At 68.1% G+C, this 55,106-nt stretch carries 55 protein-coding genes and 1 pseudogene (1 of these 56 running past the window's edge); 32 read left to right on the top strand and 24 right to left on the bottom strand.

What is annotated here, in order from left to right:
* Positions 1–58: 58 nt before the first annotated feature.
* From OUA97_RS07815 to OUA97_RS07830, 4 genes are read left to right on the top strand one after another with little or no spacing between them, the layout of a single operon-like run.
* A complete protein-coding gene (locus OUA97_RS07815; protein WP_267231416.1) occupies positions 59–1,225 on the top strand; it encodes a TolC family protein in 1,167 nt (388 codons plus the stop codon).
* Entirely contained in the window at positions 1,222–2,697 is a 1,476-nt protein-coding gene (locus OUA97_RS07820; protein ID WP_267231281.1) for an efflux RND transporter periplasmic adaptor subunit, read from the top strand. The genes OUA97_RS07815 and OUA97_RS07820 overlap by 4 nt, the downstream gene beginning before the upstream one ends.
* The gene (locus OUA97_RS07825) at positions 2,694–5,837 is read left to right on the top strand and encodes an efflux RND transporter permease subunit (protein WP_267231282.1); all 3,144 of its coding nucleotides are present in this window, start codon (positions 2,694–2,696) and stop codon (positions 5,835–5,837) included. The genes OUA97_RS07820 and OUA97_RS07825 overlap by 4 nt, the downstream gene beginning before the upstream one ends.
* 11 nt (positions 5,838–5,848) lie before the next feature.
* Positions 5,849–6,223, top strand: coding sequence for a copper-binding protein (locus OUA97_RS07830; protein WP_267231283.1), 375 nt, complete (start codon positions 5,849–5,851; stop codon positions 6,221–6,223).
* A 167-nt stretch (positions 6,224–6,390) separates the two neighbouring features.
* Here OUA97_RS07830 and OUA97_RS07835 read toward each other — a convergent pair whose 3' ends face one another.
* On the bottom strand, positions 6,391–8,313 hold the full coding sequence (locus OUA97_RS07835; protein WP_267231284.1) for a cytochrome c/FTR1 family iron permease: 1,923 nt from the start codon (positions 8,311–8,313) through the stop codon (positions 6,391–6,393).
* A 204-nt stretch (positions 8,314–8,517) separates the two neighbouring features.
* Here OUA97_RS07835 and OUA97_RS07840 point away from each other — a divergent pair, with 204 nt between their 5' ends.
* Genes OUA97_RS07840 through OUA97_RS07850 form a run of 3 tightly spaced genes read left to right on the top strand, consistent with a single transcriptional unit; the run spans position 8,518 to position 12,078 of the window.
* On the top strand, positions 8,518–10,638 hold the full coding sequence (locus tag OUA97_RS07840; RefSeq protein WP_267231285.1) for a heavy metal translocating P-type ATPase: 2,121 nt from the start codon (positions 8,518–8,520) through the stop codon (positions 10,636–10,638).
* Entirely contained in the window at positions 10,638–11,387 is a 750-nt protein-coding gene (locus OUA97_RS07845; RefSeq protein ID WP_267231287.1) for an AraC family transcriptional regulator, read from the top strand. Before OUA97_RS07840 ends, OUA97_RS07845 begins: the two co-directional genes overlap by 1 nt.
* Positions 11,388–11,412: 25 nt before the next feature.
* Positions 11,413–12,078: a class I SAM-dependent methyltransferase gene (locus OUA97_RS07850; RefSeq protein ID WP_267231289.1), complete on the top strand. Its 666-nt coding sequence runs from the start codon at positions 11,413–11,415 to the stop codon at positions 12,076–12,078.
* Between the two features lie 72 nt (positions 12,079–12,150).
* Here the strand turns inward: OUA97_RS07850 and OUA97_RS07855 are convergent, their stop codons facing one another.
* A complete protein-coding gene (locus OUA97_RS07855) occupies positions 12,151–13,002 on the bottom strand; it encodes an MBL fold metallo-hydrolase (RefSeq protein WP_267231290.1) in 852 nt (283 codons plus the stop codon).
* A 65-nt stretch (positions 13,003–13,067) separates the two neighbouring features.
* Between OUA97_RS07855 and OUA97_RS07860 the strand changes: the two genes are divergently transcribed.
* From OUA97_RS07860 to OUA97_RS07875, 4 genes are all read left to right on the top strand, one after another.
* Positions 13,068–13,439, top strand: coding sequence for an ArsR/SmtB family transcription factor (locus tag OUA97_RS07860; protein WP_267231292.1), 372 nt, complete (start codon positions 13,068–13,070; stop codon positions 13,437–13,439).
* Positions 13,405–13,923 carry a rhodanese-like domain-containing protein gene (locus OUA97_RS07865; protein ID WP_267231293.1) on the top strand — a complete coding sequence of 173 codons (519 nt, stop codon included), beginning with the start codon at positions 13,405–13,407 and terminating at the stop codon, positions 13,921–13,923. Before OUA97_RS07860 ends, OUA97_RS07865 begins: the two co-directional genes overlap by 35 nt.
* Positions 13,924–14,325: 402 nt before the next feature.
* Positions 14,326–16,587, top strand: a complete 2,262-nt coding sequence (locus OUA97_RS07870) for a class I SAM-dependent methyltransferase (RefSeq protein WP_267231294.1) — start codon at positions 14,326–14,328, stop codon at positions 16,585–16,587.
* Positions 16,584–17,159, top strand: coding sequence for an MAPEG family protein (locus OUA97_RS07875; RefSeq protein ID WP_267231295.1), 576 nt, complete (start codon positions 16,584–16,586; stop codon positions 17,157–17,159). Before OUA97_RS07870 ends, OUA97_RS07875 begins: the two co-directional genes overlap by 4 nt.
* A 77-nt stretch (positions 17,160–17,236) precedes the next feature.
* Here the strand turns inward: OUA97_RS07875 and OUA97_RS07880 are convergent, their stop codons facing one another.
* The 9 genes from OUA97_RS07880 to trbB all read right to left on the bottom strand — a co-directional run bounded on the left by OUA97_RS07880 (position 17,237) and on the right by trbB (position 25,237).
* A complete protein-coding gene (locus OUA97_RS07880; RefSeq protein WP_267231296.1) occupies positions 17,237–17,452 on the bottom strand; it encodes a DUF2274 domain-containing protein in 216 nt (71 codons plus the stop codon).
* Positions 17,437–18,519 carry a TrbI/VirB10 family protein gene (locus OUA97_RS07885; RefSeq protein ID WP_267231297.1) on the bottom strand — a complete coding sequence of 361 codons (1,083 nt, stop codon included), beginning with the start codon at positions 18,517–18,519 and terminating at the stop codon, positions 17,437–17,439. Before OUA97_RS07885 ends, OUA97_RS07880 begins: the two co-directional genes overlap by 16 nt.
* Positions 18,516–19,337, bottom strand: a complete 822-nt coding sequence (trbG, locus tag OUA97_RS07890) for a P-type conjugative transfer protein TrbG (RefSeq protein WP_267231298.1) — start codon at positions 19,335–19,337, stop codon at positions 18,516–18,518. The genes OUA97_RS07885 and trbG overlap by 4 nt, the downstream gene beginning before the upstream one ends.
* Positions 19,337–20,023, bottom strand: coding sequence for a conjugal transfer protein TrbF (gene trbF / locus OUA97_RS07895; RefSeq protein WP_267231299.1), 687 nt, complete (start codon positions 20,021–20,023; stop codon positions 19,337–19,339). Before trbF ends, trbG begins: the two co-directional genes overlap by 1 nt.
* Positions 20,020–20,889 (bottom strand): P-type conjugative transfer protein TrbL, encoded by an 870-nt coding sequence (trbL, locus tag OUA97_RS07900; RefSeq protein WP_323690585.1) that lies wholly within the window; start codon positions 20,887–20,889, stop codon positions 20,020–20,022. The genes trbF and trbL overlap by 4 nt, the downstream gene beginning before the upstream one ends.
* Positions 20,890–21,289: 400 nt before the next feature.
* Positions 21,290–23,737, bottom strand: coding sequence for a conjugal transfer protein TrbE (gene trbE, locus OUA97_RS07905; protein WP_267231301.1), 2,448 nt, complete (start codon positions 23,735–23,737; stop codon positions 21,290–21,292).
* The gene (locus OUA97_RS07910; RefSeq protein WP_267231302.1) at positions 23,737–23,997 is read right to left on the bottom strand and encodes a VirB3 family type IV secretion system protein; all 261 of its coding nucleotides are present in this window, start codon (positions 23,995–23,997) and stop codon (positions 23,737–23,739) included. Before OUA97_RS07910 ends, trbE begins: the two co-directional genes overlap by 1 nt.
* Complete coding sequence (locus OUA97_RS07915; protein WP_267231303.1) at positions 23,997–24,308, bottom strand: TrbC/VirB2 family protein; 312 nt, start codon at positions 24,306–24,308, stop codon at positions 23,997–23,999. The genes OUA97_RS07910 and OUA97_RS07915 overlap by 1 nt, the downstream gene beginning before the upstream one ends.
* The gene (gene trbB / locus OUA97_RS07920; protein WP_416362418.1) at positions 24,299–25,237 is read right to left on the bottom strand and encodes a P-type conjugative transfer ATPase TrbB; all 939 of its coding nucleotides are present in this window, start codon (positions 25,235–25,237) and stop codon (positions 24,299–24,301) included. The genes OUA97_RS07915 and trbB overlap by 10 nt, the downstream gene beginning before the upstream one ends.
* Before the next feature lie 274 nt (positions 25,238–25,511).
* On the opposite strand from trbB, the gene OUA97_RS07925 reads away from it, so the two are divergent.
* Both OUA97_RS07925 and OUA97_RS07930 read left to right on the top strand, forming a co-directional pair.
* Positions 25,512–25,724, top strand: coding sequence for a hypothetical protein (locus OUA97_RS07925; RefSeq protein ID WP_267231305.1), 213 nt, complete (start codon positions 25,512–25,514; stop codon positions 25,722–25,724).
* A 130-nt stretch (positions 25,725–25,854) separates the two neighbouring features.
* Positions 25,855–26,202, top strand: coding sequence for a hypothetical protein (locus OUA97_RS07930; protein ID WP_267231306.1), 348 nt, complete (start codon positions 25,855–25,857; stop codon positions 26,200–26,202).
* A gap of 115 nt (positions 26,203–26,317) precedes the next feature.
* On the opposite strand, the gene OUA97_RS07935 is transcribed toward OUA97_RS07930, so the two are convergent.
* The 3 genes and pseudogenes from OUA97_RS07935 to OUA97_RS07945 all read right to left on the bottom strand — a co-directional run.
* Positions 26,318–26,770, bottom strand: coding sequence for a CopG family transcriptional regulator (locus tag OUA97_RS07935; protein ID WP_267231307.1), 453 nt, complete (start codon positions 26,768–26,770; stop codon positions 26,318–26,320).
* Positions 26,767–26,964: a hypothetical protein gene (locus tag OUA97_RS07940; protein ID WP_267231308.1), complete on the bottom strand. Its 198-nt coding sequence runs from the start codon at positions 26,962–26,964 to the stop codon at positions 26,767–26,769. Before OUA97_RS07940 ends, OUA97_RS07935 begins: the two co-directional genes overlap by 4 nt.
* A 125-nt stretch (positions 26,965–27,089) precedes the next feature.
* Positions 27,090–27,425: pseudogene (locus OUA97_RS07945) on the bottom strand (ParB/Srx family N-terminal domain-containing protein); the annotation flags it as partial.
* Positions 27,426–27,748: 323 nt separating this feature from the next.
* Between OUA97_RS07945 and OUA97_RS07950 the strand changes: the two are divergent.
* A complete protein-coding gene (locus OUA97_RS07950; protein WP_267231309.1) occupies positions 27,749–28,909 on the top strand; it encodes an IS110 family transposase in 1,161 nt (386 codons plus the stop codon).
* Positions 28,910–29,174: 265 nt separating this feature from the next.
* Here OUA97_RS07950 and OUA97_RS07955 read toward each other — a convergent pair whose 3' ends face one another.
* Positions 29,175–29,399 carry a GDCCVxC domain-containing (seleno)protein gene (locus tag OUA97_RS07955; protein WP_183772282.1) on the bottom strand — a complete coding sequence of 75 codons (225 nt, stop codon included), beginning with the start codon at positions 29,397–29,399 and terminating at the stop codon, positions 29,175–29,177.
* On the bottom strand, positions 29,399–29,809 hold the full coding sequence (locus tag OUA97_RS07960; protein ID WP_183772280.1) for an MFS transporter permease: 411 nt from the start codon (positions 29,807–29,809) through the stop codon (positions 29,399–29,401). Before OUA97_RS07960 ends, OUA97_RS07955 begins: the two co-directional genes overlap by 1 nt.
* 82 nt (positions 29,810–29,891) lie before the next feature.
* Between OUA97_RS07960 and OUA97_RS07965 the strand changes: the two genes are divergently transcribed.
* The 7 genes from OUA97_RS07965 (at position 29,892) to OUA97_RS07995 (ending at position 38,775) form a co-directional block, all read left to right on the top strand.
* Positions 29,892–30,335: a MerR family transcriptional regulator gene (locus tag OUA97_RS07965; RefSeq protein WP_183772278.1), complete on the top strand. Its 444-nt coding sequence runs from the start codon at positions 29,892–29,894 to the stop codon at positions 30,333–30,335.
* Between the two features lie 265 nt (positions 30,336–30,600).
* Positions 30,601–30,840 (top strand): hypothetical protein, encoded by a 240-nt coding sequence (locus OUA97_RS07970; RefSeq protein ID WP_267231311.1) that lies wholly within the window; start codon positions 30,601–30,603, stop codon positions 30,838–30,840.
* Positions 30,824–31,462, top strand: a complete 639-nt coding sequence (locus OUA97_RS07975) for an AAA family ATPase (RefSeq protein ID WP_267231312.1) — start codon at positions 30,824–30,826, stop codon at positions 31,460–31,462. Before OUA97_RS07970 ends, OUA97_RS07975 begins: the two co-directional genes overlap by 17 nt.
* Before the next feature lie 424 nt (positions 31,463–31,886).
* The gene (locus OUA97_RS07980; protein ID WP_267231313.1) at positions 31,887–32,405 is read left to right on the top strand and encodes an RNA polymerase sigma factor; all 519 of its coding nucleotides are present in this window, start codon (positions 31,887–31,889) and stop codon (positions 32,403–32,405) included.
* 4 nt (positions 32,406–32,409) lie between these two features.
* The gene (locus tag OUA97_RS07985; protein ID WP_267231314.1) at positions 32,410–33,384 is read left to right on the top strand and encodes a FecR family protein; all 975 of its coding nucleotides are present in this window, start codon (positions 32,410–32,412) and stop codon (positions 33,382–33,384) included.
* A gap of 129 nt (positions 33,385–33,513) precedes the next feature.
* Positions 33,514–36,483, top strand: a complete 2,970-nt coding sequence (locus OUA97_RS07990; RefSeq protein WP_267231316.1) for a TonB-dependent receptor — start codon at positions 33,514–33,516, stop codon at positions 36,481–36,483.
* Between the two features lie 9 nt (positions 36,484–36,492).
* Positions 36,493–38,775, top strand: coding sequence for a prolyl oligopeptidase family serine peptidase (locus tag OUA97_RS07995; RefSeq protein ID WP_267231317.1), 2,283 nt, complete (start codon positions 36,493–36,495; stop codon positions 38,773–38,775).
* Here OUA97_RS07995 and OUA97_RS08000 read toward each other — a convergent pair.
* From OUA97_RS08000 to OUA97_RS08010, 3 genes are all read right to left on the bottom strand, one after another.
* A complete protein-coding gene (locus OUA97_RS08000; RefSeq protein ID WP_267231318.1) occupies positions 38,717–40,414 on the bottom strand; it encodes an asparagine synthase-related protein in 1,698 nt (565 codons plus the stop codon). The two genes, OUA97_RS07995 and OUA97_RS08000, sit on opposite strands and share 59 nt — an antisense overlap.
* A 1-nt stretch (position 40,415) precedes the next feature.
* Positions 40,416–41,072 (bottom strand): lasso peptide biosynthesis B2 protein, encoded by a 657-nt coding sequence (locus OUA97_RS08005; protein ID WP_267231319.1) that lies wholly within the window; start codon positions 41,070–41,072, stop codon positions 40,416–40,418.
* Between the two features lie 274 nt (positions 41,073–41,346).
* Positions 41,347–41,955, bottom strand: coding sequence for a GntR family transcriptional regulator (locus OUA97_RS08010; protein ID WP_267231320.1), 609 nt, complete (start codon positions 41,953–41,955; stop codon positions 41,347–41,349).
* Between the two features lie 354 nt (positions 41,956–42,309).
* Between OUA97_RS08010 and OUA97_RS08015 the strand changes: the two genes are divergently transcribed.
* The 3 genes from OUA97_RS08015 (at position 42,310) to OUA97_RS08025 (ending at position 43,887) form a co-directional block, all read left to right on the top strand.
* The gene (locus OUA97_RS08015) at positions 42,310–42,732 is read left to right on the top strand and encodes a helix-turn-helix domain-containing protein (RefSeq protein WP_267231321.1); all 423 of its coding nucleotides are present in this window, start codon (positions 42,310–42,312) and stop codon (positions 42,730–42,732) included.
* 126 nt (positions 42,733–42,858) lie between these two features.
* The gene (locus OUA97_RS08020; protein WP_267231322.1) at positions 42,859–43,272 is read left to right on the top strand and encodes a phosphoribosyl-AMP cyclohydrolase; all 414 of its coding nucleotides are present in this window, start codon (positions 42,859–42,861) and stop codon (positions 43,270–43,272) included.
* 201 nt (positions 43,273–43,473) lie between these two features.
* On the top strand, positions 43,474–43,887 hold the full coding sequence (locus OUA97_RS08025) for a secondary thiamine-phosphate synthase enzyme YjbQ (protein WP_267231323.1): 414 nt from the start codon (positions 43,474–43,476) through the stop codon (positions 43,885–43,887).
* A gap of 1 nt (position 43,888) precedes the next feature.
* On the opposite strand, the gene OUA97_RS08030 is transcribed toward OUA97_RS08025, so the two are convergent.
* Complete coding sequence (locus OUA97_RS08030) at positions 43,889–45,154, bottom strand: hypothetical protein (protein ID WP_267231325.1); 1,266 nt, start codon at positions 45,152–45,154, stop codon at positions 43,889–43,891.
* Complete coding sequence (gene arsH, locus OUA97_RS08035) at positions 45,154–45,888, bottom strand: arsenical resistance protein ArsH (RefSeq protein ID WP_267231326.1); 735 nt, start codon at positions 45,886–45,888, stop codon at positions 45,154–45,156. Before arsH ends, OUA97_RS08030 begins: the two co-directional genes overlap by 1 nt.
* 73 nt (positions 45,889–45,961) lie before the next feature.
* Here arsH and OUA97_RS08040 point away from each other — a divergent pair, with 73 nt between their 5' ends.
* The 6 genes from OUA97_RS08040 to OUA97_RS08065 all read left to right on the top strand — a co-directional run bounded on the left by OUA97_RS08040 (position 45,962) and on the right by OUA97_RS08065 (position 49,489).
* Positions 45,962–46,321: an ArsR/SmtB family transcription factor gene (locus OUA97_RS08040; RefSeq protein ID WP_183776765.1), complete on the top strand. Its 360-nt coding sequence runs from the start codon at positions 45,962–45,964 to the stop codon at positions 46,319–46,321.
* A gap of 10 nt (positions 46,322–46,331) precedes the next feature.
* Entirely contained in the window at positions 46,332–46,871 is a 540-nt protein-coding gene (locus OUA97_RS08045) for an arsenate reductase ArsC (RefSeq protein WP_267231327.1), read from the top strand.
* A gap of 55 nt (positions 46,872–46,926) precedes the next feature.
* A complete protein-coding gene (gene arsB / locus OUA97_RS08050; RefSeq protein ID WP_267231328.1) occupies positions 46,927–48,012 on the top strand; it encodes an ACR3 family arsenite efflux transporter in 1,086 nt (361 codons plus the stop codon).
* A complete protein-coding gene (arsC, locus tag OUA97_RS08055) occupies positions 48,009–48,431 on the top strand; it encodes an arsenate reductase (glutaredoxin) (RefSeq protein ID WP_267231329.1) in 423 nt (140 codons plus the stop codon). Before arsB ends, arsC begins: the two co-directional genes overlap by 4 nt.
* 96 nt (positions 48,432–48,527) lie before the next feature.
* Complete coding sequence (locus OUA97_RS08060) at positions 48,528–49,034, top strand: arsinothricin resistance N-acetyltransferase ArsN1 family A (protein ID WP_267231330.1); 507 nt, start codon at positions 48,528–48,530, stop codon at positions 49,032–49,034.
* Positions 49,035–49,129: 95 nt separating this feature from the next.
* A complete protein-coding gene (locus tag OUA97_RS08065; protein WP_267231331.1) occupies positions 49,130–49,489 on the top strand; it encodes a hypothetical protein in 360 nt (119 codons plus the stop codon).
* Positions 49,490–49,928: 439 nt separating this feature from the next.
* Here OUA97_RS08065 and OUA97_RS08070 read toward each other — a convergent pair whose 3' ends face one another.
* From OUA97_RS08070 to OUA97_RS08080, 3 genes are all read right to left on the bottom strand, one after another.
* Entirely contained in the window at positions 49,929–50,642 is a 714-nt protein-coding gene (locus tag OUA97_RS08070) for a GntR family transcriptional regulator (RefSeq protein ID WP_267231332.1), read from the bottom strand.
* Complete coding sequence (locus OUA97_RS08075) at positions 50,639–51,052, bottom strand: GntR family transcriptional regulator (protein ID WP_267231333.1); 414 nt, start codon at positions 51,050–51,052, stop codon at positions 50,639–50,641. The genes OUA97_RS08070 and OUA97_RS08075 overlap by 4 nt, the downstream gene beginning before the upstream one ends.
* A 118-nt stretch (positions 51,053–51,170) precedes the next feature.
* The gene (locus OUA97_RS08080; RefSeq protein WP_267231334.1) at positions 51,171–52,460 is read right to left on the bottom strand and encodes a hypothetical protein; all 1,290 of its coding nucleotides are present in this window, start codon (positions 52,458–52,460) and stop codon (positions 51,171–51,173) included.
* A 79-nt stretch (positions 52,461–52,539) separates the two neighbouring features.
* On the opposite strand from OUA97_RS08080, the gene OUA97_RS08085 reads away from it, so the two are divergent.
* Together OUA97_RS08085 and OUA97_RS08090 are read left to right on the top strand one after the other, a co-directional pair.
* On the top strand, positions 52,540–53,505 hold the full coding sequence (locus tag OUA97_RS08085; protein ID WP_267231335.1) for a serine hydrolase domain-containing protein: 966 nt from the start codon (positions 52,540–52,542) through the stop codon (positions 53,503–53,505).
* 85 nt (positions 53,506–53,590) lie between these two features.
* Positions 53,591–55,106, top strand: partial view of a TonB-dependent receptor gene (locus OUA97_RS08090; RefSeq protein ID WP_267231336.1) — the 5' portion only. Its footprint extends 704 nt past the window's final position; 1,516 of the gene's 2,220 nt are visible here — the first part of the coding sequence; its start codon is at positions 53,591–53,593; its stop codon lies beyond the right edge, outside the window.

Genomic DNA, 55,106 nt, shown 5'->3' on the forward strand with positions numbered 1-55,106 from the left:
CCCCCCCCCCCCCCCCCCCCCCCCCCCCCCCCCCCCCCCCCCCCCCCCCCCCGCGCCGCTGACCTTCGACGCGGCGCTCAGGCTCGCAGACACCACCGCGCCAAGCCTGCTCGGCAGGAGCGCCGATGTCGCCGCAGCCCGCTCGACGGCGATCGCCGCCGGTCGCCTGCCCGATCCAAAGCTCGCTACGGGTCTCGGCAATTTCCCGATCTCGGGACCTCCAGCGGGGACCTTCGACCGCGACAGCATGACCATGGCCACTGTCGGCGTCAGCCAGGACATGCCCAGCAACGCCAAACGCCGGGCGAGCCGTGAGCGCGCCGCCGCTGACATCGAGGCCGCCGAGGCCAGCGCGCGGGTCGAGGCGCGCGCGGTCCGTCTTGCAGCCTCCCTGGCCTGGATCGACCTCTTCTACGCCAATAAACGGCTCGCGGCCTTGGGCGAGGTGGAGCGCGCGCTGACGCCCCTTCGCGCCAGCGCGCCGTCGCAAATCGCCACTGGGTCGGCGCGACCCGCCCTAGCCCTGGAGCCGGACCAACTCAGCGCCGCCCTCGGCGACCGGCGCGCCGAACTGGTCGCCGCGGTCGGCAGGGCCCGGGCCGAGCTCGTCCGCTGGACTGGCGAGGTCGATGCCGACGTGACTGGCCCGCCACCGAACTTCCAGGTCGATCCAGCCAGCTTGCGCGCCGGCCTTGAAAGGCTGCCGACACTCCGGGCCTACGACGCCGCCGGTCGCCAGGCCGACGCCGACACTTTGGCCGCCAAGGCTGAGAAGCAGCCGGATTGGAGCTGGGATCTCACCTACCAGCACCGCGATCCAATGTACGGCGACATGGTCTCGGTCGGCGCGTCGGTGAGCCTGCCGTTGTTCGCCGACAAGCGGCAGGACCCGATGATCGCCGCTCGCGCCTCCAGCGCCGCCCGCGTCCGCTACGAGCGGGAGGCGGCGCGCCGCGCGCTGTCGGCTACCCTGGAGGCGGACCTCGCCGACCACGCCATGCATCACGACCGGCTCATGCGCGCCCGCACCACGCTGGAGCCCCTGGCTGCGCGCCGCGCCGAGCTCGAGACAGCGAGCTACGCCGCCGGGACGGCGGGGCTCGCCGACGTACTGGGCGCGCTGGTCGCCCTCGCCGAAGCCAAGATCAACATCCTTGACCGCGAGGCCGACGTCGAGCGCGACGCGGTCCGCATCGTCCAGACCTACGGAAGCGACGCCCAATGATCGCCCTCTCCCGCACCCAGCTCGCCGCCGCCGCGGCCGTGGTCGCCCTCGCCGGCGGCGGGCTAGGCTATGGCCTGGCTCACTTGCAGAAGCCCCCAGTCCCATCGGCCAGCACGCCCGGATCGGAGGGGCGCAAGATTCTCTACTGGTACGACCCGATGGTCCCGATGGAGCGCTATCCGGGGCCCGGCAAGTCGTCCATGAACATGGACCTGATCCCCAAGTACGCCGACGAAGCCGAAGCGGGCGGCGGCGTGCGGATCGACCCCGCGGCGGCGCAAAGCCTCGGCGTGCGGCTGGCCCGCGTCGAGCGCAGCGCCTTCGCACAAAGCGTCGAGGCGTCCGGGGTCCTCGACTTCAACCAGCGCAGCGTCGCCATCATCCAGGCCAGGGCCGACGGCTTCGTGCAGCGGGTCCATGCGCGCGCGCCCGGCGACGTCGTCGCTGCGGGCGCGCCGATCGCCGACCTCCTCGTGCCGTCCTGGGCCGGCGCCCAGACCGAATACCTCGCCGTGCGCCGGTCGGGCGATGCGACGCTGGAGAGCGCCGCCCGCCAGCGGCTGGCGCTGCTCGGCATGCCGCAGGCGCTGATCGACCAGGTCGCCCGCTCCGGTCGGCCGCGCAACGTCGTGACCATCGCAACACCGATCGGCGGAGCCATCCAGACCCTCGACCTGCGCCAGGGGATGACCGTCAGCGCCGGCCAGACCCTGGCGCAGGTCGCCGGTCTCTCGACCGTCTGGCTCAACGCCGCGGTTCCGGAGGCTCAGGCTGGGCGGGTCAAGGTCGGCCAGTCCGTCACCGCCGACCTCGCCGCCTTCCCCGGCGAGACCTTTAGCGGTCGGGTCACCGCCATCCTCCCGACCACCCAGGCCGAAACCCGCACGCTTACCGTTCGAGTGGAGCTCCCCAATCCCCAAGGTCGGCTGCGGCCAGGCATGTTCGCCACCGTCCATCTCGGCGGCGAAGCGCAGACAGCCTTGTCCGTGCCGTCCGAGGCGGTGATCCGCACCGGCAAGCGCAGCCTCGTCATGGTGGCCGGCGAGCAGGGCCGGTATGCGCCGGTGGAGGTTCGGGTTGGCCGCGAGAGCGGCGATCGCACCGAGATCCTGGCCGGACTTAGCGAAGGCCTGAAGATCGTGGCTTCCGGCCAGTTCCTGATTGATTCCGAAGCGAGCCTGGCCGGACTGCAGGCGCGGCCGCTCGCGATCGGAGCTCCAGCGCCCGCCAAGGCGCCGGGCGTGCTCCACGAGACGCGGGGCCGGATCGAAGCGCTGTCGGCCAGTTCCGTCACCCTCAGCCACGAGCCGGTGCCGGCGATCGACTGGCCCGCCATGACCATGACCTTCAAGCTCGAACCGCCCACCCTGGCTAAAGGCCTGAAGGTCGGCGACCAGGTCACGTTCGGCTTCGAGCAAAGGCCGGACGGCGCCGTCGTGCGTCGCATCGCCCGGACGGGGGTGGCGCGATGATCGCAGCCCTGATCCGCTGGTCGGTCCGCAATCGTTTCTTCGTTCTCCTCGCCGCCCTAGCGCTGATCGCGGCCGGCGCGCTCGCGGTGCGCACGACGCCGGTCGACGCCCTGCCCGACCTATCCGACGTGCAGGTGATCATCCGCACCCCCTATCCCGGTCAGGCGCCGCAGATCGTCGAGAACCAGGTCACCTATCCGCTGACCACTACGATGCTCTCGGTGCCGGGCGCTAAGACCGTCCGCGGCTACTCGTTCTTCGGCGACAGCTTCGTCTATGTGATCTTTGAGGACGGGACCGACCTCTACTGGGCCCGCTCGCGGGTGCTGGAGTACCTGAACCAGGTCCAGGCCCGTTTGCCGGAAGCGGCCAAGCCGGCGCTGGGGCCGGACGCCACCGGGGTCGGCTGGGTCTACGAATACGCCCTGGTCGACCGCACCGGCCGCCATGACCTGTCGGAGCTGCGGTCCCTACAGGACTGGTTCCTGCGCTATGAGCTCAAGAGCCTGCCGGGCGTCGCCGAAGTCGCCAGCATCGGCGGCATGGTCAAGCAGTACCAGGTCGTGCTCGACCCGGTGAAGCTCGCAGCCTACGGCGTCACCCACAGCCAGGCCGTGGAGGCGATCAAGCGCGCCAACAGCGAGACTGGCGGCTCGGTGCTGGAGCTGGCCGAGGCCGAGTACATGGTCCGCGCCTCCGGCTACCTGACCAGCCTCGACGACTTTCGGGCCATTCCGCTGAAGACCGCGGCCGGGGGCGTGCCGGTGCGGCTGGGCGACGTGGCCATCGTCCAGCTCGGCCCGGAGATGCGCCGCGGCCTGGCCGAACTCAACGGCCAAGGCGAGGTCGCCGGCGGGGTCGTGATCCTCCGCTCGGGCAAGAACGCCCGCGAGGCCATCCACGCCGTCAAGGCCAAGTTGGCAGACCTGCAGAAGAGCCTGCCGGAAGGCGTCGAGGTGGTGACAACCTATGACCGCTCCCAGCTCATCGACCGCGCGATCGCCAATCTGCGCGAGAAGCTGGTCGAGGAGTTCGTGGTCGTCGCCCTGGTCTGCGCGCTCTTCCTCTGGCACGCACGATCGGCGCTGGTCGCGATCCTGACCCTGCCGCTGGGCGTGCTGTTCGCGCTGATCGTCATGCGGGCCCAGGGCGTCAACGCCAACATCATGTCCCTGGGCGGCATCGCCATCGCCATCGGCGCCATGGTCGACGCCGCCGTGGTGATGATCGAGAACGCCCACAAGAAGATCGAGCGCTGGGAGGAGGATCACCCGGGCGAGCCGCTGAAGGGCGACACCCGCTGGCGAGTCATTACCGACGCCGCGGCCGAGGTCGGGCCGGCGCTGTTCTTCAGCCTGGTGATCATCACCCTGTCGTTTGTGCCGGTCTTCACCCTCCAGGGGCAGGAAGGCCGCCTGTTCTCACCGCTGGCCTTCACCAAGACCTACGCGATGGCGGGGGCGGCGATCCTGTCAGTGACCCTGGTCCCGGTGTTGATGGGCTACCTGATCCGGGGCCGCATCCCGCGCGAGCGCGACAACGCCCTGAATCGCTGCCTGACCGCCGCCTACAGACCGGCCCTGGATTGGGTGATGGACCGGCCGCGGACCACCCTGGTCATCGCCGCGCTGGTCTTCGCCACGACCGCGTGGCCGCTCAGCCAGCTCGGCGGCGAGTTCATCCCGGCCATGGACGAGGGCGACCTGCTCTACATGCCCTCGGCCCTGCCCGGCCTCTCGGCGCAGAAGGCCGGCGAGTTGCTGCAGCAGACCGATAGGCTGATCAAGACCGTGCCGGAGGTGAAGACCGTGTTCGGCAAGGCCGGCCGCGCCGAGAGCGCCACCGACCCCGCGCCGTTGGAGATGTTCGAGACCACCATCCAGTTCAAACCGCGCAGCGAATGGCGGCCCGGCATGACGCCGGACAAGCTGGTCGAGGAACTGGACCGGACCGTGAGGGTCCCGGGCCTGGCCAACGTCTGGGTGCCGCCGATCCGCAATCGCATCGACATGCTGGCCACCGGCATCAAGAGCCCGATCGGGGTGAAGGTTTCTGGCCCCGACCTCACCGAGCTCGACCGCATCGCGCGTGACGTGGAGACGACCGCCAAGGCCGTTCCGGGCGTGAGCTCGGCCCTGGCTGAACGGCTGACCGGAGGGCGCTATGTCGATGTCGATATCGACCGCGCCGCCGCGGCCCGCTTCGGGCTCAACATCGCCGACGTGCAGGAGATCGTCGCCGGGGCGATCGGCGGCGAGACCGTCGGGCAGACCATCGAGGGCCTGGCCCGCTATCCGATCAATGTCCGCTATCCGCGCGAGATCCGCGACAGCCTGGAGGGCCTGCGCAACCTGCCGGTTCTCACCCCGGCCGGCCAGCAGATCACGCTCGGAACCGTGGCGAAGATCGAAATTGCCGACGGACCGCCGATGCTGAAGACCGAGAACGGCCGCCCCTCCACCTGGGTCTATATCGACGTCCGGGGGCGCGACCTGACGTCGGTCGTCACCGGCCTGCGGCAGGCTGTCGCCAAGGACGTGAAGCTCTCGCCGGGGGTCTCGATCGCCTATTCAGGCCAATTCGAGTATCTGCAGCGCGCCGTCGAGCGGCTGAAGCTGGTCGTACCGGCGACGCTCCTGATCATCTTCGTGCTGCTCTATGTGATCTTCCGCCGCTTCGACGAGGCGGCTCTGATCATGGCGACCCTGCCGTTCGCGCTGACCGGCGGCGTCTGGGCGCTTTACCTGCTCGGCTATCACCAGTCGGTCGCCACTGGCGTCGGCCTGATCGCGCTCGCCGGCGTCGCCGCCGAGTTCGGCGTGGTGATGCTGATCTATTTGAAGGACGCGCTGAAGGACCGAGGCGAGCACCCCTCCCCCGCCCAGGTCGAGGACGCCGTCCGCGAGGGAGCCCTGCTGCGGGTGCGTCCCAAGGCCATGACGGTCGCGGTGATCCTCGCCGGCCTCGCCCCGATCCTCATCGGCCACGGCGCCGGCTCTGAGGTCATGAGCCGGATCGCCGCCCCGATGATCGGCGGCATGGTGACCGCCCCGTTGCTTTCCATGCTGGTCATCCCGGCCGGCTACCTGCTGCTCCGCCGCAGGTCCCACCGCACATCTCTTCAACCCGCTTCCACCTGAAGGAGACTCCTATGAAGCGCACCACACTGACCCTGGCGGGCCTCGGCCTCGCGGCCGTTCTCACGGCTTGCAGCCCCAAGACGGAGGAAAAGGCCGTCGAGACGGCGCCGCCGCCCGAAACGCCGAAGATGGCCGAGGGCATGGCTATGGATGCATCGGCCGCCAAGTCGGTTAAGGCGACCGGAACGGTCACCGCCGTCGATGCGGCCGCCGGCGTGATCACCGTTGATCACACGCCGATCCCGGAAGCGAACTGGCCGGCCATGACCATGGGCTTCAAGGCCACCCCGGCGCTCGCTCAATCGGTGAATGTCGGAGACAAGGTGGCCTTCGATCTGACGATCAAGGACGGGGCGGGCGAGATCACCGCCATCCAGAAGCAATAGGTCCGTCGCGGGCGATGAGAGTCGCCCACGACACCCCCGCGTGGCCGGAGCAGAGCAGACGCCGAACCGCACCAACGCGCTGCGGTCCGACCCTGCTGGCGCCGGCCGCACGGGCGCCTGCCCCCATCGGTTCTGGAGAAGCGAGCCCGTGGCTCGGCGGGTGCGGACTAGGCCCGAATAGGCGCCGTCCGGCTGTTGCGAACAAAGCCGAACACCATCACCAGAAGCGTTGCAATCTGGGCCGCGACGCCCTGCCAGGTCGGATAAACGCCCAAGATCTCGATCCGCGGCAGTCCTGCAATCGGGCGGATCCCCAGAAGTCCGGCCTCCTGGAGTCCGGCCACGCCCTTGCCGGCGAGGACTACGGCGAGGATGGCGATGAGAACCGAGCTCAAGGCGAAGAACTGGGTGATGGGGAGCTTGCGGCTGTAGCGCAGGAGCCCCCAACCGACCGCGGCCAGGACCACGGCGCCCAATCCGGCGCCGGCCAGCATCGCCATATGCCCGCCCTGGCTCCAGAGCGCGGCAAAGAAGAGGATGGTCTCGAAAACCTCCCGGTAGACGACCAGGAAGGCCAGGGCGAACAGGAACCAAGCCGATTTCCGTGACAAGGCCTTGGAGAGCTTGTCGCGTATGTAGCGTTGCCAGACATCCGCCCGGCTCTTGCCGTGCATCCAGATCCCGACGGAGACCAGCACGACGGCCGCGATGAGAGAGCCAAAGCCCTCCATCAATTCGCGGCTCGCGCCGCTGATCGAGATCAGATAGGTGGCGGCGGCCCAGGTGAGGACGCCAGCCCCGAGGGCCGCGCTCCAGCCGCCGTGCACGTAGGGCAAGACGTCGGACCGGCCAGCTTTCCGCAGGAAGGCGACCATCGCCACCACGACCAGCAGAGCCTCAAGGCCTTCCCGCAGGAGGATCGTGAAGGCCCCCATGAACGCAGAGACTTGGCTGGCCTTTTCCGGTGCGAGCGCGCGCTCGGCGGCGTCCATGTAGGCGGCAAGCTGTTCGGCCTGACCTTGCACCGTCGCCGCCGGCTGCCCAGCTGCGATCGCCGACCGGTAGGCGCCCATAGCGGTCTCGATGCGGCCCATCAGCGCCGGATCACGCGCTTTCAGGAGCGGCTCGACCGGTTCGAATCCGTCGAGATAGGCCGACAGCGCCAGGTCGGTCGCCCGTCGCCGGTCGCCCGCCGCATAGGCCGCAGCGCTCTGCGCAAGCCGTCCACGGGCGAGAGAAAGATTGGGGCCCTGGCCCGACAGCGCACTCGGCGTCTTGCGAAGATAGGCGGTGAGCGCCTGCGCCTTTTCCGGGCCGAAGTCGGCAGCCAAGGCCTGCGGCGTCGCCTGAGTGAGCGCCGCAAGGGTGCTGAACCTGGCGCGCACAGCCGCGTCCCGCCGCCAGAACTGCTCGCCGGCCTTGGCCTGGGCGTCGTTATAGGCAAGCCCGCCGACGTAGAACGCCAGGGCCCAGCGGTCAGCCTCCGAGAGGTGGGCGTAACTGGCCATAGCCGTGCCGTCCAGGCCCTGGCCGATGACCTGATAAAGACCAAACACGCTCCGCTGCTGCGCCCGCGCCATGTCGCTGAACGCGATCGGCGGCGGGTCAAGCCCCTCGGCGTTCGGACCATCGCCGCCGCCGGTGGGACCATGGCAGGCTGCGCACTGCTCGGCGTAGAGACTTGCGCCACGGCTGAGGTCCGGAGCCGAGCGCGGGGCCAGGGGCGTCGGATAGGCCGCAAGCAAGGCGCTGGCCAAATTGTGGGCGTCGTGGCTCACCTGCGCCGGCGGCGCCTTGGCCAGCACCGCCGCCTCCAGCGCGGCGGCGTCTCGCACGAGCTGCGGCTGGGCGGGGGTCGCGGGCAATGCAGCCAGGCGCGTGCGGACGGCGGCGGCGAACTCCACCATCTCCGCGTACTCGGCGGCGCTGACGACCTGGCCGTTGTCGACGGCGCCGGCATAATCCACCGCGACATAGTCCAGCAGTCGCCATGCCGTCTGCGCCGAACTGCTTTCCTGGGCCATGACTGGCGACGCGAGCAGGGTCAGCGCCGCGACAGCGGCCGAGAGGAGAATGGACAAAATGCGCATGGGAAACCGTGATGCTAGCAATTCTCCTTATCAGGGCGCTACGCCGCTTGGCGAGCCCGCCACCGCGAACCTGCATCGACGACAGCGGAGGCTTGATCCTCTAGCGACTTGAGGATGTACCCTCGCCGGTGATGTATTGGAGGACAGGTCGATGATCGCGCTTCGGGCAGAGACGGCTCCCACCCGCTCGAGCGAGCGCGCCTCGTGAGCACCGCCCTGATCCTGCGCGTCGATGGCATGGACTGCGGCGCCTGCGCGACGAAAATCGAGACCGCGCTCAAGCGGGTTCCCGGCGTCAGCGACATCGACGTCAACTACAGCCTGCAGCGGTTGACGCTGGCCTACGACGCCGATCGCACATCGCCCAGCGCCATTCGCGAACGCATTCGCGTCCTGGGCTACACGCCGAGCGGCGATAGCGATCCCACCTCGGAAGTCGGCGCGGCCAGCGACGAAATCTGGTGGCGATCGCGCAAGGCGCATCTGGCGCTAGCCTCGGCTTTGGCCCTGGCTGCAGCGTTCGTCATCGCGCGTCTCGCTCCCGGTTGGACAACCTGGGTCTATGCGATCGCGACCCTGGTCGGTCTGGTTCCCATCGCCCGGCGCGCGGCGGCCGGCGCGGTGGCCGGCACCCCGTTCAGCATTGAAACCCTGATGTCGGTGGCCGCCGCCGGCGCGATCGCCATCGGCGAGGCCGAGGAAGCGGCGGTGGTCGTCTTCCTGTTCGCGGTCGGGGAGCTGTTGGAGGGGGTGGCTGCCTCCAAGGCCCGGGCGGGCATTCGCGCCCTCGTCGATCTCGTTCCGCGATCGGCGTTGCGCGAACGCGAGGGCGTCGTCGAACAGATCGCCGCCGCCGAATTGGCGGTCGGAGATGTCGTGGTGATCCGCCCCGGCGACCGGGCGCCGTCCGACGGCGAGGTGATCAGCGGAACCTCCGAGGTCAACCAAGCGCCTGTCACGGGGGAATCCGTTCCGGTGACCAAGGAGCCCGGGTCGGAAATCTATGCCGGGAGCATCAACGGCAACGGCCAACTGCGGGTCGCCATCACGAAGGCCGCGGCCGACAACACGATCGCGCGCATCATCCATCTGGTCGAAGAGGCCCAGGGCGCCCGCGCGCCGATGGCCCGCTTCATCGACCGGTTCAGCGCCTGGTACACACCCGCCGCCATGGTGGTCGCCGCCTTGATCATCGTGCTGCCGCCGCTCCTCCTCGGCGCCGAATGGCATACCTGGATCTATCGTGGCCTGGCGGTTCTGCTCATCGCCTGTCCTTGCGCGCTGGTCATCTCGACCCCGGCGGCGATCGCGTCCGGCCTCGCCGCGGGGGCGCGCAAGGGCTTGCTCGTGAAGGGCGGCGCAGCCCTGGAAACGCTCGGCAAGGTCACAACGGTCGCCTTCGACAAGACCGGCACGCTCACCATCGGCCGCCCCCAGGTCAGCGACATTGTGCCCTTCGAAGGAGGGGCCGACGAACTGCTGGCCAAGGCGGCAGCCGTCGAGAAGGGGTCGAGCCATCCTCTTGGCCTTGCGATCATCGCCCGCGCGGAAGCCGAAGGCCTGACCCTGCCGACCGCCTATGGCGTGACCGCAACCCCGGGCAAGGCGGTCACCGGCCGCCTCAAGGGCGGCTTCGTCTCTGTTGGCTCACCCCGCTTCGCCGCCGAGCAGGGCCAGTTGAGCGCCGAGCAAGCCGCGCGGCTGCAAGCGCTCGAGAGTGCGGGCAAGACCGTGGTCGTGGTGCTGGAATCCAAACGCGCGCTCGGCGCCCTGGCCCTGCGGGACGAGCCCCGCCCCGACGCCGTCCAGGGGCTGGCGCAACTGCGCGCCATGGGGTTGCGCACTGTGATGCTGACCGGTGACAACGCCCGCGCCGCTCAAGCGATCGGCGAGGCATTGCAGATCGAGGCCGAGGCGGAACTGCTGCCCGACGTCAAGCTGTCGCGCATCCAAGACCTGCGAGCTCATGGCCCCATCGCCATGATCGGCGATGGCATCAACGATGCGCCGGCGCTCGCTGCAGCCTCGGTCGGTGTTTCCATGGGCGGCGGAACCGACGTCGCCCTGGAGACCGCCGACGCCGCCCTTCTCAACGACAAGGTGACCGGGGTCGCAGATCTGGTGCGGCTGTCGCGAGGGACGCTGCGCAACATCTGGCAGAATGTCGCGATCGCCCTCGGTCTCAAGGCGGTTTTCCTGGTGACGACCCTGATGGGGACCACGCCGCTCTGGATGGCGATCCTGGCCGACACCGGCGCCACCGTCCTGGTCACCGCCAATGCGCTTCGGCTTCTGCGCTTTGAACGCAGCCGCGCGACAGCCTAATGGGCGACGCCTGGTCCGGCGCGTTCGAGGCCGCCGACCGCTGGGCGATCTGGCGCGGCGCGGTCGGCGACAGTCGCCTCCATCGGCACCTGGCGGCGCAAGCTGTGATCGCACCAACGCCCGTGACGGTGATTGACGCCGCAGGACGGCGAGCAGCCGGGCGCGTCATCCTCATCGATCCGCTGGTTGCGCATCGGTTGGAGCCTGCGGACGACGCCCAGATCCTGTTTGTCGAACCGGCGCTTGCTTCGCTTCCGCCGGAGATTGTCCGCCCGTTGGCGACCGCCGCCTCTGCGCCGGTCATCGTAGCGCGAACCTCGCCCGGACCGGACGAATGGACCTGGAGCCGCATGCGCGGCGGCCCGCTTCCGCCACGCCTGACCCTCACCAGGCTGCAGCCGGCCTTGACGGAAATCGATCGCCTCCTCCCCTGTGGCGCGGTTCCGCTGGACGCTGCCGCGGCGAAGACGGGGCTATCGCCGGAGCGTTTCCGCCACCTCTTCGTTGACGCCATGGGCCTGCCGTTTCGACGATACGTGCTTTGGCGGCGCATCGGACGGGCGGTTCAGGCCCTCAAGTCGGGCGAGGACGCGACGACGGCCGCCCATGGGGCGGGCTTCGCCGACGCCGCCCACTTTTCGCGAACCCTGCGGGCGATGTTCGGGATCCCCCCAAGCGCGTTGCGGCTGCCAAGGCCGCCTGTCCGACGCAGCCGCTATGTTCATGCCGGCCCGTCTGGCGAGGCCTAGACCGTTCCCCTCAACGGGAAGCGCCATGACCAATACACGTGACTTTACGCCGGCCCTTGGCCGCCATGAACTGACACAGGCCTACGACAGGGCCATCGCGCTCATGACGCGTGAACGCCGCTGGCGGACGGCCCTTTTGAAACTGGTCGCTCCGCGTGAGCACGAGATCATTCTCGATGTCGGCTGTGGGACCGGCACCTTTGCGCTGATGCTCAAAGCCGCCTCCCCCGACGCGCGGATCATTGGCGTCGACCCCGATCCGAACGTGTTGGCGCTTGCCAAGCGGAAGGCGGACGAAGCTGGATTGGCAGTCGAGTGGCGGCAAGGCTTCGGCGACGGCCTCAGCGAGGTTGCGCCGGACGGAACCGTCGACAAGATCGTATCGAGCCTCGTGTTTCACCAGTGCTCTGTTGAGGTCAAACAGGCCATCCTCAGTGCTATCCGCAGGGCGCTGAAGCCTGGGGGGCAGGTCGCGATTGCAGACTATGGCCTTCAACGCACCCCGTTGATGCGCGTGTTGTTCCGGCAGGTGCAGATGCTCGACGGGTTCGACCACACTCAGCCGAACGCCGACGGCGTCCTGCCGGGTCTGATGTCGGCCGCGGGTCTGGCGGACGTCGAGGAGACGCGCATCGTGCCCACACCGACCGGGTCGATCTCGCTCTACTCTGCGAGGGCTCCATTGCGCTAGCGTCGCAGCCCGCCGCGCCTCGCGACGCCTACCCTCTTTGGCGCAGGCTCACCGGTCGAACGACGGCTGAGCCTATAGCGCGTTCAACGGCAGCCTGAGGAACACCCGGCCGCTAGGGGAAGGGTCGGGCAGAGCGCCGGCGCGGATGTTCACCTGCAGCGAGGGCAGGATCAGAGTCGGTGCAGCCAGAGTGACGTCGCGCGCCTCTCGCATCGACACGAACTCAGCCTCGCCGACGCCCTCGCGGACGTGGACGTTGCCGGCGCGCTCGGCCGCGACGGTGGTCTCCCAGGCGAAGGTCTCGCGGCCTTCGGGGAGGTAGTCGTGGCCGACGAATATCCGTGTCTGCGGCGGCAGGGCCAGGATTCTACGGATCGAGCGGTACAGGGTCGCCGCATCGCCACCGGGGAAGTCGGCCCGGGCGGTGCCGTAGTCGGGCATGAAGAGGGTGTCGCCGACGAAAGCCGCGTCACCCACCCGATAGGTCACGCAGGCCGGGGTGTGGCCGGGGGTTTGTAGGACCTCGATCTGAAGGTCGCCGAGCGGCAGAACGTCGCCCTCGCGAACCAGCCGGTCAAAGACCCTGCCGTCGGCCTTGGCCTCGAACATGTCGCCGAAGGCCTTCTGCACGGCCTCAATATCGACCCCGATGACGACTTTCGCGCCGGTTTTCGCCCGCAAGTAGTCTGCGCCCGATAGATGGTCGGCGTGGGCATGGGTTTCCAAAATCCAATGCAGATCCAATCCCCGAGCCTGGGCGGCGGCCAGCAGGGCGTCGGCGGACCCGGTGGAGACGCGCGCCGCCTTAGGGTCGAAATCGAGCACCGGATCGACGATTGCCGCCGCCTTCGTGGCTGGGTCGGCGATCAGATAGGAGATCGTGTGGGTGGCCTCGTCGAAGAAGCCGTCTACGCTAGGGATCATGGCCGGGGCCTCCTGAGTTCGGCTTCATATGTATTAGCTATTGCTAAATTAGCAATGACGCATATATGGCGATCATGTTCGATCTTGCGAACTTCGACATCACCCGTTTCGAGGCCAGCGCTGGGGAAGCCGCCAAGCTTCTCCGCGCGCTCGCCAACGAGCGTCGGCTGATGATCCTCTGTCAGTTGGCGGACGGCGAACTGTCGGTCGGGGAGCTTGTTCCCCGGGTCGGCCTTTCGCAGTCGGCTCTTTCACAGCACCTGGCGGTGCTGCGAGAGGAGGCGATCGTGGCCACGCGTCGCGACGGCCAGACCATCTGGTACCGGATCATCGACCCCGCCGCGGTGCGGGTGGTGACGACGCTCGCCGAGATCTTCTGTCCCCCGGACATAAGGAAGAGCCATGACCGCCAAACTTACGCCCCTGACGCCGAATGACGTGGCCGCCCGCCTGAGCGACGGCGGCGCAGTGCTGATCGACATCCGCGAGCCGGACGAGTTCGCCCGCGCCCATGTGAAGGGCGCGCTATCGCGCCCGCTCTCGGCGCCAGGCGCGCTGCCTACTGGCCGAGACGTGATTTTCACCTGCCGCAGCGGCATGCGCACCGACGCCAACGGCGAGCGCCTGGCCGCCAGGGTGGCGGGCGAGGCCTTCGTCCTTCAAGGCGGGCTGGATGGCTGGATCAGGGCCGGCCTCCCGGTCGTGCAGGACCGCAAGGCGCCGCTTGAGATGATGCGCCAGGTCCAGATCGGCGCTGGCTTGCTGGTGCTGCTGGGCGTGCTGCTCGGCTTGCTGGTCCATCCTGGCTTCCTGGGCGTCGCCGCCTTCGTCGGAGCGGGGCTCGCCACTGCAGGCTTCACCGGCTTCTGCGGCATGGCCCGCCTGCTGGCTTTCGCGCCGTGGAACCGGCGGGCGGCCTGACAGGACCATCGGCAAGCTGCGCCGCACCGGCGCCAGTGTTTGACTGGACGCGACTCGTCGAGCCTTGGGCGCTTTCATTGAGGCGCCTACGCGGAAGTCCGAACCGACGAGCGATATGATCTTGACGCTGGCCCGCGCGCTAGGCGCACGCCGTTGATCTTCCCGACAGACGCTTCAGGTCCTCCACATTTGCTCTGCCTTCGCCGTGAAGCTGAAGCCAAGGCGGGCGGCGGCCCCATTGCGGAGAAGAGCGACAGCGTCTTCGAAACCGCTTGATCCTCTAGTCGCTAGAGCAATTAGGGTCGCGGGATCAGGAGGAGTTCGCATGTCGTGCACGACATCGGCAGCTAGGGTTGGCCAGCTCATCGGCCTGGAAGCTTCGCGCTGCGCCAAGAGCGTCGGATGAGGCGCGTTCTGTCCGAGCCGCCTAACGGTCTCGAACTTATCTTGCCCATCTTGCAACAGGCCGTCGCGCACGCGAACGCCGGCCGTTGGGCGGAGGCCGAGAAAGGCGCCCAACGTGTCCTCAAGGCCAAGCCATTAGACCCGTCGGCGCTCAATATCCTCGGCACGGTCGCTATGAACACCGGCCGATCGGCCGAGGCGATCGTCTGGTTGCAGCAGGCCGCCGGCGGCCAGCCGAAGAACCCGTTCATCCAGTTCAATCTGGGCGAAGCCCATCGCCGCATTCAGGCCTACGAAATTGCGGCGAAGTTTTTCCAACGGGCTGCGGCTCTCAAACCCGATTTCGCCGAGGCACATGCTTCCAGCGGCGACATTTATCGATTGTTGGGACAGCGGGCCGAGGCTGAACGCTCCTACCGCGCCGCATTGCAACAAGCGCCCGCAATGCTGACCGCCCTCAATGGTCTGGGACTTTTGCAGCTGCAGCGCGGCGACGCCGCCGCGGCCTCTGAGCCCTTCGAAGCCGGATGCAAGGCGGCGCCGGCGGGCCATCCCCTGCGTCCGATATTGCTGGCGAACCTTGGGCTGGTTCGACTGCAACTCGGTCACGGTTCGGAAGGGCTGGGCCTGCTGGCGCAGTCCGTGGAGGCCGCCCCCGAGGACGCCGAGGCCTGGCGTCGGCTCGCCGCTGCGCTCCGCCACACGCGGGTCGCGCCGGCGATGCCGGGTTTCCGCGACATCCTCCTGCAGTTGTTCGACCGGTCCGACGTCAACCCCCGTAACCTCGCGACCGCGGCCCTTGCCGTGCTCCGGCAGGATCCTGATATCGATCAGCTCCTGGAGACGATCGTCCGAGCTCCGCGTGATGTTGCGCAGACCCTGGAGCACGGAGCCGCCGCCGCCACGCGGCTGCTGCACGATACGTTGTTTCGTCGTCTCTTGGCGTCGGCGCCGATCCCGGACGTCGGGATCGAACTGCTGCTGGTTCAGCTGCGGGCCGACCTTCTGAGGCTCGCCGACGCGGAGCCCGAGGCGCTCGAAGACGAACTCGGTCTCGCCGTCGCACTCGGTCGGCAGTCTTTCCTGAACGAGTATGTCGCCTATGCGGACGCGGTGGAGCAGCAGCGACTGAACGCTCTAGTCGCCGCCCTGGACCGCGAGGACCTGGGCGCCGGGGCCGGCGACGCCGCGAAGGTGGCGGTCCTGGCGGCCTACCGCCCGCTGGCGTCGACGCCTCTCGCAGCGCGCCTCCAAGCCAACCCGCTGCCGGCGCTCGCCGATGTACTGCGCGAGCAGCTGGCCGAGCCGGCCGAGGAGGCGGAGCTACGCGCGGCCCTGCCGGTGCTCAAGCCCCCGAGCGACACCACCTCCCTCGCGGTCCAAACGCAGTACGAGGAGAACCCCTATCCGCGCTGGACTCGCTGCAGCCTTGGCGAGGCGCTGCCTTTCCGAAAGGCGATCCAAAGCGCCTTGCCAGACCTTCCCACCCATGAAATCCCAGATCTCGACCGTCCCCGCGTACTGGTCGCCGGCTGTGGCACCGGCCTTGAGACCATGCGCGTGGCGACCACCTACCGCGGCGCCTCGATCCTTGCGATCGACCTCAGCGCCACCAGTCTCGCCTACGCCAAGCGCAAGACTCGCGCCTACGGGCTCGCCGAGGTGGAACACCTGCAGGCTGACATCCTGGACCTGCCAACGCTGCAGGAACGCTTCGACCTGATCGACAGCTTCGGCGTGCTGCATCACATGGCCAATCCCGCGCAAGGCCTCCAGGTCCTCGCCGGGCTCCTACGGCCAGACGGCGTTCTCTTCGTGGGCCTCTATAGCGAGATCGGCCGACGCGCTGTTGTGGAGGCGCGCGCCCACATCGCCCGCCACGGTTATCGGGATGATCCGGACGGCATTCGGGCGCTACGACGCGCCCTGATGCTTGACGGATCGCCGCCGGCGCTGGACGACGTGATGAGCCCGGCATCGGACTTCTGGACCCTTTCGGATTGCCGCGACCTCCTGTTCCATGTGAACGAGCATCGCTTTACCCTGCCGCAGATCGGCGAAATGCTGAGCGCCGCCGGTCTTGAGTTCCTAGGCGTCCAGTTCGGACACGCTGCCGACCGCTCGCGCTACCTGGCGCAGAACCCTCGTTCCGGCGCGTTGCGCGATCTTGCGCGCCTCCATCGCCACGAGCGCGAGCATCCAGAGATCTTCGGCGACACCTACCGGCTCTGGGTCCGTCCAAGGAGAGCCTCCAAGTGACCCAACCCGCCTCTCCGCACGTCGATCTTCCAACGGAGCAGCGCGCCGTCCTTCGTCAGTCGCTCCTGGCCTTCGCCGTTTGCGCGCCGACGCTTGCCCTCGCAAGCCTTGGCTTGCCAAGAGTCTTCTCCTTCCCTGAGACGCTTTCGGAGCGCCTCGCCTTCGGGCTCCGCGCCGATCTGGTGATCGGCTTGTGGGTCATCTTGGGCGTGCGGATGGTCGCCAAGGTTCGGTTTGAGTCTGAGGCCGACAACGCCGGTTCCGCCTATTGCCGCCCCAGCCCCCGCATAGCCGTACCGAGAGCCTTCCTCCAGAACACCCTCGAACAGGCGTTCACCGCGGCGTTCGGGATTCTCGCCCTCGCCACCGTGGAGGGCGAGGCGGCGCTCGCCTATATCGCCGCGATGGTCGTCCTCTTCAGCTTGGGACGGGCGACCTTCCTGCGCGGATACCCACGCGGCGCCGGGGGGCGCGCCTTCGGCATCGCGACCACGGCGCTCCCGACAATCGGCGCCTATGGCTGGGCGCTCATGGACACAGCCTCGGACGTGGCGGCCCGCCTGCCCGGCTGAGCGGGAAAGTAAACCCGCCGCTGCCTGGTAGGGGGGACTAACCCGCAAGTCTCCGCCCCAAGCTCTTCTGACGGCGCTCACGCGCGCTTGCGCTTCGCGAACGCGCGATCAGTGCTCATGAAACGCGCCAGCATAGCCGGGGCCAGCTTTAGGGGATCGACCACCCGGCCCCCCTCCTGGGCCATCGCCTCGCCGTAGGCCACGAGATCGCGATGGACCGCCGCGCTAAGCTCGATCGTCAGCTTCACCGGCGTGTCGTCCATCAGGGTGGCAAGTTTCAGCCGTTCGGCCATCTCGGAAGCTCCTGATAAGGCTCAAGTTCAAGGTCCTGGGTGACAATCACCCGCACCGGCGCCCCAGGACGGATCTGGATGGTCGGAGCTTGGGCCAGCGCGCGACCGACAGCTTGCTGCCCGACTTGGTTGAAGGTGTCGGCGCCGCCTCTCCGAATGGCCGCGACCAGTTCGTCGTCGTCGCTGGCGCCGACCTCGGACCCGATGGCCAGAAGCGTCGACAGCGCCGCCATTGCAAAGAGAGAGCCCCAATGGCGCTCGACCCTGCCCTCAACCCCAGCCCGGCCGAGCGCATCGCCAGCCGGAAACTCGCCAAGCGCGACCGTGCGGGCGTTCGGCAGGAGAAGCCGCGTCCAGACGACGTGAACACGGCTCTGACCAAAGGCGAGCTTGCTGTCGTAGGTTCCGACCAGCTTCGCTCCTTGCGGAATGAGGAGCGTGCGGCCCGTTTCGCTGTCGAACACCGGTTGGGTGACCTGGGCCACCACCTGCCCCGGGAGATCCGACTGAATGCCGGTGATCAAGGCGGCGGCGATCAACGTGCCGGCCTGTACGACGGGCGGTGCGCCGGCGTCTCCTGGCCGAGACGATGCGGCCGTTGGTTCATGCCCTGCGACGGAACCAAGTCCCCCCAAGGGTCGATCGCCGCCCCGGCCCTGAGGCAGAAAGAGCTGGCTCCGTTGCGCGGCGTCGTGCTCGGCTTGGCGAGCCGTCTCGGCCCGCGGCGCCTGCGATCCCTCAAGCGGCGCCCGCCCTGCCTCGGCGGCCAGCATGGGCCGTCCAAGGTCGCCCGGAAGCGGCGAGCCAAGCCTTGGGACTTCGCGATAGTCGGCAGGCAAGGCGTTTAGCCGCTCGGGTGGTGTGGTGCTCACGGTGAACTGCGGCTCCGGCGGCCCGGGCCGAACCTGAAGGCTCAGACCGATGGTCACCGCCCCGATGAGCGCGGCAGCGCCAACTCCCGACATCAGCATCAGCGCCCGACGCGATAGGCGAGCGACTGGCGGCGGCTTGGCGCGCAGCCGCAGATCTGGCGCGCCTTCCGCGATCTCTTCTGGCGCCGCGGTCATGCGCCAGCCCCTGTCCGGACCAAGCGCACCGACTGCAGCTTGCGCCCCTGATGCAGGCGAAGCTCCGCCACATCGATCAGCCGATCGAGGACCATCCGGCCGGCGACGACCCGGAAATTCACCAGTTCCAGATCGCCGCCCGGCCCCTTCAGAAAGACGGGCGGAAGCTCTCCATGAGCGACCGCATCTGGAAACTCTATGAAGGTCTGACGCCCGTCGTCATAGACGCGCAACGGTCGCCAGGGAGCTCTGCCCTCGATCCGATAGGCGAAGTTCAAGGTAACGCTCGGCGGGATCTGCGCGTGCTTCGCCTGCTCGGCCCTGCGCTCGGCTTCCTGCGCTCGGACGACCGCCTGAGCGCGGGCTTCATCGACGGGATATCGCCAGCGCGCCGCAGCGAGATAGGCGCCAGCAGTCGATCTCAGCTCCAGGTGATAGGTCCGGCGGTCCGTGTTGATCACGAGGTTGGTGGTCAGGCCCTTTTGCGTCGGCTTGATCAGCACATGGACCCGCAAATCCGGGCCGCTTCCGCTGCGGGTTTCGCCTATGATCCAGCGCGTGGTGTCGCCGGCCGCGAGCGCGCCCTCCCCCACCAGCTGCTCGCCAGGCTGCAGGGCCAGATCGGTGACCTGCCCGGGCGCGGCGTAGATCTGGAAGAGCGCAGCGTCCGAGTAGGTGAAGATCTGCGCCGCATTGGCGTAGGCCTCGCGGCGCGGCTCGACCCTTGCGATCTGATTGGCGCGTCCGACCTCGGCCAGCGGCGCCGTCCAGGCGAATGACGGCGCCAGCAAGGTCGCCACAACAAGCGCGCACCGCATCAGCCGAGCTCCTTTGACCAGTCGAGGGAGTGGACGTAGATCCCGAGCGGATTTCGCCGGATCTCGTCGGCCGTCCGCGGCGGCCGGATCACAACGCCGAGGATTGCGGTCCAATGCTCGGTCGAGGCCAAGGCGCCGTCGACATAGCGCCGTTCCGTCCAGGCCACCCGAAAGCTTGATGGCGAGGCGCGGATGACGCTGGAGACATCCACCCCGACCTGAACCTGGCCGATCTTGCTGAAAGGGTCCGCACCGCGCGCATAGTCGCTGAGCGCAGCAGCCCCGCGGTCAGTAGTGAATTCGTAGGCCCGCAGCCAATTGCGGCGGACGACGACGGGGTCGGCCGACACCGCACGCACTTCTTCCACGAACTGCGCCAGGCGCCATGCGATCTGGGAGTCCTGGGGCGTGTAGCCGGCTTCGGCAGGCGCCACGGCCTGCGTGGCTCCCAGCTGGTCGACTTCTACGACCCAGGGCGTGATGGATCCCCGCGCCCCCTGCCAGACCAGGGCGCCGGCGAGGCCGGCCGACAGCGCCCAGCTTGCAAACGCCATCAATCGCCAACTGCGGGCCTGGACACGCGCCGACCCGATGCGGTCGTCCCAGGCCTGGCCGGCCCTTTGATAGGGCGTTTCCAGAACCGGCGTTGCGCCATATCGCGCGCCCTGCCGCTTGAACGGGTTCATGAGCGATCCTCCGAGAGCGAGACCGATGCGCCGCTTCCCGCCTGGTCTCCCGACCGAAGGGCGTGGGCGGCCGTGGAGGCCGCGTGTCCGGCCGCCTGCTTCTGTTGGAGGCGCCTGGCCCATGCCGGCGGCTGCCCGCCCTGCGAAGCGCCTGGTTCGCCGGCCGCGGCGCCGCTCGGCCGCGAGCCGCCGCTAGGCGGCGCACCGCCGCCTGAACTGACTGCAGGCCTGCGCATCGCGCTGAAGATCGACCGCGCCGCGCCCACGGCTGAACCGGCCAGCAGTCGCCCGCCGGCGGCGCCCGCCGCAGCGAGCCCCCCGGCGGCAAGGCCGGTCCCGACCGCTGCGCCCGCCCCGAGCTGCGGTCCGCCGGACACCAGTCCATTGGCGATGCCAGGGCCGAACACCCCAAGGCCGAGCAGGCAGAGCGCCGCCAGGGCGAGCGAGAGGACCTCCTCAAGACTTGGCGACATCCCACCGAAATCTTGAACGAATTCGTCGAACAGGCTTGAGCCGATGCCGACGATGACCGCCAGCACCAGCACCTTGACGCCGGACGCCATGACATTGCCGAGCACGCGCTCGGCCAGGAAGGCGGTGCGGCCAAAAAGCCCGAACGGCACGAGGATGAAGCCAGCCAGCGTGGTCAGCTTGAACTCAACCAGGGTGACGAAGAGCTGGACCGCCAATACGAAGAAGGCGAGCACCACGACGAGCCAGGCCAGCAGCAGGACGGCGATCTGGGGAAGGTTGTCGAACACGGCCGGAAAGCCGGACATCTGCTGGGCGGCTTCCAGGATCGGTTGGCCCGCGTCGATGCCGGCCTGACCAAGACGGCCAGGCCGCAGGAACTCGCCTGCGGACATGCCGCCGCCGCCGGCCTGAAGACCGAGCCCGGAGAAGGACTCGAAGATGAGGCGAGGATCTGATAGTCCTTGGTGAAAGCCTCTTCGATCGCACGGACGTCGTAGGCGATCCGCTGCGCCTGCCCCATCAGCTGCCGGATGCCGTCCAGATTGCCCTGGATCGAGGCCAAGGCTGAGTACGGAAGCTGCGCGAGATTGCGGGCCTGGTTCACCAGGCTGAGCGCCTGGTTCTGCAGGCTCTGGATCTGGTTGTTGATCTGCTCGAGGGCGCGGGCGGCTTGCAGGACATTCGAGGCGTAGTTTGTCGGATCGAACACGGTCATCTGCGCCCAAGCGGGAGTCGTGGCCAGACCGGCGAGGGCTATGCCGGCCCAGAGCGCGCGGCGAGTTGGGCGGCATCTCATGGGAAGACCTCCATTGGCTGATGCGAACCTTGCGGGGTGAGCCATTCGGCGGCCCAGTCCAGGCCGCGATGCCTGAGCCACGCCGCCGGAAACCCGGCGACGCCATGGGCCTCGAGCAGGCTCGAAATGGCCAGTTGGTCGGACTTCGAGGACGCCGCACAGAAGGCCAGTGCGATGTCGCCCAGGCCGAGTTCGATCAGCCGATCCCCCTGCCGCGACTGGCTGTAGTAGTCGCGCTTGGGGGTCGCCTGGCTGATGATCTCGATCTGACGGCTGTTGAGCCCGAACCGCGCGTAGGCCGCCGCGATCTGCGGCTCGAGCGCGCGGTCATTGGGGAGGAAGACCCGGGTTGGGCAGCTTTCGATGATCGCCGGGGCGATCGCGCTGGCCTCGACATCGGCCAGGGACTGGGTGGCGAACACCACCGCAGCGTTGAGCTTTCGCAGCGTCTTGAGCCATTCGCGCAATTGCGCGCCGAACAAGGCGTCGTCGAGGACGAGCCATCCCTCGTCGACGAATATGAGCGTCGGCCTGCCGTCGAGGCGATCGCGAATTCGGTGGAAGAGATAGCTCAAGGTCGCCGGGGCGGCCGAAGCGCCGATCAGCCCCTCGGTCTCGAAGCATGTGGCCGACGCGGCTCCCAGATGTTCATGGTCGCCGTCGAGCAGGCCGCCCCATGGCCCGGCGAGGGTATAGGGCGCGAGCGCGTGTTTGAGCTTGGCCGACTGGAGGAGCGCCGCAAGCCCGCTCAGCGTACGTTCGGCAGCGGGGGCGCCGCCCAGGTTCGACAGAGCGCTCCAGATGCGTCCGCGATCCTCCGGATCGAGCATGACGTTCTCACGGGCCATCAGCGCCGCCAACCAGTCGGCCGCCCAGGCTCGCTCGTCGAGGTCATCGCAGCTGGCGAGCGGTTGCAGGCTGACGGCCGCCCCCTCCTCGCCGGCAAGGGCGACGCCCAGATCGTGATAGGCGCCCCCGACCCCGAGGGTCGCTGCGCGCATCGAGCCTCCAAAGTCGAAGGCGAAGGTCTGCGCATTCCGATAGCGGCGGAACTGCAGCGCCATGAGGGCCAGCAGAACGCTCTTTCCCGCCCCGGTCGGACCGAGGACGAGCGTGTGGCCCACGTCGCCGACGTGCGGCGAAAAGCGGAACGGCGTGCAGCCTTGAGTGCTCGCCAGCAGCAGCGGAGGCGCGTTCAGATGCTGGTTGCGCTCCGGCCCGGCCCAGACCGCCGACACCGGGATCATGTGCGCGAGGTTGAGCGTCGAGATCGGCGGCTGCCGCACATTGGCGTAGGCGTGTCCTGGCAGGGAGCCGAGCCAGGCGTCCACGGCGTTGCCCCGCTCCAGGACGCAGGTGAAGTCACGCGCCTGCAGGGCCTTCTCGACGAGGCGCAGGCGGGCGTCGGCGATGCCCGCGTCTTCGTCCCAGACGACCACGCTGGCGGTCACGAAGGCATGGCCCGCGGCGTCCGCCCCCAGGTCCTGCAGCGCCGCGTCGGCGTCCTGGGACTTGTTCTCTGCGTCCGTATCGATGAGCGCCGAGGCCTCGTTGGTCAGGACCTCCTTCAGGATCGCCGCCAGGGACTTGCGCTTGGCGAACCATTGCCGGCGGATCTTCGACAGCAGCTTGGCCGCGTCGAGCTTGTCGAGGCAGATGGCCCGCGTGGTCCAGCGATACGGAAAGGCCAGGCGATTGAGGTCGTCGAGCAGTCCGGGCCAGGTGGCGCTCGGAAATCCGTTGATCGTCAGCACACGCAGGTGCGACGCGCCCAGGCGCGGCGCCAGCCCGCCGGCCAGCGGCTGGTCCGCCAGCAGGACATCGAGGTGCATGGGCGTCTCGGGGACGCGCACCCTCTGGCGGCCGGTCGAGACCGCGCCGTGCAGAAAGCTGAGCGTCTCGCCATCGTCCAGCCAGTTCAGCTCCGGCAACAGGCCTTCCAGGAGGGCCAGGATGCGGTCGGTCTGGTCGATGAAGGTCGTAAGCTGACCACGCCAATCCTCACCGGCCGCCGGCAATCCCTCGTAGAGCCACCCCTCGACCCGCCGTCCGCCCTCGGCGGGCGGGAGATGCAGGAACGTCAGGTAGAATCGGCTGTCGAAGTGCGCTCCCTCGGCCTCGAACGCAGCCCGTCGCTCTGCGTCGATGAGACCGCTGACCGGATCGGGGAAACTGCTCTGCGGATAGTCCTGGGCCGGATCTCGCCGAGCCTCGACGAAGATCGCCCACCCGCTGCCAAGCCGTCTCAGGACCGCATTCAAGCGGGCTGCAGAGCTGGCGAGCTCAGCCTCGGTGACGGAGTCCAGATCTGGTCCCCGGAACCGCGCGGCGCGCTGGAACGAGCCATCCTTGTTGAGCACCACGCCTGGGGCCACAAGCGCCGCCCACGGCAGGTAGTCCGCCAGTCGCGCCGGCCGGCGTTGGTATTCGCGCAAGCTCATCATCAGACGTCCATCCAGGCCGGAAGTCTCAGGTGCGCCCGTCCGACCTCGGCGAACTGCGGGTCGCGGCGCGCCGCCCAGACCGCCAGCAGGTGACCGATCGCCCACACAGCCAGGCCGACCGGCCAAAGCCGAAGCCCGAGCCCAAGCGCCGCGGCGAGGGTTCCGATCGCGATCGCCATCGCCCGAGGCGCGCCAGCCAGCAGGATGGGTTCGACCAGCGCGCGGTGGACCGGAGCCTCCAGGATTGGCGGCGCCTCCATCAGACGATCGCTCCGCCGCCGAACGAGAAGAAGGTCAGGAAGAAGCTCGACGCGGCGAAGGCGATCGACAGCCCGAAGACAATCTGGATCAGCCGCCGGAAGCCGCCGGACGTATCGCCGAAAGCCAGGCTGAGCCCGGTGGCGATAATGATGATGACCGCGACGATCTTGGCCACCGGTCCTTCGATAGACTCGAGGACCTGCTGAAGCGGCCCCTCCCAAGGCATCGACGAGCCCGCAGCATGGGCTGGACCTGCGGCGAGCGCCGCTCCCAGCAGGACGAGGCGTGCATAGACCAAGCTCAGGCGCATGAGGGGGTTCCTTCATTCGGGATGAGAGGCGTGAGGCGATAGCGGCCCTCCGGGCCAAGACCCTGGACGGCGGCGAGCTCGACTAGCCGGCGCCCGTCGCCGCGGCCGGCGAGGACCGCGATGACGTCGATGGTTTCGGCGATGAGGGATCGCGGCACGACCGAGACCGCCTCGAGCGTCAGCTGCTCCAGGCGTCGCAAGGCGCCCATCGCCGAGCCGGCGTGCAGAGTGCCCACGCCGCCGGGATGGCCCGTTCCCCAAGCCTTCAGGAGATCGAGCGCCTCGGGGCCCCTCACCTCGCCGATCGGGATGCGGTCGGGGCGTAGACGCAGGGCGCTTCGCACCAGTTCGGTGAGGTCGGCGACCCCGTCCTTGGTGCGCAAGGCCACGAGGTTGGGCGCGCTGCATTGCAGTTCGCGCGTATCCTCGATCAGCACGACGCGGTCGCCGGTCTTGGCCACTTCGGCGAGCAGGGCGTTGACCAGCGTGGTCTTGCCCGTGGACGTGCCGCCGGCGACGAGGATGTTCTTGCGCTCGGCGACCGCAGCCTGCAGCGCCAGGCCCTGCGCCGCCGACATGGTTCCGCGCTCGACGTAGCTGGCGAGATCGAACACGGCGCCGGCTGTTTTGCGGATTGAGAAGGCGGGCGCCGTCACCACCGGCGGCAGCAGTCCTTCGAAGCGCTCGCCCGTCTCCGGCAGTTCCGCCGAAACCCTCGGCGCCCCGGCGTGGGCTTCGCCGCCCACGTGATGGGCGACGAGCCGGATGATCCGCTCGCCAGCGCCTGGCTCCAGCCTGACCTCGGTGGCCGATAAACCCTCGGCCAGCCGATCGGTCCAGAGCTGGCCGTCCGGGTTGAGCATCACCTCAACGATGGCTGGGTCATCGAGCCATGCAGCGATCTGCGGCCCCATGGCGGTGCGCAGCATGCGCGCGCTGCGGATCAGGACAGGATCTTCGGCGATCTGACGCATCTGCGAGGCTCCGAGCCCTGGCGCTCACGGCCGGGGTCGGCGCATCAGTGATCGCGCCTTGCAGCGAAGCTCAACAGGCTTGGCCAGGGCGTAGTGGCGCGTCGCAGAGAGACTTGTCTGCGACGGCGCGGCGCAAACGGCTGTGGAGGACGCGGCCGTTCAACCTCTGGCCGGTTGACTACGATGTTCCACTTTTGTTCTAGATCGCGAACCAGACTTGGAGCACCTCATGGCCCGCCAATCCTATGTCGGTCTGACCGACCCCGTCCGAGAGTTCGACGCCTTGCGGCCGTATGTGGATCAACTTCGAAAGATGCAGCAGAGGTGCCGCCCCTTCGGCCGCGACTACCACGCGATCGCCATCGCCCTCGAAGCCCTTGAGACGACGGCCTACCACTTCACCCGGCAGGCTCACTTCTACGCGGGCAAGCCGCATGGCTGAGCGAATGAAGCTCGATCGCCCGATCGGCGAACGTCTGCCCAGGCAGTATCCGGTCGCCGGCGTTTTTCCGCGAGAGCGGGCGCATCACGACCGGGCAGGGTCGAGGTGATGATCTGGCATCCAGGCAGGCATGGCTCGCGAATCGAAGAGCCTCGCGGCTATCACCCGAGCCATGAAACAGCACACTGGCGACGAAATTCGATCGATCATGAGGGAGATGCCGGCCGACGCCATCGAGGGTCTGCAGGCGGCGCACGGTGAGCATCAGATCACCGAGTATGAAGCCCGCTGGTGGGGCTATCTGATGTTCGCGCGAACAGCCGCCTACGAGGGAACCACGTACACCATCAAAGTCATGGGCGACGGCGGCGAGGTCACCCAGGACTTCCTCAGCTACGTGCTATCCGAACGTGAGGGCAATCAGCGCCATGGGCTGGTTCGAAAGCCTTGGCCTGAAAGCGGTTTCGATCGGGCTTGATCCACCTAGGGCCGAGAAAAGTTCCGCAACAGAACTTACCTAGGCCGCTCCCGACTGCCTCACCCCGCTTCACGCCTCGCGCAAGGTGACAGTCCGCAAACTGTGGTCTTCGGCGTCAGGCCGAATAGCGGCCCCCGTCGGCGGCCGACGGGGGCCTTCCATCATCTAGGTCGGGTGCAATCTCGCCGGTGACGCGCCGCCCCTTGGCCAGCCGGCGCCCCAAGGCGGAGATGAAACCCTGATAGCGCTCGCGCCCGCGAGCCTGGGCGGCCGCCTGCCCCGCCTCGCCGATGACCGGCGCCACGACGAGCCACTGCCGAACGAACAGCGCGGTCAGTTCGATAAGGATGGTGAGGTCGCGGGCGAGCCGGTCGGCCGTGCGGCTCTGCTGGTCCAGCCGCCGCATCAGCGCCGCTTCGTGGCGCTCCTGCAGAGGCGGCTCGAGGAAGGCGGCGATCGCCGCTTCGGCGACCAGCGATTTCGACTGGCCATGCGCCTTGGCGAACGCCTCGAGTTGCCGCAGCCGGGCAGGTTCGAGATAGACCGAAAGCCGCGACTTGGCGCTCACAGCGCCACCCCGTCGTCCGGATCCAGGCTCGCCTGCCGGGCGAGCCTCTGGGCGCGCCGGGCGAAGCCCTGCTCGGTCCCATCGTCGTCGGCGCCGTCGGCCCACCAATCGAATTCCGGTTGCTGCGCGGACCGCGGACGCTCAGCGGGCTGGTCGATCTCCGGCGCCCGGCGCAGGCCCCCCTCCGCCTCCACCTCGACGGCCCCCGCCTCAGCCGCGGCGCCCGGCGCCGAACCGACGATGTCGCGCCAACCGTGCTCGGCAGGTCCCCCGGTCGTCGAGGCGCGCGCGGTTCCGATCCGCTGACGTTCTCATCCAGGCTGATCTCCTGCGGGTCGTGCTCGACATCGATCATGCAGGCCACGGGATGGGTCTTCTTGATCGACTTGCGCCGGGCCAGGAGCTCCAGGGCCAGCCGCCGTCCCTCGCCGATAGTGACCAGCCAGAAGCCGGTCATCGCCCCGTCGTCGTCGCGTTCGGGCTCCACGACCGGCTTCTGCAGCATCTTCTTGACCGCGATGCTCGCCGCCAACGCCTCGACAGCTTCGGCGCTGTGCGGGGTCTTGCGGGCGTTGCGGGGCGACTTCTTCAGCTTGTTGAGGGGAATTTCGATCTCGGCGCCCGAGACGATTTCGAAGTGGGCTTCTTGGGTCATGACGATCTCCTGTTTGAGGCATGGGTGTCAGGCGCACGGCGCCTGGCGCCCTGCCCGTCGGCGAGACCGGGTGTGCAAGCGGAGCGGCCGCTTCGCGGGGAACCGGCTGCAGGGCCCTTTTCGGCCCTGCGCAAGCATGTCGCCCACGAGGGGACCGAAGCTGGGCGGAAGCGGCTGCGAAGCGCGCCGAGGGCGGAGCCCTAAGCCACGGCCGCGCCAGCGGCGCGGCGCAAGGATGAAGATCCCATGGGGCGGGTAGTGCGCTCCGCTCTGGCTCCAGCAGAGTGAGGTCGCCGAACCCTCACCCCTTTGGAGCCCGACCCATGCACGATCACTCCCCGCCCGAGCACAGCGCCATCCGCACCGATCTCGGCGCGATCTTCGTATCTCTCGAACTCAGCCGATCGACCTGGCTGATCACGTCCCTGTCGCCGGGCGCTGGGGAGAAGCTGTCCAAGCACGTCGTGCCGGCCGGCGACCTCGCGGGACTGCTGGGGCGGTTCGCCCAGCTCAACGAGAAGGCCAGCGCGCGGCTGGGCCGCAGCTTTCCGATCATCGCCATCCAGGAGGCCGGGCTGGACGGCTTCTGGATCCACCGCGTGCTGGAGGACGAAGGGATCGAGAGCCACGTGGTCGATGCCGCCTCGATCCTGACCTCCCGCCGGCGGCGGCGGGCCAAGACCGACCGGATCGACGGCGAGACGTTGGTCCGAACGCTGATGGCCTACAAGCGTGGCGAGCCGCGCGTCTGCTCAATGGTGCGGGCGCCGACGCCAGAAGAAGAAGACCGCCGCCGTCTCTGCCGCGAGCGCAAGACGTTGGTGATCGAGCGGATCGAGCACACCAATCGGATCAAGGGCCTGCTCTGCGCCCAGGGAATCTTCGACTACGATCCCCTGCGCCGGAACCGCCGGACCCGGCTGGAGGAACTGACGACCGGCGATGGCCGACCGATGCCGGCCCGCCTTAAAACCCAGATCAGACGCGAACTCGACCGGCTCGAGATCTTGCTGGCCCAGCTGAAGGCGGTGGAGGCGGAGCGCGACGCGCTCGTCGAGCCAGCGAGTTCAGAGGCGCCGACGCCGGCGACAATGCTTGCCCGGTTGAAGGGCATCGGGCCGGAGTTCGCCGCCGTACTCTGGTCGGAGGCGCTGTATCGGCGCTTCGACAACAGAAGGCAGCTCGCAGCTTACGCAGGGCTAGCCCCAACCCCTTGGAAGAGCGGGTCGATCGACCACGAACAGGGTGTATCGAAAGCGGGCAATCCCCGACTGCGGACCACGATGATCCAGGTCGCCTGGCTGTGGCCGCGGCACCAGCCAGGCTCGGCGCTAAGCGTCTGGTTCCTAGACCGCGTTCAGCGCAACGGCGGGCGCATGCGCAAGTCCGCGATCGTGGCGCTGGCGCGCAAGCTTCTGGTGGCGTTCTGGAAGTACGTGACGCAGGGCGTCGTCATCGAGGGAGCTGTCGTGCAACAGGCCTAGAGACGACGCTCTCGACGAAATCCGCAGGGCTAGTCGACCCTGACGGATCCAGGCGGACGAACCGATTGCAGCCATGGCCTAATCAGCCGGAATGAAGAATGGTCTCGTCCTCTGAGCCCGACACCTGCGAATGCGGGATATGGGTGCAGCCGCGGTGACGTGGCGACCGAATGTGAGGTTGATCTGGCGCGGTAGCGGCCAGGTCGTGGACCGGGCTTGGACTTGGATTCCAAATGTCGATGCCAAACTAGCGCCGCGGCGCCTGTCAGCCACAGCATGCCTTGCCGCCGTCCTCCTGGATCGGCGGACATGGCACGTCGCCGTAGGAACAGTAGACGCAGCAGTCGCCTGCCTTGGGCTTGAGGACGGCGCCGCAGCCCTGGCAGTCGTAGAAATATTGGCAGGCATCGGTCGGCATGGTCTCTGTCGCCTTATGGCCGCAGTGCGGACAGGTGAGCGTGGAGCGCGCCAGGATCTGCACGGCGTCCATCACCGGGCGCTCCTGATCAGCGTCAGAGCCCAGGGCTCGATGATTGGCTGCCAGATCAAGGCGAGGAGCACCAGCACGGTGGCCGCGCCGAGCAGGCCGATCCCGAGCCGCGACGGCGCAGCGCAGGCGCTGTCGACCCGGCACCGCCGAGCCCGCCGCCAGGTAAGGGTCCAGCCCACGCCGATCACCGCCAACGCGGCGAAGGTGATCCAACTGCGCTGCTCCGCGATCAGGCTCATGCCCCCCAGGCCTAGCCCCGCCAGCGCGAGCGACATCGGCAGGACGCAACATGCAGCCCAGGCGAAGACTGCGCCGGCCCCGGCGGCGACCGCCGTCCAGCTCAGAGCCGTCTCGGCGGGCGTCCGACCCTGTCCATCTCGTCGGGCTTGAATCCCGCTGCTCGCCGTCATGGGATCGTCTCCTGGTCCAACAGGAACCATCATGCCATCTGTAGTGACTACAGACTCAAGCCCTAATCGAAAGCTGCGCTCCATGGCTGAACAGGCGATTCAGATCGGCGAACTCTCACGCCGCACGGGCTGCAACATCGAGACGATCCGCTACTACGAGCGGATCGGCCTGATGCCGCCCCCACCGCGACGCGGCCGCTACCGCAGCTATGACGGTGAACACGTTGGCCGGCTGGGCTTCGTCCGGCGAGCCCGTGAGCTAGGCTTTACGCTGGATGAGGTTCGCGCCCTGCTGGGCTTGGCCGGTGGTGGGCAAGCCTCCTGCGCCGAGGTGAGAACCCTCGCCGCATCGCACCTGACGGATGTCCGAGCGCGGATCGCCGACCTTAGGCGTATGGAGCGGGTCCTGGCTGACTCCGTGCGGGCCTGCGACGCTGGGCAGGACCCCGGCTGTCCGCTGATCCAATCCCTCTATGCGGAACATGGGCCGTCGCGGGACTGCCTTGACACTAAAATCCCCATGTGAGGCTGCAAGGAGCACGGCGCCACGCCGTGCGGGACGCGCCGTCGAGCCGCCCGCGACGCCGTCAGGCGCGCTCGCGACGGCCCCGCAGGAGCCGCGGCAGCGGCGGGACCGAGGACGGTCGCGGGCGGCTCACCGCTTAAGGTCAGGCCGCAGGGCTTTGCGCCGAAGACGCCGCAATTTGCGCGTATGCCGATTTGCGATAGCATCGCTTGCGTTGCCGCTCGGCGTCCAAGGCCCCATATGGGTGTTGGAGTTGGATGATCAGATGACCAAGCTTCAAGTCCGCAGGTACGACAAGCCGACCAAGGCGCCGTCCGACGCAAAGGTGGGCTTGAAGACTGTCCGGGGTCCTGACGGGCAAATCCTCCGCGTGCGGTCGGTGAGCGCCAACAGCGCAAGCTTCGGGTCCGATTTCCTGTACGTCTTCAAGCAGAACGTGAAGCGCGCTCGCAAGGAGAACCGGGAACGCGTCGCCGCCCGAGACCCCATTGACCGCGACGACTGACCGCCCGACGCTCTGGATCATCGCTGGCGCAAATGGCTCGGGAAAGAGCAGCGCCTATGATCGCATGGCCATCGAAGCGCCTGCCGGTTCGATCTGGATCATCAATCCCGACATTCTGAGCGCGCGGATTCGCGATCATGAGGGCATGGCGGCCCGAGAGGCCAACATCGAAGCGCTGAAGCGCATCGAAGCCTGGCTGAAGGCTTCGGTGCGCGCCCACCAGTCGATCGGGGTCGAGACGGTGCTCTCGACGGCGAAGTATCGGCGCTTGGTGCGCCTGGCCCGCAAGCACGACTTCGAGGTCCGTATGATCTACGTGACCCTGAAGTCGGTCGAGCTGAACATCGAGCGGGTCAAGCTGCGCGTCGCCAAGGGCGGCCATGACGTACCCGAACAGCGCATTCGAGATCGACGCCGGCGATCGTTCGGCGAGCTGCCGTGGTTCCTGGCCAACCTCGACGACGTGCTGATCCTCGACAACTCCGCCGCCGAACCCACACGGATCGCCCAAAAATCCGACAATGTGCTGGAGCTCTTCGGCGAGGAGCACCCGCCCGAGCTGGAAGAGGCGATCGAGCGGACGCTTCGCGGCGACCTGCGCTCCCCGCCCCGGACGGTCTGAAGTCCGAGCCAGGTTGCGGCGCGCCGTGCCGGCGCCTAGAAGTGAAGGTTCGGGCGCCGCTGAATACGCGCCGACCATGAGCCGGGGGCGAGGCTGTCACAGTCTCGCGGCAGCGGTCGGTTTTGCCAACAAGCGGGCTCCGCACGCTCGGAGATTCCAACGCCCGGCCCCATTTGCGCACCCGTCTTGCGCGCCCCTTCGGTTTGATTCAGACTCCCCCTGCCGGCGCCTGCGCCGGTAGGGGCTTGGAATCCCCTGTAGAGCGTTCACGACGACATAGCCGGCCGTAAGGCCGGTGCGCTGACGACCGCCCGGCTGGGCGGCGCGCGCTTGCGTGTGAGTGTGGCGGTCGCTCGATGGCCCCGCAGGATATTCCAATGCGCGTCTCATCGCGCCGCCTCTTCCAGACGCAAGGGAGGGGCGCATGGCATGCCCGGACGAATTCGATGCGGAGGCGCCGGAGACCGATCGGCCGACGCTTGAGACGCTCTATCGGCGCCATGCGCCGTGGCTCGCCGCCGTCCTTCGCCGCCGTTTCGACCCACAGATGGCCGAAGACATCGTCCAGGAGGCCTATATCCGCCTGCGCCCCTACGAAGCTGCGGGGCGCGTGGAGCGTCCGCAAAGCCTCTTGCTTCGGATCGCCGAAAATCTAGCCTACAACCATTCCAGGAGCTCGCGTCGGGCCAAGGCCCGGATCGAGCGTCTAGCCGAGGTGGGCCGTTGTCATGAAGCGTACACCGACGCCGAGCAGCATGAGGCCCTTCTCCTCAAGGAGATCGTCGAGGGGCTGCCCACGCCGCTGCGGGACACTTTCATGCTGAGCCGTCACGCCGGGATGAGCTACGCCGAAATCAGCGCCCACACCGGCGCGCCGGTGAAGACGATCGAAGCGCGAATGTCCAAAGCCCTTGCCCTCATCGCCGCACGGCTGCGGGATTGACGAGATGACCGCCGACGCCGCGCACGATCAGGTCGAAAAGGAAGCCGCCGACTGGTTCGCGCGCCTAAACAAGCTGTCGATCACGACGAAGGCGCTGGAGGACTTTCACGCCTGGCGCCGCGAACCGGCCCATGACGCCGCCTACGAGCGGATCGAGGCGCTTTGGGAAACGGCCGGCCGCCTCAAGACGCACCCCGACACCGCCCGCGACGTCGCCGCCGCGCTCGCGCGCGGCCGTCGCAAGCGGCGCTTCGCGCGCCTATGGTCTCGTCCCATGCAGATCGGCGCCGGACTGGCCGCCGTGGCGACCGCGGCGGCCCTGACCTTCGCTTTCGCGATCGAACGGCCTGCGCCCTATTCGACCGGCCTAGGCGAGCAGCGCCTGGTCAGCCTTGAGGACGGCAGCCGCCTGCGCCTTGATACGAGCACCCAGGTCCGGGTGAAGTTCACGCCAGGCGGCCGGGAGGTCGAGCTTGTCCGCGGCCAGGCCTTCTTCGACGTCGCCCATGACGCGGCCCGGCCCTTCGTGGTCGTGGCCGGCGACCAGTCGATCCGCGCGCTTGGAACGCGCTTCGACGTTCGTCGGGACGAAGGCGATGTTCGCGTGACGCTGGTTCAGGGCGCCGTCGAGGTGAGCCGCCAGAGCGATGGCCAGACGTGGCGACTGACGCCAGGCCAGGGCCTTGCTCTGCGAGGACAGGCGGTGGAGCCGCCGCGCACGGTGGACGTGACCGCCGCAACAAGCTGGACCAGCGGCCGTCTGGTCTTCCGCTCAACCCCGCTCGGCGTGGCGGTCGCCGAGGTGAACCGCTACAGCGCCGAGAAGATTGCGCTGGACGCCGCCCAACTGCAGGCCGTCCCGGTCAGCGGTGTTTTCGATGTTGGCGACACGCGCGCCTTCGTGTCTGCGGTCAGCGATCTGTTCAACCTGCGCGCCGTGGAGACCAGCGACGGCTATCGATTGGAGCCTCGCGGCTAGACACGCGCTATAGGGGCGGACAACATCCATAGGATGTTTTTTCGTTACCCCGTCAGGGTAAGCCCCGGCCTGCGGTGCTTACCCCTCAACAGCGGCGCAACGCCGCCTGATTGAGGGGGAAAGCACATCATGTCCAATCGCTCGGCCATCGGCCTCGCCGGCGTCAGTCTCCTGGCGTTGATCGCGTCTTCGCCGCCCGCCCTCGCCGCGCCGGCCGAACCGGTTCTCAGCTTTGCGATCCCGCGCGGCCCGCTTGAAAAGGCGCTGACGGCCTACGCCACACGGGCGGACATCCAGCTCCTCTACAGCCCCGGCGTCGTCCGCGGCCTGCACAGCGAGGGCCTGACCGGGGACTTCACCGCCAAGGCCGCGCTCGCCAAACTGCTGGCCGGAACCGGCATCGTCGCCCAGGAGAGTCGGCCGGGCGTCATCGTGCTTCGGATCGGCGTGGTCGCGACCCCACTTGCGACCGCGACGACCGAGGTCGCCGCCACCCCGTCCATGTTGGACGAGGTGGTGGTGACCGGCACCCACATCCGCGGAGTCGCACCGGGCGCCTCGCCGGTGGTGAGCGTGGACCGCGACGCCATCGACCGCCGGGGCTTTGCGACGGTCGCCGACACCCTGGCCGCCTTGCCCCAGAACTTCGCGGGCCTCGCGACGCCGGCTGCGACGTCCACCGGCGTCGACACCACCTCCCAGAACGCCGGCCGCGCCACGACCATCAATCTGCGTGGCCTTGGCCCTGACGCGACGCTCGTCCTCGTCAACGGCCGGCGCATGGCGGGGGCGGGAGGCCGCGGCGATCTGGCGGATGTCTCCTCGATCCCGACGGCCGCGGTCGAACGCATCGATGTGTTGCTCGATGGGGCCTCGGCCCTCTACGGGGCCGACGCCGTGGCCGGGGTCGTGAACATCATTTTGCGCAACGACTTCGACGGCGCCGAGACGCGCGCGCGTGTCGGGGCGGCCCGCGGCGGCGGCGAGGAGCTTCAATTCGCCCAGACTCTGGGGCGCACCTGGAGCTCTGGGCGGATCCTCGGCGCCTATGAATACTACGAGCGCCAGGCGCTCTCGTTCGCGGACCGCTCCTATACCCGCAGCGCCGACCTGCGTCCGATGGGCGGAACCGACCATCGCAGCGTCAACGCCAGTCCCGGCAATGTGCTGATCGTCGATCCCGCGAGCGGCCTGACCCGGCCCGGCTGGGCGATCCCGGCCGGCGCGACCAGCTTTCCGCTTCGGCCGAGCGACTTTCGCGCCGGAGAGGTCAACCTGACCGGCCTGCGGGACGGCATGGACCTGCTGCCGCATCAGAAGCGCCACAGCCTCTACCTCTCCGCCGGTCAGGAGATCCACGAAGGGATCGAGATCGACGGAGAGGTCCGCTACGCCCATCGGACGTCGCAGAGCGCTTCCCTCGCCTCGACCGCAACGATTACGATCGCTTCGAACAATCCCTACTTCGCCTCGCCCAATGGCTCGCGCAGCCACCAGATCGCCTATTCGTTCTTGGACGAACTCGGCAACACGCGGGCCGACAGCACGGTGGAGAGCCTGGGAACGGCGATCGGGCTGAAAGCCGATCTCTGGTCGGACTGGCGGCTCGAAGCCTATGGCGCCTATGCGCGCGAGCTGACCAAGTCCTCGACCAAGGGCAGCGTCAATTCCCTCTTCCTGCGCGAGGCGGTCGGCGCGACCGCCGACAATCCCGCGACGGCGTTTCGCGCGGCGGTCGACGGCTACTTCAATCCCTATGGCCCCAATAGCCGCGCGGTCCTGGACTTCGTCGGCTCCGGCTACAGCCGCCAACGCTACGAAGGCGAGACCTGGTCGCTGAACGCCCAGGGCGACGGGAAGCTTTGGACCATCGCCGGCGGCGACATCCGCCTGGCGGTGGGCCTGCATGCGCGGCGGGAAGCCTTCGATCAGGAAACCGAGAGCTTCACCTCCGCGGCGGTTCCGACCATCAGCCGCCCCTCCACCTTCAAGCGCGACATCACGGCCGCCTTCGCCGAGCTACGCGCGCCAATCATCGGCCAAGACAACGCCCTGCCCGGGGTGCGCCGACTGGAACTGTCGCTGGCGGCGCGGATCGAGCACTACGAAGGCATCGGTTCGACGACCAATCCCAAGGTCGGCCTGGTCTGGGAACCGTCCGAAGATTTGCGCCTGCGCGCCAGCTACGGCACCTCGTTCCGAGCGCCGCTGCTGAGCGAGGTCCACGCCGAGCCGCTATCGGCGGCCGCCTTCTACAACTATCGCAGCGGCCGGATCCTGGCGATCAACCTCAGCGGCGGGAACGCCGACCTGGACCCGGAGACCGCCACCTCCTGGACCGTGGGGTTCGATTGGCGGCCAGGCAGGATCGCGGGCCTGGAGCTCTCGGCGACCTTCTTCGACACCGCGTTCGAGAACCAGATCGACCGACCGACCACGCGCTTCATCCAGCAAGGGCTCGACCACCCGGCGATCGCGCCCTTCGTCCGCTTCGTCGATCCCTCCAACTCAGTGGACCTGGCCTATGTCCAATCCCTGATCGACGCCCCCGGCTATCTGAGCGGCACGCTCTATCCGGCCAGCGCCATCGGGGTGGTGGTCGACTCCCGCTTCGTCAACACCGGCGCGACCCATGTCCGCGGGGTGGACCTGTCGGCGACCTATGACTTCGAGGTCGGGGAGAACGACTTCGACCTGGCCGCCAGCCTCTCCTATCTGGCCGACTACGAGCTGCAGCTCACCCCGACCTCCGCCACCGACAACTATGTCGACCTGGCCGGCCAGCCGGTGGACCTTCGCGGACGCGTCTCGGCGAGCTGGCGGCGCGGCGATTATGGCGGCCTGATCGCCGCCAACTATGTCGATGACTATCGAGACACCGCTGGCCAGCGCGTCGAGTCCTGGACGACGTTCGACGCACAGATGAGCTGGACGCCGTCGGCGGCTGCGCTCAGCGGCCTGTCGCTGTCCTTCACCGTGCAAAACCTGTTCGACACGCCGCCGCCGTTCGTCGATGGGGCGACCGGCGTCGGCTACGACCCGGCCAACGCCGATCCCGTTGGGCGCTACGCTTCGATCTCGCTGACCAAGCGCTGGTAGGGCCTCGCCATGCGCGTTCTGACGGGGCTGTGCGCCCTGGCGCTGGCGCTCGCCTGTCCGCAGGTGAGCGCGGCGCGGAGCTATACGGTCGAGGATCTGCTGGCCACGGAAGCCCTGGGCCGCGCCCAGATCGATGCCGCGGGGCGCTGGGCGGTGGTGGAGCGCCAACGTCCCTGGCGGGAGATCTCCGACTACAGCTATGGCGGGCTGACGCCGATGCTGCTCTCGGAACTGTGGATCGCCGACCTCAAGGCCGGCGGTCGCCTGGAGCGGCTCGCCCCCACACAGCCCGACGCTGGCTATTTCGCCGGCCCCCTGTCACCGGACGGCTCGCGCCTGATGGTCTACCGGCTCAAGGGAGCGTCGCTGGAAGCCGGCGTCGCCGCCCTTGCCGACCGCACAATCGTCTGGAGCGGACGCACGCCCGAACTGCCTGTGTTTGGCCGGGCTGCCCAATGGACCCCGGATGGCCGTCTCCTGGCGCTCGCGACTGCAGACAACCGTCTGCCCTACCATCTGGCCTCACGCCGGACCGTTCAGGACCAGCTGCCGGGCCGCTGGCGAGCGGCCGCGCGCGGCGAGGCGGCGACCCGCACGGCGATCGGCAGCGGCCGGTTCCTGGCGTGGCGTCCGCAGAAGGCGGCGGGGGCGCTGGTCGCCATCGACGCCCGATCCGGCGCTCCCGAAGTCCTGGCGGAGGGAGAGTTCATCGACCTGGAGATTTCGCCGTCAGGCCGCTGGGCGGCTTTGATCGAGCGCGGCGATGACATCCAGCCGCCGGCGGACCAGCCGGCGCGGGTCGCTTCGGCGACGCGCAAGCTGAGACTGGCGCTGGTCGATCTTCACAGCGGCCGGGTGTCTCGTCCGGCCTTGCCGCTTCCGCTCGCCACCGGGCTGCTCTCCTGGTCGGACAATGAGCGCCTGCTGATCGCGCTCACCCCGGACCCGGCGAGCCGCCGACTGGCGGTGGTGTCGCCAGCGCGCGGGCAGGTCCGCACGCTGGCGGCGGTCGCCCCAGCCCTCACGCGCAACCTCGAGGGCTCGGTCTATCTGCGCGCTGAGTGGCGCGGCGCGGCGCCGTTCGTCTTGTCAGCCGGCCCCGCGGGCCAATGGCGAGCCGCCGTCGGCGGGGCCGCTTGGAGCGGCGCCGCCGTTCCTGAGCCTGGAGCCCCTGCCGAGCCGGGGACCCGTCTGCATATGAACCCGCCGCGGCGGTCCTCCATCGTTCGCATCGGCGACGAGGTCGCCTCGATCGGCGCAGATGGGCTCATCCTTGTTCGGTGGCGTCCCCCGCCTGGCGGCGAGGTGTTGGCCGGCGGCGGCGATCAGCTGCTCGCGAAGGTCACCTCTTCGAAGGGGGTCACGACGCTGATGCGGATCTCCCCGCAAGGTGAGGCTGTCCTCGCCACGCTCAACGCGCGCCTGGAAGAGGTCGATCCAGCGCATATCGAGCCGGTGCGCCATCGGGGCGCCCACGGCGAGCCGCTCACCAGCTGGCTCTACCTTCCGCAGACGAGAGCCCCGCGCGGCCTGGTGGTCATTCCCTATCGCGGGTCGCTCTACGCCGCGCCGCCAGCGCTTTACGCCCCGGAGGCGATCAACACCTACCGCAACGCCCAGATCCTGGTCGGCGCGGGCTATGCGGTGCTGGCGCCGAGCCTGCCCTACGACGCGCCAGCGACCGGCCCCGCCCGAGGCGTCGCCGACGATATCCTGCGGGCGGTGGACGCGGCCGACGTCCAGGCGGGCCTCGATCCCGCCAAGGTGGCGCTCTACGGCCATAGCTTCGGCGCCCTCTCCGCCGTGGCCGCCGCCAGCCAGAGCAACCGCTTCGCCTCGGTGATCGCGGCGGCCGGCGTGCAGGATGAGGTCGCCAGCTGGGGAGAATTCGTCCTCCACAATTGGGTGTCGCCGGAGGACGGCCCGTCCTCACCGCTCAGCGCCGGCAAGGTCGAGACCGGCCAGGCCGGGCTCGGGGTCCCGCCTTGGGCTGCGCCCGAGCGCTATCGAGACGCCAGCAACATCTTCGCCGCCGACAAGGTCACCGCGCCGGTGCTCCTCATCCATGGCGATCTCGACGACATCCGCGCCACCCAGTCCCAGGCGCTGTTCACGGCCCTCTATCGGCAGCGGAAGGACGCCGCCCTGCTCACCTATTGGGGGGAAGGCCACACCTTCGCCAGTCCGGCCAACATCCGCGACCTCTATGCTTCGATCCTCGACTGGCTCGACCTCACGCTCGACCCGCCCGCTCCCAGCGCCGAACCCAGGCCTCCACCGTCAGGGCCGTGAGCACGAGATAGGCCTCGCCCCGCCAGATCTGGTGCTCGGGCGTGAGCACCTGTTCGAAGCGCGCGCGATCGATCAGGCCCTCGGCGGCGAGCCGGCCGTCCAGCAGGTAGGGCCGAGCCCAGGAGAGGCTCGCGGCGACGCCGCGGCCGTAATAGCCGGTGAGCTCGCCCTTGCCGCGCCGCTCGCGGATGGCGGGCGGTAGCCGCTCGCCGAAGACCGCGCGCGCCAGGCCCCTGTCGCGACCGCCCAGGGTCAGCTGGTCGGCCGGGATGGCGAGCCACCGCTCCATCATCGGCTGGCAGATCAGCGGATGAACCACCTCGGCGACGCGGGATCTTTGGTTGTCGATGTGGATGGCGAGCTTCTGAGCCAGATGGGCGAGATGCGCGCGCTTGGCCGGCGGGAGGTCCCCCGCCCCCTCCATCCAGGGATGGCCGGCGACGCTGGCCTCGCCAGGCCAGGCCGCGCGAGCATCGAAGGCGCACGAGGTCAGCGACCAGACCGAACGGCGGGTCCAGCGGCCGACCTCGAGCAGGTAGGGCCAAGCCATTCCACCCAGGCCGCGGGCGCGGAGGTGATCTGCGGCCAGCACCGGCGTCGGGGTCTGGAAGAAGACCATGTCGCCGCCCTGGCCGGTGAAGACCCGGTCGGCCCCGAGCGCCAGGGCCCGTGCTGCGCCGTCCATATCCCGCTGTGCATCCAGCGCGGTGAAACCCGGACGAAGACCCGCCGCGCCGGCTTCGAGCGCCTCCGGCGTCACGGCGAAGGGCGGCTTCACCGCCTCGACAAGCGGCAGCTCCCAGAGGGCGGCCACCTGCCGGGCGTAGAGGCGCTCGTCCCCCTGGCCGTCGGCGGCGTGATAGTTGATCCACTCGCGCACCTTGCCGCCAGCGACCTTGGCCAGGCTGGCGGTGAGGATGGCGCTATCGAGACCGCCGGAGATTTCGGCCTGGATGGCGGCGCTGCCGCTCGCCAGCGCGCCGACGCATTGGTCGAGCAGGTCAGGCAAGGCGCCCAAGTCTGGGACGCCCTGGCGCGCGAACTGGTCCGGGCGCCAGAGCTGAAGCTCATCGCCGCCCATGCCCTGCAGCGCGCCCGGCGTCACTGAGGTGAGGCCCGCCAGCCCCGACTGGACCGCCGCGGCGCTGGAGCTGGCCAGCCACCTGGCCACAGCGCTCCAGTCGATCGAGAGATCTGGCGCATAGACCGCCGGCAGCCAGTCCGGGAGTTCGGACCCCACCATCACCACCGGACCGACCTGCCAGCGCATGGCCTCGAGCGCGCCGGACGGGTCGCGAAAGACCAGAACGCCGCCGCCAGCCTCGCGGATCAGTCCGACATAGCGTCCCCAGAAGTGCCCGCAGAGATCACGGGCGACCTCGACGCCGGGGAGCGCCTGGGAGATCCGCACGCTCGGCGGCTCGGCGCCGACCGGCCGCCCCGCTCGGTAAAGGTCGCCGATCACCCACCCACGAGCGGCCTGCAGCGTGCGCACGGGCGCCTCGCCTCGGACCATGATCAGAACCCCGGGTTGGTCGACCGCGAGCCGCCAGCCCTCGGCGTTCCTGCCGGCCTCGCGCAGCAAGGCCAGTCGTTCGGGGCCCTGCCCCACATCCACCGCGGCGAGAAAGGCGACCACGTCAGGTCACCATGATCGGACGGTAGGCGGCTACGCGCTCGGCCAGGTCGTTGAGGACCAGGTCTCCAGACTGCAGCCAGCAATGGGCCGAGAACGGCCAGGTGCGGACACCGAATACCCAATCGCAGGTCACGCCGCCGCGGCGCAGGAAGATCCGCAGCACCAGGGCCTGAAAGAGACACGCTCCCTGAACCGGAGACCAGGGCCAGAGGGTTCGGAACACCAGGGCCCGGCGCTCCATCACCTCCAGATCTGCGGCCTCGGGGGCGCCTCCGACCGCGATCACCTCCTTCAGGGCCTGACACCGGAAGCGGATCAGCGCTTCGAGGATCGACAGGGCAAGGTCCGACAGTTCTGAGAGCCGAACCGACGCCGCCAGGCTCCCGGCCAGATCGCGCGACGGGACGAGGCGAGCGGCGCCCGATCGGGCCGTACCCTCCTCCACCAACGCCCCCACCTCGCGAAGGGCCAGGACGACGTCAGGCTCAAGCCCCGACAGCTGGGCGCCCTGCGCCTCGACAACGAGGCTCGCGGCCGCCTGCGGCAAGCAGAAGTAGGCGTCGGCGTCGACATCGAGCACGACGAGGTCGTCGCCATCGCGCGCCACATGAATGTGCGGAGCGAGCCACACGCTCGCCGCCGCGCCCCGCACAGCCATCGGGAAACCTCAAGATGTAGGAGAAAGACGAAGGCCGCCGGCGCCTGGCGGCGCCAGCGGCCCCTGCCCCTTATTCGTAGGGGAAGGCGTGTTCTTCGATCGGCGGACCGACTTCGCCGCCGAGGGTCAGGCGCTTGGCTTGGCCCAGGGCGATCAGGTTCGACAGCTTGAACATGTTTGCCTCCTTAAGGCGTTGAACCGTGCATCACGGCCCCTCAAGCAGGCGCTCCGGCCATCCTCTATTCAAACTATATCTGGACTATATTTCGCCCGTTCAGGCAGAGGTCACGATCAACGCGACGATCTGCTCGGACCTGGCGACCCGTCGCCGGTGGTAGAGCCGCAACATCTGTGCGAGCGCAGGTCCGGGCGAGGCCGAGGTCAGACCGGCGAGCTCAGCCTCGGCCTCTGGAAACACCCTGAGCTCGAACGAGCGCGGGAGGTGCAGCCGGTGCGCCAGCGCTTGATGGGCTCGGAGCAGGGTTCGGTTGCCGCTGGCTTCCACCAACCGCTGAAAATAGCGTCCGGCGCGCTCGGCCAGGTCCGCATTCGGGTCGGACGCCTCGGCTGCGGCCGGCGATAGTCGCCGTCGCGCGGCCTCGGTCAATGCGAAGACCACCTGATGGGCGTGAAGCCGGTAGAGGTCGGCCAGATCACCGGCGCTGAGGGTTGAAACCGCATAGCCCCGCCCCCGCCCCTCCCGGCCGACGACCAACCCTTCGCCGGTCATGTAGGCCAGGGCTTCTCGCACCGGGGTCGGGCTGAGCTGAAGATCACGCGCCAGATCGTCAACGACGAGCGCCTGCCCAGGCAGTATCGCGCCGCCGCGGATTTTGGCGCGGATCTCCGCGAGCGCGGAGGCAAAGGGTTCGCGATCACGCACAGCTCGATCTCCAGGCGCCGGCCCAACATGCAGAGGTGTGATGCCTGATGATTACCGCACGCACTCGCGGCCAGCGCGTAAAAACGTACGGCACGCCGAAGAATAACGATGGAATGCGATTATCTGCGCTATGCCACGCAACTTTGTTGCCAGGAGGCGCAATACATTTGCGAATTCATCAGCATGGCGAATTGGCAGGCGTTTTTTCAGTGTTCGCAGCGAACGACCGAAGATACAGACTTGCCGCACTGGAAAAGCTTTCTCGGCGCCCCGGTCTGCGCCGCGTTCCGACCGATGCATCCGCCCGCTCCGAACCCATCCCGCATGCCCGCGCCAAGGTCCAAGAATGCCGCCTTGTCGGAGACCCTAAAGCTGGTCAGACATCGTCGTGGCCTGAAGGCGAGCGAAGTCGCCCTGCGCATGGGCCTGCCGCTACGGACCTATCATCACTTCGAAGGCGGCCGGGCCCACATCGACATAGAGCGCATCCGATCCTTCGCTGAAGCCACCGACAGCGATCCGCACGCGATCCTGACCGCGGTCCTGATCGGCTCGCCCGCCTTCGCCGCCCGCACGATGGACAACAAGATGGTGAGCGTCCTCATCAGCGGCGCCCAGCGGTTCGATGAGCGCCTGGGCGATCGCCTGAGCCGGATCGAAGTCGCCCGTTTCATCGCCGCCACGCGGCGAATGTTCGACGACCTGGAGGCCGACCTCGCCGAGCGCGACGAGGAGGCCAGACGCTGGCTGATCAACCGCGACGCGCCCCGCGAGTAAGCCCCGCCTCCCCGCGGCGCGATCCACCTCGCGCTCGGCGCAACTCGCCCATTCCCGACACCAGCAAAGTCTGCTTTGGGATCCGGTCAGCGCCAGCACCTAGCCTGGCCGTTGGAGGAGCGAAGGATGTCCGCAGATCATCACGCGATCGAAGAAGGCGACCTCCTCCTGCTCGACTTCGGCAAGTGCGATCAGCTTGCGGGAATGGGCGTCCTGCCCGCCGTGCTGCAGGACGCCGCGACCCAGGAGGTGCTGATGGTCGGCTACATGAACGCCGAAGCGCTGCGCCTCTCGCTCAGCGAAGGCCGGGTCGTTCTCTGGTCCACCAGCCGCAACGAAATCTGGCGCAAAGGCGCAACGTCTGGCGATTCATTGATCGTCGTTGATGTGCGAACCAACTGCGAACAGAACTCGCTGCTGATCCTGGTTCGCAAGGAAGGCGCCGGTGTCTGCCATACTCGAGGCGCAGACGGCCAAACGCGGCCGACCTGCTACTATCGTCGGCTGACAGCCGACGGCAAATTGGCGCCAACGCAGTAGGCGCTCACTTCGATGGGTCACCTCAGAGGGGGGGGCGCCCACGGCATCCTTCCCCGCCCCCTGTCCGGACGTTCCTGACGCCCGCCCCGAAGACCGCCCGCACAGGAAATTGCCTTCCTTCCCAGAAGCGGACATCGCGGAAGGCGAGCCAAAGACCTTCAAGCCCTCCCCTGCCGCGCCGGACTCGGGCAGGCTCGCTCTATGAACACGACGAACCATGTGATCGAAGTTCAAACCCGTGGCGCCGGCTTGCACGATGTCACCGCGGAGGTGCGCGACTGGCTAGGCCGCCAGAGCGTCACCCAGGGTCTGCTCACGATCGTCTGTCGCCATACGGGAGCATCGCTGATGATCCAGGGCGGCGAGGCCGATATGAAGGTCGATCTGGAGGCCTTCTTCGATCGCATCGCGCCACAGGTGGCAAGTCTCTACTCCCATACGCAGGATGGCCCCGACGACATGCCGGCGCACATCCGCGCCGCACTAACCCAAGCTCAGCTGACGCTGCCCGTCATCGACGGTTCTCTGGCCATCGGGCGCAGTCAGGCGATCTACCTTTTCGAACACCGCCAAGCCCCCCACGCGCGTCAGGCGCTCCTGCACCTTGCCTGGTAGCTCAGGCTAGCGTGATCACGGGAGCAAACCCTCCGCCTGGCGTTCGGAAGTTGGTCGTCTGGCCCTGATAGAGGCGCGCAGCGGCGAGCATCGTCTCGCCGGCATAGGTGTAGAGGCGGACGTCCATCTTTCGGGGCTGCGGATCGCCGTCGACCTGCACGTGGCGCTCGCTGGGCGGCGCAAAGTCCTGGGCGATGTAGCCGCCCCGGACGATCGTCTCCCAGACGCCGCGTGTCAGCTTGTCGCCGCGATAGACCGCCTTCCCCGCGTGGCCGTTCGCCGGCTTGAAGAACAGCGCCTTTCGCTGCCGCCAAAGTTCGTCGGCGTTCTCGGGCGTCACCAGGCGCGCATCAGGTAGGCCCGCCAGCGCGCGGCGGAGGTCGGTTGGCACACTAAGCTCTTCCAGCCGGCGCGGGTCCGACAGGACCGTCAAGTTGCGCTTGTCGGCCAGCAGGGCGTGATTGCGCGGGTTGGGAGTGACGACGACGGCGCCGCTCGAATAGGCCTGCCGAATGACCGCGTGCTCGGGCTGACAGAATGAGAAATCGACCAGGCGGTTGTAGACCAATTCGATGGCCACGCCGCCCAGGCGCAGGCGTCCGCCTTCTAGGCGCAGGTCGCTGGGATCGGCGATCAGCGCCTCGACGCCATGGCGTTCGAAGAAGGCCTGGGCCAGCAGGAACTCCGGATAGAGATACTGCTCTTCCGGCCGCTCATCGATGATGGCGACAACGCGCGGATGTCCCACCCTTCCCTGCAGTCGCCACTCCGCCTCGAACATTTGGCAGGCGGCGGCCTCGAAATCCTCCAACGGCGTCGCCGTCGGTATGAGCGCCTGCACCTCAGGGCAACTGGCGACCTGGGCCTGCGCCAGCAAGGCGTTCAGGAAGGCGCCTCCGGCGTTTGTGTTGACTTCGATGAGCTTGGGACCCTCAGGGGTCAGGTGGAAGTCGTAGCCCATGAAGGCGCCGCGCGGTCCCGGGTCGACCTTCGCGATCTCTGGCGCCCAGCCCAGCACGACGTTCTGGAAGGCAGGCAGCTCCCCGATCGCCTCGATGGCCGCCACGACGGCTTGCATCGCCGCCAGGTCCGCGGCCGACAGGAACACCGGGGCCTCGGAGAAGAGGTGCGGACGCGCGGCCTTCAGCACGTCGAGCGGGACGACGCCGCCCCCTGCCCGTTCGACGATGGACCAGACCTGCTCTGGATTCACGTCGATACAGAAGCAATCTCGGTTGAGCTGCTCTTCCTGAGTGAGCGGCCGCACTAGCTGGCCTTGCGCTCGTGAGCCATGGCGACGGCGCCCAGTTCATCACCAACCGTCACCCGCCCCTCGGCCTTCCGCTCGCTGTAGCGATCAACGAGATAGTCGGAGCGGTCTCGGGTCAGCAGAGTGAACTTCACCAACTCCTCCATCACGTCGACCACCCGATCATAGTAGGCCGATGGCTTCATGCGGCCGGCCTCGTCGAACTCCTGAAAGGCCTTGGCCACCGAGGACTGGTTCGGGATGGTGATCATTCGCATCCAGCGTCCCAGCAGGCGCAGTGTGTTCACGGCGTTGAACGACTGTGAGCCGCCGCTGACTTGCATGACCGCCAGCGTGCGTCCCTGCGTCGGGCGAACGCTGCCGACCTCCAGAGGAATCCAGTCGATCTGGGCCTTCATGATGCCGGTCACCGCGCCGTGGCGTTCGGGACTGCACCACACCTGGCCTTCCGACCAGAGGGACAGCGCGCGCAGTTCCTGCACCTTGGGGTGATCGGGCGACTCCGCATCCGGCAGCGGCAAGCCGGTGGGATCGAAGATCTTCGTCTCCGCGCCAAAGCGCTGAAGGATCCGGGCCGCCTCCTCCGTCAGGAAGCGGCTGTAGGACCGTTCGCGCAGCGAGCCATAGAGCAGCAGGATCCGCGGCGGGTGCGAGGAGACTTTCGGCGGCTCCAGCTTGGCGAGCGTCGGGGTTTCGAGGAACTGCGGCTCAAGGGCCGGAAAGTTGGTCATCGGGTACTCAATTTTGCGGAGCGGCTAGCGCGAGCGTCATTGAACGGTCGCATATTTCATGTATGTTGGAAATATGGAAATGAAAGCCGCCGTCACCAGCCTCGCTGCGCTGGCCCATGAAAACCGCCTCGCGGCCTTTCGACTGCTGGTTCAAGCTGGCCCGTCTGGTTTGGCGGCCGGAGAGTTGGCCCGCAGGCTTGAAATCTTGCCGAACACGCTTTCGGCGAGCCTCACCGTCCTGAGCCATGCCGGCTTGGTCGGCTCGCGCCGCGAAGGCCGCTCGATCATCTACACCGCCCACTACGACGCCATGAGCGCGCTGCTGGCCTTCCTGATGGAAGACTGCTGCGCCGGATCGCCGGAGATCTGCGCGCCCTTGGCCGACATGCTCAGCCGCAGCGCCTGCTGCGCGGACGACCTCGTCAAAGCCTAGGGAACGCGCCATGCTCCACCCCGAGAAGAAGAAGCCCTTCAACGTCCTCTTCCTCTGCACCGGCAATTCGGCGCGATCGATCCTCGCGGAATCGATCATGAACCGGGTCGGGGCGGGCAAGTTCAAAGCCTATTCCGCCGGCTCGATGCCGGCCGGCAAGGTCAATCCCTACGCCATCACGCTGCTGCAGAAGCTCAACTACCCGACCGACCAGTTGCGCTCGAAGCCCTGGGACGAGTTCGCCGCGCCCAACAACCCGGAGGCCCCCGAACTCGATTTCGTATTCACCGTCTGCGACAACGCCGCCGGCGAGGTCTGCCCGATCTGGCCGGGCCAGCCGATGAGCGCCCATTGGGGTCTGCCTGACCCCGCAGCGGCCCTGGGCAGCGAGGCCGAGAAGACCCTCGCCTTCGCCGACGCCTACCGGATGCTGAACAACCGCATCAGCATCTTCGTGAACCTGCCGATCACCTCGCTCGACACCCTCTCGCTGCAGAAGCGCCTCGACGACATCGGCAAGACCCAGGGCGAGCCCGCCGGGACCGAATGAGTTTGAGAGGATGAAAGTGTCGCGTGAACAGAAGGCGCCCGAAGCGCCGAAAGCCATGTCGCTTTTTGAGCGCTACCTGACCCTCTGGGTGGCGCTCTGCATCGTGCTCGGCATTGCCCTAGGCCACTTCTTTCAGCCTGCCTTCCAGCTGATCGGCTCGGCCGAGGTCGCCAAGGTCAATCTGCCGGTCGCCATTCTAATCTGGTTGATGATCATTCCGATGCTGATGAAGGTGGACTTCGGCGCGATGCGCCAGGTCGGCCGTCATTGGCGCGGGATCGGGGTGACGCTGTTCATCAACTGGGCGGTAAAGCCGTTTTCGATGGCAGCCCTGGGCGCCTTCTTCATCGGCTATCTGTTCCGCCCCTACCTGCCGGCCGGCGAGATCAACAGCTACATCGCCGGGCTGATCCTGCTCGCCGCTGCGCCTTGCACCGCCATGGTGTTCGTCTGGAGCAACCTGACGCGCGGCGAGCCGAACTTCACCCTCAGCCAGGTCGCGGTGAACGACGCCATCATGATCGTGGCGTTCGCGCCGATCGTCGGCCTGCTGCTCGGCATCTCCGCGATCACCGTGCCCTGGGAGACGCTGATGCTCTCGGTCGGGCTCTACATCGTCATTCCGGTGATCATCGCCCAGGTCGCCCGCAATGCCCTGACGTCCCGCGGCGAAGCTGCGCTGCAAGGCGCGCTCGCCACGCTCGGCCCGGTCTCAATTATCGCGCTCCTGGCGACGCTGGTCCTGCTGTTCGGCTTCCAGGGCCAGCAGATCATCGCCCAGCCGGCGATCATCGCCATGCTGGCGGTCCCGATCCTGATCCAGGTCTACTTCAACTCAGGCCTGGCCTACCTCCTGAATCGCGCCAGCGGCGAGGCCCACTGCGTCGCCGGCCCCTCCGCCCTGATCGGCGCCAGCAACTTCTTCGAGCTGGCAGTCGCGGCCGCCATCAGCCTGTTCGGCTTCACGTCGGGCGCAGCGCTGGCGACCGTCGTCGGCGTTCTGATTGAAGTGCCGGTGATGCTCTCGGTCGTCGCGATCGTGAACGCCAGCAAGGGTTGGTACGAGCGCGGCGCCGCCGTGTGCCGGGTGGCCGCCCGCGAACAGACCCCAACCCCGAAAGCCGCGCCGGTGAAACCATGAGCTCGTCTGAATTTCCGATCGCTATCTTCCACAACCCGGCCTGCGGCACCTCCCGAAACGCCCTGGCGATGATCCAGGCGGCCGGCTACGAGCCTGCTGTCGTCGAGTACCTTGAGGCTGGTTGGACTCGCGAACAGCTGGTCCATCTCCTGAGCGAGATGCAGGCCGCGCCGCGCGACGTCCTACGCGAGAAGGGCACGCCGGCGGCTGAACTCGGCCTGCTCGATCCGGGCGTCAGCGACGATGCGCTGCTCGCAGCTATGGTCGAACACCCAATCCTGGTGAACCGGCCGATCGTCGTGACGCCGAAGGGCGTCAAGCTGTGCCGGCCGTCAGAGGTGGTTCTCGATTTGCTTGACCGCGTGCCGGAGACGTTCACGAAGGAAGACGGGGAAGTTGTGCGCCCGGCTGGCGGCTGAGACCGGCCCCCTCCCCGCTTGCGGATCGGGTGTTGAAGCGCTCATTGTCTAGCCAGTCGATGTTCCAAGAATGATGGAACAAGATTGGGGGATGCCGTGGCCGAGAAAGAATTGAAGGCGCGCGCTGCAGCGCTTCGCGACGCTGCCGCGGTAGCGGCGATCTACAATCAGGGCATCGAAGATCGCATCGCGACCTTTGAGACCGAGCCACGCTCGGTCGCCGACATTGAGGCGTGGTTCGATAGCGCCCTGGCCTTCGTGAGCGTGGAGGCGAGCGGCGAGGTCGTCGCCTATGCGGTGGCGCATCCCTACGCCGATCGCTGCTGCTATCGAGGGATCGGCGAGTTCTCAGTCTACGTGGAGCGCGCCTGGCGCGGCCACGGCGCAGGGAGCGTCGCCATGGCGGCGCTCAACGACGCAGCTCGCGACGCCGGCCTGTGGAAGTTGCTGTCACGCGTGTTTCCCGAGAACCGGGCCAGCTTGGCGCTGATGGCTAGGTCAGGCTACCGCGAAGTCGGCGTGCACGAGAAGCACGGCAAGCTTGAAGGCGTCTGGAAGGACACCGTGATCGTCGAGCGACTGATCCCGGAGAACGTCGACTAGGGACCGCTGCACGGGGCAGCTTGGCGCCAACAGCGGAAGTTGTCTTCCCGCCGGGAAGCTGACATTCCCGACTTGTCCACGGGCGCGGGGCGCACATGACGATCTTGCTGTTCTTCGCTGCGATTGCAGCACTTCTCGCGCCATTCCTTTGGCCGCGCCGCGGCACGGCAGGACGAGCCAACGCAGACCTTCATCTGCTGATGGTCTTTCCGCCCATCATCATACTGAGTTGGATGCTGCTGTTCCCTGGAAGGGACGGATGTCGCCAAGTGGCTTGGTGGCTGACGGCCGTCCCTGGCCTCGCCTGGGCAGCGAGCGGTCTCCTGCCACTGGTGCTACTCCCGATAATGCGCGGCGCACGGGCCTTCACCGTTGCGGTTGGCGTGGTCGGCTTTGCAGTCTCCACCGCATGCATGTTGCTGGCGTTCATGTGGGTGACAGACTGTTGGATTTGATCCGCTCAAGCACCAGCCATGGGCCGCTCAGCGCCACTTGCGGAAGTTGGCTCCCGACCGCAAGGCGGACTAGCTCCATGTCCGCTCCTGGGCGCGCCGCGCTCGACGGGATTCAAACCCATCGCGGACCTTGGGGCTATCAAAGGTCGGCCGGGTACTCGCCTGCCGAGATGACTACCTGCTCCGCGTCACCGCTCGTATCCACGTGCTGATGGCCATGTGCCTTCAGCAACGGCTTCACCAAGCTTCGCAGCATTTCGAGCGTGTCGATAGAGCATTGCCAACGGAGCTTTGGTGGCAGCAACCGCTTTGGCGATCAATGTTCACGTCCTGCCCTACAGCGACCCCCTGACCGTCCGCACTCGTGCATTGAAGAAGCTCCAACGGGCCGCCCAGCGCCAGGAGGAGACCAAGGCTCCAGGGCAAAAGACCGAGATGGCTATACCATTTCCTTCATGCGGCGCACTTCATCAAGAGATTCCAACACCATACGCCGTCCTTCGGACTCGGCCGCGTCGGGATCGCCGGCCGCAATGGCTCGAGCGATTTTTCGCCAACCGGACGCAGAACGCCGGCGTCGCCCGACGGAATTCATCGGCGCCCACAGGACCGCCACTTCCCGCTCGAGCTCCTGGGACAGTTCCGAAACGTAGGGCGCTGCGGCCAGGGTCGCGATCAGTTCGGTGAGACGCCGTCGCGCCCGGATGTAGTCCCCGACATGGGCCGTCTCGTCGGCAGCGACATCGGCCAGCACATCAGCGCCTTCCTGGATTGCTGCCACAAGCGCCGGCGGACGCAGCATGCGCTCGGCGGCCAAGCGCACAAACAGCGCCCCGACCTCGGCCCGGAGCCTGAAGTGCGCGGCGAGCGCCTCCGCGTCCATCTGCGCGACCACCGCTCCGATCCGCGGCGCGATGGTGACGAGTTTCTCGCGCTCCAGCCGCCTCAGGGCCTCGCGCACCGGACCGCGACTGCAGCCGAAGGCGCTCGCGAGCGGGGCTGCCTTCAAAGGATCGCCCGGCTTGAACTCGCCGGCCTGAATCCGATCGCGTAGCATGGTCGCGATCTGGCCAGGCAGGCCTTCCGGCACGCTCTCGGCCTGCGCCGCCAGCGGCGCCGTCGCGGCGAGGAATTGATCAAGTCGCGCGATCATCTTGACGCCAGCCCGACGATGGCACGTTGCAGCGAGACGCGCTTGAGCAGGTCGGTCAGCCGGTCGCCCGCCGCCCGTCGCGCCGCCTCGAGCGCTGACTGTTCTGCGATCAGGCGGCTCCAGGCTTCACCTGCTCTCTCCGCCTTGAGCGGACCGGCCAAAGCCTCCAGCAGCGGCAGGAGCTGACGCCAGACCCGGTCGACCTCATCCGGCGGCGCCTCGCGCCGCGACGTCACGCTTGCCCCCCGCCGTTCGGGGACGACGACGGCGCCCAGGGTCTGCAATCGACCGATCGCCTCGCGGGCCGCCGACTGGGTGCAGCCGCAGGCCTCGACGATCCATCGCTCAGGAAGCCGTTCTCCAGGACGCAAGTCGCCTGCGAGCACCGCCCGCAGGACGGTCTCCACCATTGGATCGAACCCCGAACTGTTGGGGGGACTGTCGGGTCGGCCGCCAGACAAGGCGTCTCCTTCGAGCGGCCCTGAGCGGCCAGCGCCGATCATCGCCGATTCTTCACGGCCTGCCGCCTCAGGTCGCCAAGGCGCTGACGGCCGCAAGCAACGCCTTGCCTGTCGAGACGACGTGCTCAGGCGCGATGCACCGAATGTCATCATTTGACGAGTGATGGAAGCGGTGGGCGCCGAGGATCCCAAAGGCGCGCGGGTAGCCGGCGGCCAGGATTTCTCCCAGTTCACCGCCCGCGCCGGCCTCGTCGCCATAGACCGCCTCCAATCCCGGTTCGCCTGCGAATGCCGCCCGCAGCGGCGCGACCAGCTCCGGCCTGGCCACCAGGAAGCGCTGAGGATCGACGCTCGGCAGCGGCGCAAGGCGCCCTTCGGCCTCGTGCCAGTCGCGGGCGGCCAGCGCCGCGCCCAGGTGAACCCAAAGCGCAGTGGCGTCCGGCGCCGGAGCGAGCGCGCTGTGAAGGAACGCTTGGCCGCCGTGGTTCTCGTACTCGTGGCCGGAGGTGGCCACGAAGGTCAGGTCCAGCGCGCAGGCGCGGCTGGCCCATCGCGCCAGGCCGAGCCACGCCGCCACGCCCCCCCCGCGCTCGCCCATGCAGCCGAACCAGCCCGAACGCGGCGTCGAGACGACGAGCCGCCGGCCGCCCCCGCGCTCGAGCCGGCCGACGATGTTGTGGGCCGCCCGAAGACCGCCCTGCCCTCCCACGTGCACGTGCGCGCTCTCACGCCGCGCTGCGGCCGCCAGCAGCTGGTCGCCTCCCCTTACGCCGACGGTGACGATCGGAAATCGCTCCTGAGCGCTTGGCGCGGCGTTCAGCGCCAGGGCGTCCCCAGTCGGCCCATCGGTGATCAACACCAGCGCAGCAACTTTGTGCTCGGCCGCGGCGATCAGGAGGCGCCGGATCGCCGCGGATTGGCGCGTCGACCACCGAGCAAATGGGAGTCGCGCCACGGCGATCGATCCTTCCGCGGCCGCATCAGCTCCCCAGACCTCGAGACGCACGAGCGGCCCCGACAGGCCGCCAGGACCGGTCAGCGTCACCGGCGCCTGCGCGAGACCTTCGACCATGGTCTCGCCGAACGCCAGACTGACCTCGCGCGGTTCGAAGTATGGGACCTCGATCGCCTGCGCCTGCGTCGCAAAGCCGAGCGCGCGCAGTTCCCCGGCGAGCCAGGCGCCCGAGGCCACATCGCCCGGTCCCCCCGACGTCTTTAGGCCAAAGCTATCGTATCGCGCCAAGTCGGCTTCGACCCGCTCCGCGGTAAACACCTCGGCTGGTTCTGCGGCCATCGCCTCCTCCAAACCCATGGCGCCGATCCCTGCGCCCAGGATGACGCTGCGCCGCGTGGCCATGTCGAACTCCTTGCTCGGGGCGACCTAGGCGTAGCCGACTAATAATGTCAATAATTGACAATTGTCTAAGGAGAGATTGATGCGCGTCCCTCTGATCGCCATCGCCGCCGCTCTGTCGGCAGCTGTTCCAGCCCTGGCCGCCAGCCCCGACTGCGCCGGTCTGCAGGCCTACTCGGAGGCCCGCGGAGGGGCGAGCCTCCTGGTCCTGGTCAACGGCCAGGTCGTCTGCGAGGCCTACGCGCAAGGGACGGCGGCGACCACGCCGTCGCCACTTTATTCCGGGACCAAGAGCCTGGTCGCGCTGATGGCCGCGGCTGCCGTTGAAGACGGACTTCTCACGCTCGACGAACTGGCCGGCGAAAGCCTTCCGGAGTGGCGTGAAGACCCGCTCAAGTCGCGGGTCACCCTGCGCCAGTTGTTGGCGATGTCGGCGGGTCTGCCCAGCAAGATCGGGGAAGTTCCGACCTATGCCGCCGCAATCGAGGCGCCGTTCAACGCCGAGCCAGGCGAACGCTTCCAGTACGGGCCCGCACCATATCAGGCGTTCGGAGAAATCATGCGCCGCAAGCTCGAAGCCAAAAGACTGGAAGCCGATCCGCTGACCTATCTGGAGCGCCGCGTGCTGCAGCCAGCCGGCGCCGTCGCCGCGGCCTGGCGGCGCGGCGACGACGGGCAGGCGATGATGCCGCAGGGCGCGGCGATGACAGCTCGCGACTGGGCCAAGATCGGCGAGCAGGTCCGGATCGGCAGCCTTGCCTATCGCGACCTCTTCCTCCCCTCCCCTGCCAACCCCGGCTATGGCTTGGGCTGGTGGCTGCCCCACCGCGGCCTCGGCGCCCTGACGGCGGCCACCGATCTCGCCGACGGCGGCGAGACCATTCCACGAGACCTGGTGATGGCCGCGGGCGCGGGCGACCAGCGGCTCTATGTCATCGCCTCACGCCATCTCGTGATCGTCCGTCAGGCCCGGCTCGACCTAAGCTCCAGAAGCACCTGGTCCGATGCGGCGTTTGTGCGCCTCGCGCTCAATCCCGCCACTCCATAGTGTCAATTATTGACACTTTATCTTGAAGCGCTCTACACGTCCTCCATCGCCACAAGCGAACCAGAACAATTGGGGGACGACATCGATGATCAGCCACAAAGCGGCCGCCTTGGCCTGCGTCAGCGCGATTTCACTGCTCGCCGGAGAAGCAGCAGCGCAGGCAGAACGTCAGGAGAGCGCCGAGCTGGGCGAAGTGGTGGTGACCGCCCGCCGGCGTGAAGAGCGCCTGATCGACGTGCCGGTGGCCGCCTCTGTGGTTTCGGCCGCCGTGCTCGTGGATCGCGGCGGTGCGATCTCGACAGGCGAATTGCTGGCCGGGCAGCCGAGCGTACGCTTCAACAACCTGACCTCGTCGATCACCTCCGAGGTCTCCATGCGCGCGTCCTCGACCGCGCGAGCCACCAACGGCGATCCCAGCGTCGGCCTCTATCGCAACGGCGCCTATATCGGCGGAGGCGGCATCGGCGGACGCAACTTCGCACGCCTGGACATGTTCGACATCGGCCGAGTGGAAGTCCTGCGCGGCACTCAAGGCGCGCTCTACGGCCGCAACGCCGTCGGCGGCGCGGTCAACATCGTGTCGGCTCGGCCCGAGTTCAGCGACGGCGGCTTCGTCGACGCCAAGTACGGTTTTGAGATCCAGCGCTCGCAGGTGCAGGCCGCTTTGAACCTGGCGGTCAGCGACGAACTCGCGTTCCGCTTCGGCGCCGACTACGTGAACCAGGACGACGGCTTCTTCTACAACCCCGTCAACGATGTGCACTTCGACCAGGAGAAGGGCCTGGGTCTGCGGGCCCAGGCGCGCGTGGCCAAGGGGCCTGCGGACATCACGCTGCTGGTCGAAAACCAGCAGCTCACCACGCCGACGATCACCTACCAGATCGCGATCCCGGCGGGCTCGGCCGGGTTCCCTGGCGGCTATATCCAGGATCAGTTTAGCTATCCCTGGAACACCGCGCCCCTCGCCAAACAGAACATCAGCGCGGCGTTGCTGTCGGCGGAGATCGACCTCGGCTGGGCCCAGCTGAGCTCGACCAGTCAATTGCGAATCCGCGAGTCGATGTACGCGCTTGATAGCGACGGGGTGAACCCGCAGGAACTGGCGCGCGCCCGCGCCGCCGGCCAGGTAGGCGCGGCCACGCCAATCGATCCCAACGGTGCGGCGGTGACCGCCGACCGCACCAAGACCCTCAGCCAGGACCTGCGCCTGTCGGGCCAGACCTTCGGCGGCCGGGTCGACTGGCTGGCGGGGGTCGAGGCCATGACCCAGGAGAGCCGCTACTCGGTCACCCTGGCCCGCACCCCGACCCCGGCCGCTCCCTCGACTGGAACGGTGGAGTCCGCGGTTCAGGACTACGACTCTTGGGCCGCCTATGGGGCGCTCACCTACGACGTGACGAACGATCTCAGCCTGACGGGGGAGCTGCGCTACACGTCCGACGACAAGAGCTTGACCTCGCGCCTGCGCGACCGCGTCACGGGACAGCTGACCGGCGGCGCGGCGCGGATCATCGACGGGACCAGTTCGCCAGAGAACCTCTCCTACAACGCCACCGCTTCCTACCAGCTGCCGATGAACCTGCTGATCTACGGCAAGGTCG

The sequence above is a fragment of the Phenylobacterium sp. 58.2.17 genome (assembly GCF_026411515.1).
Lineage (GTDB): Bacteria > Pseudomonadota > Alphaproteobacteria > Caulobacterales > Caulobacteraceae > Phenylobacterium.

Excerpts from the sequence above, each read along its gene's own strand:
- OUA97_RS07870 (WP_267231294.1), top strand. The coding sequence starts at position 14,326 with ATGAGGCGCGTTCTGTCCGAGCCGCCTAACGGTCTCGAACTTATCTTG.
- OUA97_RS08065 (WP_267231331.1), top strand. The coding sequence starts at position 49,130 with ATGACGATCTTGCTGTTCTTCGCTGCGATTGCAGCACTTCTCGCGCCA.
- trbF (WP_267231299.1), bottom strand. The coding sequence starts at position 20,023 with ATGAACCCGTTCAAGCGGCAGGGCGCGCGATATGGCGCAACGCCGGTT.
- OUA97_RS08085 (WP_267231335.1), top strand. The coding sequence starts at position 52,540 with ATGCGCGTCCCTCTGATCGCCATCGCCGCCGCTCTGTCGGCAGCTGTT.
- OUA97_RS07980 (WP_267231313.1), top strand. The coding sequence starts at position 31,887 with ATGGCATGCCCGGACGAATTCGATGCGGAGGCGCCGGAGACCGATCGG.
- OUA97_RS08075 (WP_267231333.1), bottom strand. The coding sequence starts at position 51,052 with ATGGTGGAGACCGTCCTGCGGGCGGTGCTCGCAGGCGACTTGCGTCCT.
- OUA97_RS08025 (WP_267231323.1), top strand. The coding sequence starts at position 43,474 with ATGAACACGACGAACCATGTGATCGAAGTTCAAACCCGTGGCGCCGGC.
- OUA97_RS07950 (WP_267231309.1), top strand. The coding sequence starts at position 27,749 with ATGCACGATCACTCCCCGCCCGAGCACAGCGCCATCCGCACCGATCTC.
- OUA97_RS07830 (WP_267231283.1), top strand. The coding sequence starts at position 5,849 with ATGAAGCGCACCACACTGACCCTGGCGGGCCTCGGCCTCGCGGCCGTT.
- arsH (WP_267231326.1), bottom strand. The coding sequence starts at position 45,888 with ATGACCAACTTTCCGGCCCTTGAGCCGCAGTTCCTCGAAACCCCGACG.
- OUA97_RS07965 (WP_183772278.1), top strand. The coding sequence starts at position 29,892 with ATGGCTGAACAGGCGATTCAGATCGGCGAACTCTCACGCCGCACGGGC.
- OUA97_RS07825 (WP_267231282.1), top strand. The coding sequence starts at position 2,694 with ATGATCGCAGCCCTGATCCGCTGGTCGGTCCGCAATCGTTTCTTCGTT.
- OUA97_RS07850 (WP_267231289.1), top strand. The coding sequence starts at position 11,413 with ATGACCAATACACGTGACTTTACGCCGGCCCTTGGCCGCCATGAACTG.
- OUA97_RS08020 (WP_267231322.1), top strand. The coding sequence starts at position 42,859 with ATGTCCGCAGATCATCACGCGATCGAAGAAGGCGACCTCCTCCTGCTC.
- OUA97_RS07910 (WP_267231302.1), bottom strand. The coding sequence starts at position 23,997 with ATGGAGGCGCCGCCAATCCTGGAGGCTCCGGTCCACCGCGCGCTGGTC.
- OUA97_RS08070 (WP_267231332.1), bottom strand. The coding sequence starts at position 50,642 with ATGATCGCGCGACTTGATCAATTCCTCGCCGCGACGGCGCCGCTGGCG.
- OUA97_RS07960 (WP_183772280.1), bottom strand. The coding sequence starts at position 29,809 with ATGACGGCGAGCAGCGGGATTCAAGCCCGACGAGATGGACAGGGTCGG.
- trbG (WP_267231298.1), bottom strand. The coding sequence starts at position 19,337 with ATGCGGTGCGCGCTTGTTGTGGCGACCTTGCTGGCGCCGTCATTCGCC.
- OUA97_RS07865 (WP_267231293.1), top strand. The coding sequence starts at position 13,405 with ATGACCGCCAAACTTACGCCCCTGACGCCGAATGACGTGGCCGCCCGC.
- OUA97_RS07860 (WP_267231292.1), top strand. The coding sequence starts at position 13,068 with ATGGCGATCATGTTCGATCTTGCGAACTTCGACATCACCCGTTTCGAG.
- OUA97_RS07995 (WP_267231317.1), top strand. The coding sequence starts at position 36,493 with ATGCGCGTTCTGACGGGGCTGTGCGCCCTGGCGCTGGCGCTCGCCTGT.
- OUA97_RS07885 (WP_267231297.1), bottom strand. The coding sequence starts at position 18,519 with ATGACCGCGGCGCCAGAAGAGATCGCGGAAGGCGCGCCAGATCTGCGG.
- OUA97_RS07820 (WP_267231281.1), top strand. The coding sequence starts at position 1,222 with ATGATCGCCCTCTCCCGCACCCAGCTCGCCGCCGCCGCGGCCGTGGTC.
- OUA97_RS07925 (WP_267231305.1), top strand. The coding sequence starts at position 25,512 with ATGGCCCGCCAATCCTATGTCGGTCTGACCGACCCCGTCCGAGAGTTC.
- OUA97_RS08045 (WP_267231327.1), top strand. The coding sequence starts at position 46,332 with ATGCTCCACCCCGAGAAGAAGAAGCCCTTCAACGTCCTCTTCCTCTGC.
- OUA97_RS07955 (WP_183772282.1), bottom strand. The coding sequence starts at position 29,399 with ATGGACGCCGTGCAGATCCTGGCGCGCTCCACGCTCACCTGTCCGCAC.
- OUA97_RS07845 (WP_267231287.1), top strand. The coding sequence starts at position 10,638 with ATGGGCGACGCCTGGTCCGGCGCGTTCGAGGCCGCCGACCGCTGGGCG.
- OUA97_RS07835 (WP_267231284.1), bottom strand. The coding sequence starts at position 8,313 with ATGCGCATTTTGTCCATTCTCCTCTCGGCCGCTGTCGCGGCGCTGACC.
- arsB (WP_267231328.1), top strand. The coding sequence starts at position 46,927 with ATGTCGCTTTTTGAGCGCTACCTGACCCTCTGGGTGGCGCTCTGCATC.
- OUA97_RS07985 (WP_267231314.1), top strand. The coding sequence starts at position 32,410 with ATGACCGCCGACGCCGCGCACGATCAGGTCGAAAAGGAAGCCGCCGAC.
- OUA97_RS07915 (WP_267231303.1), bottom strand. The coding sequence starts at position 24,308 with ATGCGCCTGAGCTTGGTCTATGCACGCCTCGTCCTGCTGGGAGCGGCG.
- OUA97_RS07990 (WP_267231316.1), top strand. The coding sequence starts at position 33,514 with ATGTCCAATCGCTCGGCCATCGGCCTCGCCGGCGTCAGTCTCCTGGCG.
- OUA97_RS07855 (WP_267231290.1), bottom strand. The coding sequence starts at position 13,002 with ATGATCCCTAGCGTAGACGGCTTCTTCGACGAGGCCACCCACACGATC.
- OUA97_RS08080 (WP_267231334.1), bottom strand. The coding sequence starts at position 52,460 with ATGGCCACGCGGCGCAGCGTCATCCTGGGCGCAGGGATCGGCGCCATG.
- trbL (WP_323690585.1), bottom strand. The coding sequence starts at position 20,889 with ATGTCCGCAGGCGAGTTCCTGCGGCCTGGCCGTCTTGGTCAGGCCGGC.
- OUA97_RS08040 (WP_183776765.1), top strand. The coding sequence starts at position 45,962 with ATGGAAATGAAAGCCGCCGTCACCAGCCTCGCTGCGCTGGCCCATGAA.
- arsC (WP_267231329.1), top strand. The coding sequence starts at position 48,009 with ATGAGCTCGTCTGAATTTCCGATCGCTATCTTCCACAACCCGGCCTGC.
- trbB (WP_416362418.1), bottom strand. The coding sequence starts at position 25,237 with ATGCTGCGCACCGCCATGGGGCCGCAGATCGCTGCATGGCTCGATGAC.
- OUA97_RS08005 (WP_267231319.1), bottom strand. The coding sequence starts at position 41,072 with ATGGCTGTGCGGGGCGCGGCGGCGAGCGTGTGGCTCGCTCCGCACATT.
- OUA97_RS07930 (WP_267231306.1), top strand. The coding sequence starts at position 25,855 with ATGGCTCGCGAATCGAAGAGCCTCGCGGCTATCACCCGAGCCATGAAA.
- OUA97_RS07880 (WP_267231296.1), bottom strand. The coding sequence starts at position 17,452 with ATGGCCGAACGGCTGAAACTTGCCACCCTGATGGACGACACGCCGGTG.
- OUA97_RS07970 (WP_267231311.1), top strand. The coding sequence starts at position 30,601 with ATGACCAAGCTTCAAGTCCGCAGGTACGACAAGCCGACCAAGGCGCCG.
- trbE (WP_267231301.1), bottom strand. The coding sequence starts at position 23,737 with ATGATGAGCTTGCGCGAATACCAACGCCGGCCGGCGCGACTGGCGGAC.